We start from the raw sequence: 57,671 nt of genomic DNA, 5'->3' as shown, positions 1-57,671 counted from the left end.
TCTTTATCGTAGTTGATGCTGTTAAGACCTATGCTCAACGATTTGTGGAACTTGCTAAACAACTTGCTGAAACAGCAACTCCTGAACGTAAGAAGGAATTGCTTGAAATTGCAGAGATTTGCTCGAAAGTTCCATACGAGCCTGCAAGTACATTTGCAGAGGCTGTTCAGTCTGTTTGGTTTATCCAATGTATTCTTCAGATTGAATCAAATGGACACTCACTTTCATATGGCCGTTTTGACCAATATATGTATCCATACGTTAAAGCTGATTTGGAAAGTGGACGGGAAACTGAAGAGAGTATTGTTGAACGCTTGACCAACCTTTGGATTAAGACTATTACAATTAACAAAGTACGTAGTCAAGCACATACCTTCTCATCTGCAGGTAGTCCGCTTTATCAAAACGTTACGATTGGTGGTCAAACGCGTGATAAGAAAGATGCCGTTAACCCATTGTCTTATTTAGTGTTGAAGTCTGTTGCTCAAACTCACCTTCCTCAACCAAACTTAACTGTTCGTTACCATGCTGGTTTGGATGCCCGCTTCATGAACGAATGTATTGAAGTTATGAAGCTCGGATTCGGTATGCCTGCTTTCAATAATGATGAGATCATTATTCCATCCTTTATTTCAAAAGGTGTTCTTGAAGAAGATGCTTATGATTACAGTGCAATTGGTTGTGTAGAAACAGCTGTTCCAGGTAAATGGGGATATCGCTGTACAGGTATGAGTTATATGAACTTCCCTAAAGTTTTGCTCATCACGATGAACGATGGAATCGATCCTGCTTCTGGTAAGCGCTTTGCACCAAGCTTCGGTCATTTTAAAAACATGAAGAGCTTCGATGAATTGCAGACTGCTTGGGACAAGACTTTGCGCCACTTAACCCGCATGAGTGTGATCGTAGAAAACTCTATCGACCTATCTCTTGAAAGAGAAGTGCCAGATATCCTCTGTTCAGCTTTGACAGATGACTGTATTGGACGTGGAAAACACCTAAAAGAAGGTGGAGCTGTCTACGATTATATTTCTGGTCTACAAGTGGGTATTGCAAACTTATCCGATTCACTTGCAGCAATCAAGAAACTGGTATTCGAAGAAGGACGCTTAACGCCACAAGAGCTATGGCACGCTCTGGAAACCGATTACGAGGGCGAACGTGGAAAAGAAATCCAAGAGATGCTTATCCATGATGCACCGAAGTATGGAAACGATGATGACTATGCAGACAGCTTAGTTCGAGAAGCATACGATATTTATGTGGATGAAATTGCTAAATATCCAAATACTCGCTATGGACGTGGGCCAATCGGTGGTATCCGTTACTCAGGTACATCTTCTATTTCAGCCAATGTAGGACAAGGTCGTGGAACATTAGCTACTCCGGACGGTCGTAATGCTGGAACTCCACTAGCAGAAGGATGCTCTCCATCCCACAATATGGACCAACATGGCCCAACATCTGTTCTAAAATCTGTCTCTAAATTGCCAACAGATGAAATTGTTGGTGGTGTTTTACTGAACCAAAAAGTAAACCCACAAACTTTATCCAAAGAAGAAGATAAATTAAAACTTATTGCTTTACTCCGTACGTTCTTTAATCGTCTACATGGATACCATATTCAATACAATGTGGTTTCTAGAGAAACGTTGTTAGATGCTCAAAAACATCCGGAAAAACACCGTGACTTAATTGTACGTGTTGCTGGCTACTCAGCCTTCTTCAATGTACTATCAAGAGCAACACAAGATGATATTATTGGACGGACAGAGCATACTCTATAGTAAAGAGGTATGTATATGGAATTTATGCTTGATACTTTAAATTTAGATGAGATAAAAAAATGGGCACGAGTGTTACCCCTTGCTGGGGTAACTTCGAACCCAACAATTGCTAAAAAAGAAGGGAACATTGATTTTTTTGATCGTATCCATAAGGTGCGGGAAATCATCGGAGGATCTCCTTCCATCCATGTTCAAGTTGTCGCAAAAGATTATGAAGGAATTTTAAAAGATGCGGCCGAAATTCGAGAACAATGCGATGAAAATACCTATATTAAAGTTCCAGTAACACCTGAAGGACTTGCTGCAATTAAAGTGTTAAAAGCAGAGGGTTACAAAATTACTGCAACAGCAATCTATACTGTTTTTCAAGGACTGTTAGCTATTGAAGCAGGAGCCGACTATTTAGCACCTTATTACAATCGTATGGAAAACTTAAACATTGATTCAGCTCAGGTTATTTCTCAGTTAGCGAGTGCCATAGAGCGTAATCATTCATCAAGCAAAATTCTAGCAGCTTCCTTTAAAAATGTGGCTCAAGTTAATCGAGCATTTAAAGAAGGAACACAAGCAATTACGGCAGGGGCAGATGTCTTTGAAGCAGCTTTTGGAATGCCTTCTATTGCAAAAGCAGTAGATGACTTCGAGGCAGATTGGTCAGCTGTTCATCATAAGAATACAATTTGATAAAGGAGGAGTGTATGAGAAATTTTGCCAGCCCATCCCGTTACATTCAAGGTGAAAATGCTTTATTTGAAAATGCAAAACCTATTTTAGAACTGGGGAGTCATCCCGTTTTACTCTGTGATTCAGTAGTCTATGATATCGTAGGTGAACGTTTTGAAAAGTATCTCCTTCGGTATGGCTTTACAGTCTTGCCAGTGTTCTTCAACGGTGAAGCTTCTGATAATGAAATCAATCGTGTGGTCAATCTGGCAGAAGAAAATGGCTGTGACTTAGTCATCGGACTTGGTGGAGGAAAGACCATCGACAGTGCAAAAGCCATTGCCGATCTTCTAAAATCACCAGTCGTCATTGCTCCGACCATTGCCTCTACAGATGCTCCGGTTTCAGCCTTGTCAGTTATCTATACGGATGAAGGTGCTTTTGCTCGCTATATATTCTATTCTAAAAACCCAGAATTGGTCTTGGTGGATAGCAAAGTCATCTCTCAAGCACCAAAACGTTTGCTCGCTTCTGGTATCGCAGATGGATTAGCGACTTGGGTTGAAGCGCGTGCAGTGATGCAAGCTAACGGAAAAACCATGCTAGGCAAACACCAAACTTTAGCTGGTGTCGCGATTGCGCAACGTTGTGAAGAAATCTTATTTGCAGACGGACTTCAAGCCATGGCTGCTTGTGAAGCCAAAGTGGTAACGCCTGCTCTTGAAAACATCATTGAAGCCAATACCCTTCTCAGCGGGATTGGATTTGAAAGTGGTGGCTTGGCAGCAGCTCATGCCATCCATAATGGCTTTACAGCCCTTACTGGAGACATCCACCATTTGACACACGGTGAAAAAGTAGCCTACGGAACGCTAGTTCAATTGTTCTTGGAAAACCGTCCAAAAGAAGAATTGAACAAATACATTCGTTTCTATCAACAAATCGGTATGCCAACGACTCTGAAAGAAATGCATCTTGAAAATGCAAGCTACGAAGATCTTCTCAAGGTTGGCCAACAAGCCACCATTGAAGGAGAAACCATCCATCAAATGCCATTCAAGGTACAAGCATCTGATATTGCTCAAGCCATTGTAGCAGTGGATGCTTATGTCAACTCCTTAGGCTAATCAAAGAAATACAGAAACCATCGTCTGTTGGCGATGGTTTTTTTGATGGTTGGTCGTTTTCTGGGGTCCGACTCTTTAAGAGTTCGGGAGATAAATCAAGTTTAGCTGTTTCAAATTATATACTAGTTGAATCCGACCATCATTTTAGAAGGTGTATATGAAATAGGAATTATCTTTTTGTTTACACACATTCAGTATTCACAGCCCGCTCTTTGGGTAACTTATTTCGCGGTTTTGAATGTTTATGAAGCTTGAGTGACAAGGATGTAAGAATGAACAAACAGATTATCCAAGCGATTAATATTTGAAAAGAACAACTCGTTAAACTAAACTCTGCTTTTGTGAATAATTCAGTATAAGCTCCAAGAAAAGTATATTTAATAAAATCAGCGATATCAGGATTCATTTGAGACAAGTTTGGTCCCATTGCAATAATCAACATAACAGGTAAGCCATTGATTTGCGCTTTTGATTGTGTCGAAGAAAAAGCTCCGATGCATAGGTTAATGAGAATAACAGCCATAGCTGTCAAAATAACGACTAAAGTATATTCAAGGTAAATTTTAGAAAGATCTGCACCTGCAATAATAGGAAATAAAACCATATTCAAAACAGTAATGACAACTGGGTGTATTAAAACTGAGATGAGATATTCGTATGGTCGTACACCACTTAGTAAAAGCGTTTTAAGATTCTTCTTTTCTTTCTCTTCAGCAATAATAGTGGAAACAGTACTGCCAACAGACATGGCAATTGCTGTGGATAAGCAGAGGAACATTAAGTCAAGGCCTTTGTCCTTCCCTAAATTCATAAAATTCTTATAAATAATGAGCAAGCCATAGGGCATCAACACTTGTACCAGTAAGTTTTTATTTGCGATAATGGTTTGGTTTCTTAACCATAGCAATGCTTTCATTCGATTAAACATTTAATTTTTCCCCCGTTAATCTTATAAAGATTTCTTCCAAAGTTGGCTCACATGAGTGGATAGAAATAAGATCATTTGTAGCTAATGTCGATAATTCTGAAAAATCAAAGATTCTTTCTTGGTGATTTTTATAAATAACTTTTATCCGTTTATTTGTGTTATATTTTTGAATGATATCTGCTGGGCTACCTTGTTCAATGAGTTTTCCTTTATTTAACAAGGCCAAATGATCACATAATAAAGTAGCTTCGTTCATATCATGAGTGGTTAGAAAGATTGTGGTCCCACTTTCTTTTAAGTGAACTAACAACTCATGAATGGATTTTGAAGTTGTTGGGTCCAAACCACTTGTTGGTTCATCCAAAAATAGAATTTTAGGTTGATTGATTAAAGCGCGAGCTAGCAACATCCGTTGCTTCATTCCAGTAGATAATTGTTCTGCTAATATCTTTTTGCTAGCTAACAGCCCTACCTGATCAAGTAACTCATCTACTCTATTCAAATTAATACCATAAAGCTTTGCATATAGAAGGAGATTTTTTTCTAAGGATAGTTTTTCATAGAAGCCACTTTGGTCACTAACAATCCCAATTTTTTCTAAATCTGTCGGATGTAGATCCTGAGAATCTTTTCCTAACAATTGAGTATTTCCACTGTCTGGTAGTAGTTGCCCAGTAAGAATATTGATCATCGTCGTTTTCCCAGATCCAGATGGTCCCAGAAATCCGAAAATCTCTCCCTCTCTAATCTCAAAGTTAATAGAATTTAAGGCAGTCTTACTGCCAAATGTTTTCACGATATTTCTTGCAACAACCATTGAAGTCATTCGTTTTCCTCGCTTTCTGTTAAATCAGTCATTTCAATTATTTCAATGCCTCCCGGTTTTTCATAGACCAATGTCTCTTTTTCATTAGGAGCTAATAATAGAATTTTAAAAAGTATATGATTGACCATCACCTTACAGAGACGTCTTGTTTTTGATTGGTTTGTGATGGTAATCCTTTTTTGTTCGATAAAATGAGAAGATATCTCGTATGTTAAATCTTTATTCATAGATACATCATCTCGTCACAAAATAGATTTAATGTGTTAGTAAATACCATCAGATTCTTCCTTTCTTTGTGTGTTCCTTTTGATGCTTCTATTGTAGTTCAAAGAAAACAAAAAGAACATGACATCTAGGTCAGGTTAGCCATCGGCTGGGGATTTGCAAGAGTCAAGTCGGTTTACTAACAAGGTTAGCAAGAGCAATAAAAAAAGAAGTTCGTAAACTTCTCTTTGCTTATACAGTTGATTCCTTCCCACCTAAATCTCGTTCTTTTTCTTTGGTCAAGTTATTCACTAGAACCGGATCGTTCAGCATCTTAGCAAACTCAATAGCTTTATTATAAGATTGCTCTGCTTTTTCATAACTTTCTTCCACTTTCAAATAATATTTAGCCTCAAAAGCATAAATAGCAGGTTTGTGTTGGAAGTTATTTGTACTTTCAGTTATCTCGCGTAAAACTTTGGTATAAATTAAGTAATCCTCTGTTTTTACTTGTATTAAAATTCCTATCAATATTCTTTCAAGTATATAGATACGATCATTATCACTATAATCAATATATAATAAAACTTTTTTAGATAATTCTTCAAAATAAGTTTTATCTTCTAGACCAGTAGCACAACAAAGAAAATACAAATTGATAATTAGGAGATCATTGTAACTGTATTGTTTCTTTTTCAAAATTTGCTGGAAATATTCTTCGAGCAAACTCAACCCATAGGTAATATTTCGACTAGTAAAAACATCTAGTTGAACTTGTAAAACTTCAACCAGTAATTGTTCTTCTTCTGGTAGATGGTCATAAAAATGCTCATAAATTTCATCAAACATGTCTTCCAACAAACCAATACGTTCTTCATCACCGTAGGTATGGTATCGGATTATTTTATTTTTTAATTCCAGATACCGCTTGGGTATTTCTATTTTGTCTACATCTATGATGTCCTCTATTGGATAATTTAATCTCTGAGATAAAAACATTAATTTAGAAAGAGACACTAATACTTGGCCGTTTTCAATACGAGCAAGTTGACGAATAGTTAATTCTGATTCATCTCCACAAACATCTGCTTGAGTCATATGTTGGTTCAGACGAGCTCCCCGAATATTTTTACCGATTTTCAATTTTAATTCAGCATCTTTATCTTCAATAGTCATACCTTACTCCTAGAATTAATATTTATCAGTATTATATCATGAAATAAGCTCTCTTTTTCAAGGATTTCTGTGTCATTTTTGCTAGGATCCAAATGAATTAACTGTTTAGAATCTCATATTTATGAGTTAGAGACTTTGAGGTGCTTATTAAGGATTCTGCCATTCTGATAGTGCCTTCCCTCCCACATAGCTGAAAAATGCAACCGTATAGAAAAAAGAAAAGGAAAATGTTCCAATCTTTGATAGACTCAGGAGGTAGCGTTACAAATACAAATTGGAGGAAATGAAATGACAGAATGTAGTCAAAAAGAATTGGAACAAATTGTAGGAGGTGGGGGTTCTCGCCCAAATGTGATTCCAGGTCAGTCAGATAAGATTGAGATTGGACGTCCTGGCTTTGTGAAGCGGCCACCGCTCGCTCGTATTTAAGACATGATAGCAATCTTGACATGGTGTTTTGAAATCTAGATAGAAAGAATAGGAGAAAAAATGAAAATCTATGCAGAAACAGAATTAACGACAAATGAACTCGAACAAACAGTAGGAGGGGTGATTACTCCAATCAGAAGCCCTGAACTAACGTATGGTGGCGGTGGTTGGGGGACCTCTGGAATTTACCCGGGGTGGGGAAATCAAGGAATGTCTCCTTCGGGTGGCAGCTTTAGCTGGCTGATGCAAATTGCCCCAATATTTAGTAGAAAAAGAAAGTAAGATAGAAAGGTGAATGCAATGAGAAAGACAGACAGACCGTTTCAACTGGCGACACTTGGGATTCTCTGTATCAATTTTGCGCTTTTTAACGTGGGGCTTCCAACGGATTTAGTGAGCCATCTATCGGATGCTTCTTATTATAGTTTGCTCCTCTTGTTGATCGGATTGATTGGGGGAGTAGCCGTGATGCTCTTGGTAAAGAGTCGTCGCTGGGACTTGTATGGGAAATTTACCTTTAAAGCGTCCTATTTGGCGGTTTTTGTGCTTGTTTTTCTTGCTCACTTTTTATGGGATATGTTTTCTGCTACGGTATTTCCGCCCACTAAGAATTCCATAGCCCTTGCAGAAGTATCTAGTGGTTTGTCAGGCTGGGCCTTGGTGTTGATACGTTATGTCTATGCCTGCTTGCTGGCTCCTATTGTGGAGGAACTAGTCTTTCGTGATTTGGTCATGACGGCTTTGGCACCTTATCAGAAGTATAAGCTGGATATGCTGGTGTCTGCTTCCTTGTTCAGTCTCTCGCATGTCTGGCAGTATGGCTGGGATTTGCCAAGCTTTATCGTTTACTTAGTACCAGGCTTGCTATTTTGTGCGGTCCTGCGCTATACCAAATCGATCTACTGGACCATCCTTCAGCATGCCTCTTGGAATAGCTTCCTTACCCTCGTATCCCTCCTGGTCAGTGGGATGTAAGCAAGGGGAGCTAGTGGCAGAGAGCTTTATCCATCATCAAAGAGAGAGTGGGTCAGAAATCGGTAATTCATTAGAATTCGATTTCGTCGTCCCACCTCCGCACAGTTGAGTAGGGCTGTAAAAGCTGATGAAATCAGCGTAGTAGAGCCCACTCAACCACTGCGTCTTGCTCGACAATCCAAAAATAATTGAGTGGCTAGGACTTTTGTCCCAGCCTCTTTTTGTATGGAATCAAAACCGCTATTTTCCTAAACTTTTGAAATATTATACAGTTAAGCGTTTACATTTTTCCATAAAGTGCTATAATTTAATATGAAGAATAACATTTTATACAGAGGTGATCCATATGAAAAAAGGGAAGCTACTCTTAGCCACCGGCGCTCTGCTTTTGTCTGTAAGCGCACTGGTAGCCTGCTCACAAGGAGGGAAATCTTCAAGTTCGGACAACCAGGTCTTTAGTTATGTCTATACTCAAGATCCGGATACTTTGGATTATTCACTTTCTAATAAACGGTCGACTTCAGAATTTACAGGTAATGCTGTGGATGGTTTGTTAGAAGTTGACAAATATGGCAACTTAATCCCATCTCTTGCTAAGGATTGGACTGTTTCAAAAGATGGTCTGACCTATACCTATAAACTTCGTAAAGGGGTTAAATGGGTGACCGCTGAAGGGGAAGAATTCGGAGAAGTTAAGGCCCAAGACTTTGTAACGGGGCTTCAGCACGCAGCGGACAAGAAATCTTCGGCCCTCTATCTCGTCCAACAATCTATCAAAGGGTTGGATGATTATGTCTCAGGGAAAACCAAAGACTTCTCAACAGTTGGTATCAAAGCTGTCGATGACTATACTGTTCAATACACCTTGAACCAACCAGAAAGTTTCTGGAATTCAAAAACCACCATGGGCATTTTGATGCCAGTCAATAAAGAATTCTTAGATTCTAAGGGAGATGACTACGGTCAAGGTACGAACCCTTCTAGTATTCTTTATTGTGGTCCTTATTTGATCAAAGCTATCACCTCTAAATCTGTTGTGACGCTTGAAAAGAACCCAACCTATTGGGATGCGGATAATGTAAAAATTTCTAAGGTTAAGCTGACCTATTATGATGGACAAGATTCAGAATCTTTGATCCGTGGATTTGATAACGGAGACTATACCTTTGCCCGTGTCTTCCCAAATGGCTCTAACTATAAGAGTGTAGAGAAGAAACACAAAGATGACATTGTCTTCAGTGACCAAGGATCCTCTACTTATAACTTGTCTTTCAACATTGACCGTCAAGCTTATGAGATTACGACGAAGACGACAGATGCTCAAAAGAGCTCAACCAAGAAAGCAATCTTGAATAAAGACTTCCGTCAAGCCATTATGTTTGCCTTCAACCGCAAGGCCTATGTAGCGCAAGCCAATGGGGAAGCATCTGCAGACAAGGTCATCCGCAACACCTTCACTCCTCCAAACTTTGTTCAAATTGATGGCAAAGATTTCGGTGAGTCTGTAGAGAAAAACTTAGAAGAATATGGTGATGAATGGAAAGGTGTTTCTGTCGAAGATGGAAAAGATACCCTTTACAATCCAACCAAGGCCAAGGAAGAGTTTGCCAAGGCTAAAGAAGCCCTTCAAGGCCAAGGGGTAGAGTTCCCGATTCATTTGGACCTCCCTGTTTCATCAACCTATACAGAAGGAGTCAAGCAAGCTCAATCCTTTAAACAGTCGATTGAATCTACCCTAGGAGCAGAAAATGTCGTCATCGACTTGAACATGGTATCTGAGGACGATCTTAATCGAGTGACCTACTTTGCTGAAAATGCTTCCCAACAAGACTGGGATTTGAACAACAACTTGGGTTGGGGACCAGACTATACGGATCCATCTTCTTACCTAGATATCACAAGCTCTAAGAATGGTGAAAATGCAAATTCTTACTTCGGATTTGATGCGGGTACTAATAACGCAGCTGCTAAAGAAGCTGGTTTTGACGAATACGATCAATTGATCGAAGACGCGCACAATGAAACCAAAGATGTCAACGATCGCTATGCAAAATATGCCAAGGCTCAGGCTTGGTTGACAGATAGCGCCCTCTTGATTCCAATTCACTCAGATGGTGCATCTCCAGGTGTTCGAAAGACAGTTCCATACACAGCTGCCTTTGCTTGGACAGGACACAAGGGTCAAACCTTCAACTACAAGTATCTGGAATTGCAAGACAAAGTCTTGACAACCAAGGAGTACGATGAAGCGCGTGAACAATGGAAGAAAGAAAAAGAAGAATCCAATAAGAAAGCTCAAAAAGAACTAGAAAGTCACGTAGAAGACTAGGAACTTTAAGAGTGATTGTATACTGAACAGGGAAGAGAGTGGGACAGAAATCGGTCATTGGTTAGCATTCGATTTCGTCGTCCCGCCTCCGCACAGTTGAGTAGGGCTGTAAAAGCTGATGAAATCAGCGTAGTAGAGCCCACTCAACCACTGCGTCTTGCTCGACAATCCAAAGACGATTGAGAGGCTAGGACTTTTGTCCCAGCCTCTTTTTGGTGGATAGAACCTTTAAAAATCCCCTAAAAATGGTATAATAGGAGCATCACGAAAATTGGAGAGACAGCATGAGTTTTTACAATCATAAAGAAATCGAGCCTAAGTGGCAGAAACACTGGGCTGATCATCATACCTTTAAGACAGGAACTGACGCCTCAAAACCTAAGTTTTATGCGCTTGACATGTTTCCTTACCCATCTGGAGCGGGTCTTCACGTAGGGCACCCAGAAGGCTACACAGCGACAGATATCCTTAGCCGTTTCAAACGTGCCCAAGGATACAACGTCCTTCACCCAATGGGCTGGGATGCTTTTGGTTTGCCTGCAGAGCAATACGCCATGGATACAGGGAATGACCCAGCGGAATTTACAGCGGAAAACATTGCCAACTTCAAACGCCAAATCAATGCCCTTGGCTTCTCTTACGACTGGGACCGTGAAGTCAACACAACGGATCCGAACTACTACAAATGGACGCAATGGATTTTCACCAAGCTTTATGAAAAAGGCTTGGCCTATGAAGCGGAAGTGCCAGTAAACTGGGTTGAGGAACTAGGAACAGCTATCGCCAACGAAGAAGTCCTCCCTGACGGAACCTCTGAGCGTGGTGGCTATCCAGTTGTCCGCAAACCAATGCGCCAATGGATGCTCAAAATCACTGCCTATGCGGAACGCTTGCTCAATGACTTGGATGACCTGGATTGGCCAGAGTCTATCAAGGACATGCAACGCAACTGGATTGGGAAATCAACTGGTGCCAATGTCACTTTCAAGGTGAAAGGAACAGACAAGGAATTCACCGTCTTTACGACTCGTCCAGATACCCTTTTCGGTGCGACTTTCACTGTCTTAGCTCCTGAGCATGAGTTAGTAGATGCCATCACAAGTCCAGAACAAGCAGAGGCTGTAGCTGACTACAAACACCAAGCAAGCCTCAAGTCAGACTTGGCTCGTACAGACCTTGCCAAGGAAAAAACAGGGGTTTGGACTGGTGCTTATGCCATAAACCCTGTCAATGGCAAGGAAATTCCAATCTGGATTGCCGACTACGTTCTGTCTAGCTATGGAACTGGTGCTGTTATGGCTGTACCTGCTCATGACCAACGTGACTGGGAATTTGCTAAACAATTCGGCCTTCCAATCGTAGAAGTCTTGGAAGGTGGAAACGTAGCAGAAGCTGCTTACACAGAGGATGGCCTTCACGTCAACTCTGACTTCTTGAACGGACTCAACAAAGAAGAAGCGATTGCCAAGATTGTGGCTTGGTTGGAAGAAAAAGGCTTTGGTCAAGAGAAGGTGACTTACCGTCTCCGCGACTGGCTCTTTAGCCGTCAACGTTATTGGGGTGAACCAATCCCAATCATTCATTGGGAAGATGGAACTTCAACAGCTGTTCCAGAAAGTGAACTCCCACTTGTCTTGCCAGTAACCAAGGACATCCGCCCTTCAGGTACTGGTGAAAGCCCATTGGCTAACTTGACAGACTGGCTTGAAGTGACTCGTGAGGATGGTGTCAAAGGTCGTCGTGAGACCAATACGATGCCACAATGGGCAGGTTCAAGCTGGTACTACCTCCGCTATATCGATCCACACAACACTGAGAAATTGGCTGACGAGGATCTCCTCAAACAATGGTTGCCAGTCGATATCTACGTGGGTGGGGCAGAACACGCCGTGCTCCACTTGCTTTACGCTCGTTTCTGGCATAAATTCCTCTATGATATCGGTGTTGTTCCAACCAAAGAGCCATTCCAAAAACTCTTTAACCAAGGAATGATTTTGGGAACAAGCTACCGTGACCACCGTGGCGCTCTTGTGGCAACTGACAAGGTTGAAAAACGTGACGGTTCCTTCTTCCATGTGGAAACAGGGGAAGAGTTGGAGCAAGCACCAGCTAAGATGTCTAAATCCCTCAAGAACGTTGTCAATCCAGACGATGTGGTGGAACAATACGGTGCGGATACCCTTCGTGTCTATGAAATGTTCATGGGACCACTTGATGCTTCCATCGCTTGGTCTGAAGAAGGATTGGAAGGAAGCCGTAAATTCCTCGATCGTGTGTACCGTTTGATCACAAGTAAAGAAACCGTTGCGGAAAACAATGGCGCTCTAGACAAGGTTTACAACGAAACTGTTAAGGCTGTCACTGAGCAAATCGAGTCGATGAAATTCAACACAGCCATTGCTCAACTCATGGTCTTTGTCAATGCGGCCAACAAGGAAGACAAACTCTATGTAGACTACGCCAAAGGCTTTATCCAATTGATTGCCCCATTTGCGCCTCACTTGGCAGAAGAACTCTGGCAAACAGTCGCAGCAACCGGTGAGTCTATCTCTTACGTGGCTTGGCCAACATGGGACGAAAGTAAATTGATTGAAGACGAAATCGAAATCGTCGTTCAAATCAAAGGTAAAGTCCGTGCTAAACTCATGGTTGCAAAAGACCTTTCACGCGAAGAATTGCAAGAAGTTGCTCTCTCTGACGAAAAAGTCAAAGCAGAGATTGATGGCAAAGAAATCGTAAAATTGATTAGTGTACCGAACAAGCTTGTCAACATTGTTGTGAAATAAAAAATGAATCCTTCAGAGTTCAGCTCTGGAGGATTTTTTAGGCTCAGCTTGACAATAAATAGTATTTTTGTTAATATCATTAACAAAAGAGAGGCGCTATGAATAAGAAAGAACTGTATAAGTTTAATAATCGTTTTAACAGCTTTGCTTTAGCTTTTGAACAGTTGAAAAAAGCTCAGCATAGGAACAGTATTGATAAATCAATCACTATTAATGAAGTCCATTTGATCGATCTAATAGGTCGCAATCAGCCTGTGAATCTAGTGAAATTATCTGAGTTACTTGAAGTATCTAGGAGTGCCATTACTCAGAGTGTTAGACGTTTAACCAAGAAAGACCTCGTTACTTTTGAATTTGCACCGGATAATGAAAAAAATAAATATCTGATATTATCCAAAAAAGGTGTTGAAGTTTTTAATATCCATAAAGAGCAGCAAGAACATATTGAAAAGGCCATTTTTTCAGTTTTAAGAAACTATAGTGAGGAGGATCTTCAAATGGTTATTAAACTGATGGATGATGTTGAACAGGTATGGCAAGAATTGCCGTGGTAAAAATCACGGTAATTTTAAAACTATATTGTTAATTATATTAACAAAAAGAGGAAGATATGAATATACAAATTGAACTGATCTCAGAGTCTGATTTAGCAGACGAATCTTTTAATATTGTCATCGATGGCTTAAAACCAAGTGAAACCTATCGAGTCGAAATGTATTTATCTGATTATTATTGTATCAATGCTCCTATGCTTTTAGCTCATAATGTTTTATGGAAATCAACAGCGACTTTTGTATCAGATAAGAATGGTATTATTGATATTTCACAAACTCCATCTTGTTCTGGCTCTTATGAAGATATTGCAACAATGGGGTTATTCTTTAATGCCAAGCCCTTAACCAATAGGAAAAAGAAACTTCCAAACTCTCTTTCTAAAATTCCCTTATTAGATCACTTTTTTGTGGAAATCAAAATTATACAAGGTAATACTGTCGTCGCAGAGAGAACTTTCACAAGACATTACATGAGTTCGCAAATTAGTCATCAAGATATTTACAGGAAACATTTTCAAGGGAGACTATTTTATGATAAAAAGGCAATAAAAGCACCAGCATTGATTATTGTGAGCGGTAGTGAAGGAAGGATTGAAAAGGCACAGAATATAGCTCAGCTTCTATCTTCTAGAGGTTATATTTGCCTAGCAGTTGCCTACTTTGGTTTAGAGGGGTTGCCAAAACATTTGGAACGTATTCCTTTAGAGTGCCTTGTGGAAGCAAAGGATTATCTACGTCAGCATCATCAAGTAGATAGTGAAAGAATTGGAATCTATGGACGTTCTAAGGGAGCAGAGTTAGTTTTAGCTGAGGAGAGCATTTTTAATGACGTTCAATGTTTGGTACTAAATTCACCCTCTGATGTGGTGTATGAAGGGATAAAAGGGAAATGGAACTCCCATACTTCTTCTTGGACGTATTTGCAAAAGGAACTTACCTATCAAAAGTTTCGATGAGAGATTATCTGTTTAGCAAACTTTTTAGAAAACCTATCCCTAAAGATCGTTCTGCTAAGATAGATATCGTTCAAATGCATTCACCAATCTTATTGCTCGGAAGTACTGTTGATGAAATATGGGATGCCTCGTCAGCAATTGATGATATTGTCTCAGATTATAAAGGACACCACATTACATTTAAAAAATATCATGAAACAGGTCACATGTTGACAGTGGCTTATCAACCAAATCACCGTTATCGAAAAGATTGGCGTTTATTGATGAGAGAGAGTAAGGATTCTTGGCTAGCTACGATTCATTTTTTTGATAGGCATTTGAAGAAGAAATAAAAATAGATTATAAATATGCTATAATAGTTCCAACTAAGATAAAAACACAGTTCTGGTTGGTAGTCCAGACGTAGGCAAGCCTATCAGTAACCTTCCTCCTTGGTTGTCCATTCTTAGGGATAAATTTAAGGAGGTGCTGTCGTGGAAACAATTTCAATTGGATTGACAGTTTATTTTGAAGATGGATTTTGGCATGGTTTGTTCGAACAAGTGTATCGAGAAACTTATCAAGTTTGTCGTGTGACATTTGGTAAGGAGCCAAAAGATGATGAAATTCTAGAGATTTTACAGACTCAGTTTACTCAATTATCTTTTAGTCCAGAAACTACAGTTAAGCAACATGTAAAAATCAAGAATCCTAAACGATTACAGCGAATTGTGAGGAAACAAGTAAAACAAAAAGTTTCTTCCAAGTCGAAAGAACTATTGCAGTTGCAGTATGAGGAAAGGAAAAAGATTTCAAAACATCAATCTAGTGTCCAAAAGCAATTGCTCAAACAAGAGAAATTTGAACGCAAACAGCAAAAACGAAGAGACAAGCATAAAGGACATTAACCTTTATCTCTTTCATCAAAAAAGCTTCGGTAGGAAGAACCCTACCGAGGCTTTTTAACATGACAAAAACGATTGTTGAATATCTGGATGATGTTCCCAATCCGCTCGATCGTAGCTTCCAGTAATGGTGTGCTCTTCAGAAAAGAGCAGAACTCGTTCCACAATGGGAGCGATTTGCTCGAAATGGTGGGAGGAAATGACAATCGTTTTTCCTGCTGTTTTGAGTTTTTGGAGCAAGGAGACAATCAGCTTCTGGTATTTGGGGGAGAGGCCGTTAAGGCTCATCAAATCGCAACGATTTCAGCTAGGCCAACACCGCCCTTTGTGTTTTCTAATTCTTCAGTTGTTAAAAGTTGTAAATTGTTCATTGCTTTTCTCCTTTCTGATTCCCCGATATGCAATGATGAGGATCCAAATAACAAGAATCCCAGAAAGTAAATCACTCACTCCATAAGTTTCAAATGGGAGTGTGAGATAGTGAAGGTCGTGTAAGATTTGTAGAACTGCTAAAAAGATTCTAGAAAAAAGTAAAGTAGATATCGTGATGATATGGAATATGCGTCTTTTTTTCATCGTTCTTACCTATGGACGATTAGCTAGATATCCTAGTCCTGCTCCTGCAGCAAAAACGAGTCCGATACTACTGACAGCAGTTGCAGCAATTTTCCATGTAGCTATCCCTGCGATTACAGCTGGGATAAATCCACCTTGAATAGTGGCTAGTTCATGATCTGATAGTATGTCATCAGAATGAATAGAAATTGTGTTCATCTATCTTATCCTTTCTTTGAAGAAAATTTCTTCTTCATCTATACTATTCGTAAAAATTCTAGAAAACTTCTCCTTATTTGAAAAATCATGAAAAAAGTTGAAAGTCACCTTCGGAGTATGATAAAATAAGGAACTATATTAGCTATGAAGAGATTGGAGAATGAGCGATGAAGAAACCAGTGATTGGGATTACGGGCAACCAACGCCCTTTCCGTGAAGAGGATGGAATGTACCTCAGTTATACACCGACAGGCTTTGTTCAGGGGGTTCAAGAAGCAGGAGGTATCCCTCTGATCCTTCCGATTGGAGACCCAGCAACGGCTGAGCACTATATTTCCTTGATTGACAAGCTGATCATCACAGGTGGTCAGCATGTTTCTCCTCAGTTTTATGGAGCAGAGAAGGAGATTGTTAGCGATGATTACTTGCTCGAGCGTGACCTTTTCGAGTTGGCCTTGATCAAGGAAGCAGTAGCTGCAAAGAAGCCCATCTTTACGGTTTGCCGAGGCATGCAGCTCTACAATGTAGCCATGGGCGGGACACTTTACCAAGATATCGACCATCACTGGCAGGAAAATCCTGCCAGCGAAACTAGTCATTCAATCGAAACAGTTGAAGGGACTGTTTTGCGGGACTTATTCGGAGAAGTTGGTCAGATCAATTCCTACCACCATCAAGCGATCAAGGATCTAGCCCCTCATCTAGAAGTGATTGCTGTTAGTCCTGAAGATCAGATCATCGAAGCAGTGCAATCATCCCACGGGACAGCTTTTCTCGGGGTTCAGTGGCATCCAGAACTGCGTTATCAGATAAGTGAAGGAGACAAGGCTCTCTTTGATTATGTCGTTAATCAACTATAATGGAAACAAAACACGTTAGAAATCGGGTCTTCTGATAGCTAGCGTGTTTTTTCTATAATCTGCGTAAAAATGACTGAAAATAGTCACTAGGAAGAGAGCTGAAAGGGAGTATAATAGAGAGGAAGACAATGAGAGAGGATAAACACATGATCAACTTTCCACAAGATTTTTTATGGGGGACTTCGACATCTGGTCCTCAGACAGAAGGGCGCTTTGCCGGAGATGGTAAGGGGGACAACCTCTGGGACTACTGGTATCAGGTAGAGCCTCATCGCTTTCGCTTCCAAGAAGGACCTGGCTTAACTTCGACCTTTTATGAAAACTGGGAGGAAGACATTGAGCTTCTAGTCGAGACGGGGCATACTGCCTTTCGGACCTCCATCCAATGGTCTCGGATTTTCCCTAAAGGGCGTGGAGAAGTCAATCCAGTAGGAGTGGCTTTTTACCGCCAAGTTTTTGAATGCATCAAGTCCAAAGGTATTCACTTGATGGTCAATCTCTATCACTTTGACCTTCCTTTTGCCTTGCAAGAAGAAGGAGATGGCTGGGAAAATAAGGAGACGGTCTACGCCTATCGCGACTATGCTCGTTTCTGCTTTGAAACCTATGGAGACTTGGTCGATCAGTGGATCACCTTTAATGAACCCATTGTTCCTGTAGAGTTTGGTTACTTTTATGATGCCCATTACCCACACAAGGTGGATGCCGCTGCAGCAGTTAAAGTTGCCTACCATACCCAGTTGGCAAGTAGCCTTGCTGTTCAGGCCTGTCATGAGGTGGATCCAAACTATCGAATTGGAGTGGTCTTAAACTTGACGCCAGCCTATCCGCGGAGTCAGCATCCAGCAGATGTCAAGGCGGCACGAATCGCTGAGCTCTTCCAAGCTAAATCCTTCCTCGATCCGTCTGTTCTTGGGACTTACCCACCAGAGTTGGTAGAGATTTTGCGGGAGCGTGCTCTCTTGCCAGAGGTGGATCCAAATGACTTAGAGCTGATCAAAGAACATACAGTCGACTTCTTAGGGGTCAACTATTACCAACCAATGCGTGTCTCTGCGCCCCGTTATGCGCCAAACCCAGAGTCTCCTATGTTGGTCGAGCAGTTCTACGAACCCTATGTCATGCCAGGAAGAAAGATCAACCCACATAGAGGCTGGGAGATCTATGAGCAAGGCTTGTACGATATTGCCCAAAATATCAAAGAAAATTACAACAACATCGAGTGGCTCCTAACAGAGAATGGAATGGGAGTTGAAGGGGAAGAAAAATTCCGTCAAAACGGGGAAATTCAAGATGACTACCGGATTGACTTCGTCAAAGACCACCTGCGTGAATTGCACCGAGCTATCCAAGATGGGGCCAACTGTAAGGGCTACCTTATGTGGACCTTTATCGACTGCTGGTCTTGGCTCAATGGCTATAAAAACCGCTACGGCCTTGTCGAATTAGACCTAGCCACTCAAGAAAGACGCCTGAAAAAATCCGGTCATTGGTTCCGTGAATTGAGCCAGCAGAATGGATTTGAAGAGTAAGTTTTTGAGGATTCTGTTATCTAAGTACGATAGGCCCGTTCATTTCAGTAAATGACTGACTAGTTTTATTTTCGGAAGTGTGGAACTCCATCAGATGCAGATGTTTCTGACGGCATTCTTCATTTCCGATTTTTCATTTAGTGCTGGAAAAGGTTCAAAACCCTTCAACTTCAATATGTGCTATAATGAAATCAGAAGAAAAGGAGCTTGTATGATGGATTTTAAAACAGAACTAGGACAAAAAGTACAAACTCTACGTGAAAGTAAGGGATTAAGTAGACAAGCAATCTGTGGTATTGAGGACCTATTAACGACGCGCCAACTCCAGCGAATTGAAAAGGGTCAGTCTTTGCCAACGATTGCAACAGCGAAGTATATTGCTGAGCAACTAGGTGTTTCTTTGGATGCTTTGACAAATCAAACTAGTTTGGAATTACCTGCAGAATATCTGAACCTGAAATATCAACTACGGACGTTATACCATTATGGAGATCAAGATCGTCTTCATCGGCATGAAGAAATTATTGAGGATATTTACGAAAACTATTTTGATAACCTGCCAGAGGAAGAAAAACTGTCTGTCCAGGTCGCCCAAGCCACGGTTGATATGATTGGATCCAAAAATCCTTCTTTTGATCAAGGTTTATTAGATGAGTATCTAGAGCAAGCCATGAAGAAAAAAGAGTTAAGTCTCAACGATGTGGAGATTATCAAATTGCGCTTGCTTTCTTTGGCTTTGGGAGCCTTTGATCAAGATGAATTTATACACTTAGTAGAGAAAATCTTACTTGCGATAGATTATTTCCCCTTATCAGAATTGGAAATGCTACAAAACACTCTTATCTCAGCTGCAGGTGTGTTAGCCCATTATGGGATATACGACAGATTGCCAGACATTGTTAAAGCCTTAAATGATATTATGACAAAGAGACATGATTTTCAGGATAATATTTTTGTTTATGCTTTAAATTGGAAAGTTGCTTTATTTATAGAAGATGACTTAGAAAAAGCAAAAAATGATTATCAAAAAGTATGCTTAATGGCTGACTTATTATCTGAGGATCTAGTGAAGAGAAACATGCAAGAAGAGTGGAAAGAGGACCTTGCCAAAAAAGGTCTAAACTACACTGAGGTATAGAAAAGTGTTCATCTTTTCATCAGTTGCCCTCAAAAAATATAAAATGAACATTAAACACCTGTGAAGATTCACAGGTGTTTTTTGGTGAAAAAGATGCTTAGACTGGACATGAATGTCCTCACGTTAGAGGATAGAAATTGGCTATACTGGGAGTACAAGGAAAGAAGAAAGGATATTGGTGTCAGAAAATGGGAATTAGATTACACAATGTAAAGAAAAGCTATGGTTCCTTTGAGGCTTTGAAAGGAATTGATTTAGTTTTTGAGGAAGGTAAATTTTATGGACTTCTTGGTCCAAATGGGGCTGGAAAAACAACGCTTTTTAATTTGTTGATTCAGAATTTCAAGCAAAGTTCAGGAGAGATTTTTTGGGAAGTAGATGGAAAATCATTGTCAACGAAAGATTTTTATCGACATATCGGTATTGTATTTCAAAGCAATCGTCTAGATGATCATTTAACGGTAGAGGAAAATTTGATTTCGCGTGGAGCCTTGTACGGCTTATCAAAATCACAAGTACAAACGCGTATTAGAGATTTGCAATCCTATTTGGACGTGGCCACTCTTATAAAGAAAAACTATGGCAGTTTATCAGGAGGACAAAAACGAAAAGTAGATATTGCCCGAGCGTTATTGCCACAACCGTCTTTGCTCTTGTTAGATGAGCCAACAACTGGTTTAGATCCACAATCTCGTCATGACTTATGGGAAGCGATTAATTATCTGAACAAAAAAGAAAATATGACAGTCGTTCTAATTACACACTATTTAGAAGAGATGGCTGCTTGTGATGTCTTAAATGTCTTAATTGAAGGGAACTTGTACTATTCAGGAGATATTGCCAATTTTATTAAACAGCATTCAACCACTAACCTGAATCTTACGTTAAAACCTGGTAAACCAGTCAATTCGTTATCTGTCTCTAAGTTTGCTAATAAGTGTCAGATCCTTTCGGAGGCAGAAGTCGTATGTAAGGATGTTTCCGTTGAAGAGATGATGGAAATTATTGCAGAAAATCAAGGAAAATCAATTATTGAAACATTTAATGTAGAATATTCAAATTTAGAAGCAGCTTATTTGAACTTACTAAGATCTAAAGGAGGAGAAGGGAATGCTTGAATTAATCTCTAGAAATCGGAAAGTCTATACAAGAGATCGCTTAGCTTTCTTTATGTCCTTCTTATCGGTCATCATCTTAATCTTGGTTTATCAAGTCTTTTTAGGACAAATTCAGATTGATGCCATCAAGGAAGCTTTGAATAGTGATACCACCTCTACGGACACCATTCAGATGGTCAATTATTGGTTAATCTCAGGTTTAACGACCATTATTTCAATGACCAGTACTCTTGGTGCATTTGGAGTGATGGTTTCGGATAGAGAAAAGAAGTTGAGTGAGGACTTTAAAGTCAGTCCAGTTTCTAACTTTAAAATTGAACTATCGTATGCGATCTTTGCGATATTATTTGGGATTATTATGACTCTGTTCTCTTGTATCTTTGCAATTGGTATGTTTAATGGTTTTAGTGCTCTTCTTGACTATTCTATGATGGACTACTTATCTATTTTAGGAGTTGTCACAATGGGAACGATGTTGTCTGCAACTATTATTCTGCCAATCCTAGCTTTTATTCGAACCAGTTCAGCATTTACAACTTTGAGTACAATAGTTGGAACGTTTATCGGATTCATTTCAGGTGTTTATCTTTCTATTGGTTCTGTAGGAGGAAGCTTGCAACAGGTCATGACCTGGTTCCCTCTTACACAGGTAAATGCGCTCTTGAAACAGATTTTAATGAAAGATGCAATCAATAAAGTCTTTGATAAAGCGCCAACTTCAATAGTAACTAATTACAAAGAGTCTTATGGAGTCATCTTGAAGAATGCGAGTGGGGAACATCTATCGAATCACTTCATGCTTGCTTATCTTTTGATTATTATAGTTGTTTTGCTGGGAGTTGATTTGATGATTAAAAAGATCAAAAAAATGAAGTAAAACTTATGCAATTATTGGATAGGCATTTAGATCAGTTGGCATCAATGACAATCTTAAAATAAGCCAATCATCCCAACCTATCACTAAAAAAGTTGGTAGGTTTTTCTTAATCCTTTCTTAACTAGACCAATTTTTGATATTTTGAAGGTTGACAAACAGAAAAAAGTATTGTATACTGACTCCGCTGATAATTTTTCTATCGAATCAGACTAGACCAATTTAATAAATTGGCTAAGAAAATAAGGGAACTCAAGTACGGATACCTATTTTCTTTCATTTTTATAGAAGGAGAAAGCACAGCTTGTCTGTGTCGTATATACTATGTGTGGAATTGTTGGTGTTGTTGGAAATACAAATGCAACGGATATTTTGATTCAAGGGCTTGAAAAGCTCGAATACCGTGGTTATGATTCTGCGGGGATTTTTGTCCTAGGTGGTGCTGAAAACCATTTGGTGAAAGCGGTTGGTCGTATTGCGGAATTGTCTGCTAAAACGGCTGGTGTTGAGGGAACAACTGGTATCGGACATACTCGTTGGGCGACTCACGGGAAACCAACAGAAGACAATGCTCACCCACACCGCTCTGAGACAGGACGATTTGTCTTGGTGCACAACGGTGTGATTGAAAACTACCTTGAAATCAAGGAAGAATATCTAGCAGGTCACCACTTCAAGGGACAAACAGATACAGAAATCGCTGTTCACTTGATTGGAAAATTTGCGGAAGAAGACGGCTTGTCAGTACTTGAAGCCTTCAAAAAAGCCCTTCACATCATCCGTGGTTCTTATGCCTTTGCTTTGGTTGACTCTGAAAATCCAGATGTTATCTACGTGGCGAAAAACAAATCACCACTTTTGATTGGTCTTGGGGATGGATACAACATGGTCTGTTCAGATGCCATGGCTATGATTCGTGAAACCAACCAATATATGGAAATCCATGACCAAGAGTTGGTAATTGTGAAAGCTGATAGCGTTGAAGTGCAAGACTACGATGGCAACAGCCGTGAGCGTGCTAGCTATACTGCTGAGCTTGACTTGTCTGATATCGGAAAGGGAACCTATCCTTACTACATGCTCAAAGAAATTGATGAGCAACCAACAGTGATGCGTAAGCTCATCCAAGCCTACACAGATGAGGCTGGTAAAGTAGTGGTAGACCCAGCCATCATCAAGGCTGTTCAAGACGCTGATCGCATCTATATCCTTGCAGCTGGAACCTCTTACCATGCTGGATTTGCTTCTAAGAAGATGTTGGAAGAATTGACGGATACACCAGTTGAACTGGGCATCTCCTCTGAGTGGGGTTATGGGATGCCACTTCTCAGCCAGAAACCACTCTTTATCTTTATCAGCCAATCTGGTGAAACAGCTGATAGCCGTCAAGTTTTGGTTAAGGCTAATGAAATGGGAATTCCAAGCTTGACAGTGACAAACGTGCCAGGATCAACCCTTTCACGTGAAGCCAACCATACTATGTTGCTTCACGCAGGTCCTGAAATTGCCGTAGCATCAACTAAGGCTTATACAGCACAAATCGCAACCCTTGCCTTCCTTGCAAAAGCAGTTGGTGAAGCAAATGGCAATGAAAAAGCCAAAGCTTTCGATTTGGTTCACGAGTTGTCTATCGTGGCTCAGTCTATCGAATCAACCCTTTCAGAAAAAGAATTGATTGATGCTAAAGTTCGTGACCTTCTTGAAACAACACGCAATGCCTTTTACATCGGACGTGGTCAAGATTACTATGTAGCCATGGAAGCCAGTCTCAAGCTCAAAGAGATTTCTTACATCCAGTGTGAAGGTTTTGCGGCTGGAGAGCTCAAGCACGGAACCATTGCTTTGATCGAAGATGAAACACCTGTCTTGGCCCTCTTGTCTGACCCAATTCTTGCCAACCATACTCGTGGAAATGTCCAAGAAGTGGCAGCGCGTGGTGCTAAGGTCCTCACCATCGCAGAAGAAAATGTTGCCAAAGATACAGACGATATCGTTCTTACGACCGTACACCCTTACCTCTCGCCAATCTCAATGGTCGTACCAACGCAATTGGTCGCTTACTTTGCAACCCTTCACCGTGGACTCGACGTGGATAAACCACGGAACCTTGCTAAGTCCGTAACAGTAGAATAAAAATGAAAAGAAGATAGGATCAAGTCCTAGCTTCTTTTTCTTTTATCAGAGGCTGGGTTAAAAAACAGTGAGTTAGAAAACCCATGAAAGCAGGAGCTCCATGGGCTATTTGTTTGATGGCGGTAAGACATACTCTTGGATAGCTTGCGCTACACCGTGTTCTTGGTTGCTGGTAGTGACAACTTGAGCTTCCTTTTGGACGGCTTCAGGAGCATTTCCCATGGCAACTCCAAGTCCAGCCAGACGAATCATAGGGAGGTCATTGAAGTGATCTCCGATGGTCATGACCTGTTCCAAAGGGACCTGGTAATAAGCAGCCAGTTCAAGGACAGCATCTCTTTTTGAGACGGACTTGGCGGTGACTTCTAGGTAGTTTTCTTTTGAAAGGTAAAAGGCAGTCTGCGGAAATTCTTGCGGATCCAGCTTCTGATAAAGTTCTTGAATATTCTGAGTCTCTCCAATCAAGAGCAATTTATGTAGATGGAGAGTATCATCAGAGAGGGTCTGAGAAAGTGGTTGTATCTGGGGAGTTTCACCCGTAATAGCAGCCTCAACGTGGGTCCACTGGTCCTCTCTGGAGTTGAACCAGACTGCCCCGCTATAACAATTAATTGAAATGCTGGGATCTAGTTCGTCTACACGATGGAGGAAGGTGCGGATCTCATCTTTGTCCAGGCTGTGATCAAACAAAATCTCTTCTCCCTTGACGATGAGAGCCCCATTGTAGCAAGCGATAGGTTCCTGATGGACGCCCAAGCTTCTTGCGATAGGAGCAATCCCGATAGGAGAACGAGCCGATGCCAAGATAAAAGGAATCTTTTTTTCTTGGAGCTGGGGGATGAGTTCGATGAGGTCGGGATCGACCTGATGCTGCTGATCCAGAATAGTTCCGTCAATATCACTGACAATTAAACGAATGGAAGACATAGGCACCTCCTTTTTCTTTAGTATATCATATTTTAGGAGGGAAGGATGTGCAGTATCATTAGGAAGTTACGGAAGGGATGGTTTCTTTTCTAGATGCTAAAAAACCATAGCTGAAAGAAGCTATGGCTGTGACCTTATCGAGGTTTTATTTCAATAACGCTCAGGTATAATAGTTGTTGGTTTAGAGAATACCCGTTAATTTTCGCCTTAATATGAACGTTTTAGTCTTAGGAAAAAATTTTTTTAAAAAATGTAAAAAATTATGTAAAAAGTGTTGACAAAGAAATCAGACTGCGTTATAATAATTTATGTAAACAAAAAGAGGTTGGGAAAATCTCAAGAGTTTACAGGATCAATAGTGGAAAGGAGATGGTGAGATGCTATTTCCAAAATATAGAAAACTAATTGATAAAAGAAGAAATACAAGATCCTAGCCCTCGAGGCTATTCATTTAATAGCAAAATAAAATTATGTAAACAAATTTAAAGTAGCTAAATCAGCTACTCATTTTCAAGAACAAATTAAAATTATGTAAATTAGAGGTAACAAATATGAACAACAACTTTAACAATATGGATGATCTTTTCAATCAACTAATGGGAAACATGGGTGGTTTTCGTTCTGAAAACCGTCGCTACATGATCAATGGTCGTGAAGTAACACCTGAAGAATTCGCTATTTACCGTCAAACGGGTCAACTTCCAACCGAAGGAAGCGAGCCAGTGCAACAGCAACAAGGCAAAGGCATGAAACAAGATGGGATCCTTGCGAAGCTCGGTCGCAACTTGACTGAAGAAGCCCGTGAAGGAAAATTGGATCCGGTCATCGGACGCAACAAAGAAATTCAAGAAACAGCTGAAATCTTGTCTCGTCGTACCAAGAATAACCCTGTCCTTGTAGGGGATGCGGGTGTTGGTAAGACAGCCGTTGTAGAAGGCTTGGCCCAAGCTATTGTGAATGGTGACGTTCCAGCAGCCATCAAGAACAAAGAAATCATTTCGATTGATATTTCTGGTCTAGAAGCTGGTACACAATACCGTGGTAGCTTTGAAGAAAATATCCAAAATATGATCCAAGAAGTCAAAGCCATGGGCAATGTCATCCTCTTCTTTGACGAAATCCACCAAATTCTTGGTGCAGGTAGCACAGGAGATGGACAAGGATCTAAAGGTCTTGCGGATATCTTGAAACCCGCTCTTTCACGTGGTGAATTAACCGTGATTGGGGCAACTACTCAAGATGAATACCGCAACACGATCTTGAAAAATGCTGCTCTTGCACGTCGTTTCAACGAAGTCAAGGTCAATGCTCCATCTGCTGAAGATACTTTCAAGATTCTCCAAGGGATCCGTGATCTTTACGAAAAACACCACAATGTTGTCTTGCCAGATGAAGTTTTGAAAGCAGCAGTTGATTATTCTGTTCAATACATTCCACAACGGAGCTTGCCTGATAAGGCCATTGACTTGGTCGATGTGACAGCTGCTCACTTGGCAGCCCAACATCCAGTAACAGATGTGCACGCAGTGGAACATGAAATTGATGAAGAAAAAGCAAAACAAGAAGAAGCTGCGGCTAAAGAAGATTACGAAGCAGCTTTGAAAGCAAAAGTTCGTATCGAAGAACTTGAAAAGAAAATTGCTAACCATACGGAAGACCACAAAGTAACAGCAACAATCAACGATGTGGCTGAATCAGTAGAACGAATGACAGGTATTCCAGTTTCTCAAATGGGTGCAACTGATATCGAACGTTTGAAAGATATGGGTCACCGTTTGCAAACTAAGGTTATCGGTCAAGATAAGGCCGTTGAAGCTGTTGCAAAAGCGATTCGTCGGAACCGTGCAGGCTTTGACGAAGGCAACCGTCCAATCGGTAGCTTCCTCTTCGTCGGACCTACCGGTGTCGGTAAGACTGAGTTAGCTAAACAATTGGCCCTTGATATGTTCGGTACCAAAGATGCCATCATCCGTTTGGACATGTCAGAATACAGCGATCGCACAGCTGTTTCTAAATTAATCGGTACAACTGCAGGTTATGTAGGTTACGATGATAACAACAATACCTTGACAGAACGTGTCCGTCGCAATCCTTACTCAATCGTCCTTCTTGACGAGATTGAAAAGGCAGATCCTCAAGTGATCACCCTTCTCCTTCAAGTTTTGGATGATGGTCGTTTGACAGATGGTCAAGGTAACACTGTTAACTTCAAGAATACAGTCATTATCGCAACTTCAAACGCAGGTTTTGGTTACGAAGCTAACTTGACAGAAGATGCGGACAAACCAGAACTCATGGATCGTTTGAAACCTTACTTCCGTCCAGAATTCCTCAACCGCTTCAATGCTGTGATTGAATTTTCACACTTGAGCAAGGAAGACCTTTCTAAGATTGTTGATTTGATGTTAATTGATGTCAACAAGACCCTTTCTAAGAAAGAAATCGACCTAGCAGTGAGCGATGCGGCTAAAGAATATATGACAGAAGAAGGTTATGATGAAGTCATGGGTGTTCGTCCACTCCGTCGGGTCGTTGAACAACAAATCCGTGACAAGGTGACAGACTTCCACTTGGATAACTTGGATGCCAAACATCTTGAAGCTGATATGGAAGATGGAGTGTTGGTTATTAAAGAGAATGGAAGCTCAGAAGAATAACTGGAACATCTAGCACCATAAACGAGAGAATATCAGTGTGACATAGAAGGCTAAGAAGAAATTCTTAGCCTTTTTTATGTCAATAAAAGAAAAATATATAAGGTATAGTTTTATCGTTTTTTTTCCCAGAAAGTGAAAAATGATAAAAATTAGGTATGTTTTTTCATGAATTGATGCTAAATACAGCATGAAAATGCCTTGGGAAGCGTCTGTAAGCAAGATTTCCATATAAATAAATAAATAAATTATATAATATATAAAAGACTAAATTTAAGGGGATAGGATGATTTTATGAAAAATCCAATTGATATTTATTCAACAAAAGATTATAAGAAAGTTGAAGCTGTCGTTCAATTGATGGTGGATGGAAAGGTGACAAGTTATAGAGTAGCAACGGAGACAGATATTAGTAAGATGAGTCTAGCTACCTTGACAAAAGGAACCAGTAAAATTAAAAACATTACCTATCAAACAGCTATGTTGTTGATTGAATGGTATGATAAAAATCATGAAAAATATGGAATCACAATCGATTAGTAAAAACCTATTTTTTATGGTTTTTTCTTTTTGTAAAAAAGAAAGCACTAGAAAAGCTGTCCGGATCGAATAGTGGCTGGACACCTCCATCTAAGGACTTATTTTTTGAAAATCAAGGGTTCGTATTGAAAATACCTATAAAATTTGCTATAGTAGAGCATATATGATTTAAAAAGGAGAAACGGTATGCAAAGTGGTACAACCTTGCTATTTATGCTTGCGCTAATGGTCGGAATGATGTTCTTCATGAGCCGTAGCCAAAAGAAACAATACCAAAAACGGATGGAAAGCTTGAACAAGCTTCAAAAAGGGTATGAAGTGATTACCATCGGTGGTTTGTATGGAACAGTTGATGAAGTAGACACTGAACGTAAAACCGTTGTCTTGGATGTGGATGGCGTATACCTCACATTTGAATTGACAGCTATTAAAACAGTTTTGCCAGTTTCAGAAGGAGTGACAGCTGGTGCAGTTGAAGGCGCTGGTGACTCAGATTCTATCATCGACGGTGAATAATAAGAAAGAGCGATCAAAGGGTCGCTTTTTTCATTTTTAGCTAGATGCCCCCTAGAAAAGGGGCTAGACTGCCATTTTAAGCGGATTTATGATATAATGAAGCGATAAAAACAGTGAAATAGGTAGAAAAACATGTTTCGTTTTAAAAAGAAAGAAAAGTTAAGTGTTCCCCTAGAAGTGCCCAAGCACATTGGAATCATTATGGATGGGAACGGTCGTTGGGCCAAAAAACGGATGCAACCTCGTGTCTTTGGCCACAAGGCAGGCATGGAGGCTCTGCAAGAAGTAACCATCGCAGCCAAGGAGATGGGAGTGAAAGCTCTAACGGTCTATGCTTTCTCAACTGAAAACTGGACGCGTCCTCAACAGGAAGTGAGTTTTATCATGAATCTTCCAGTTGAATTTTACGATCGCTTTGTTCCAGAACTTCATAGAAATAATGTGAAGATCCAGATGATTGGCGAGGTTTCCCGTCTTCCAAAGGAAACCTTAGAGGCTCTGGAAAAGGCAGAGGCGTTAACCCACTCCAATACAGGCTTGATTTTGAATTTTGCCTTGAACTATGGAGGACGGGCGGAACTGACCCAAGCAGTCAAACAAATCGCCCAGGAAGTTCTCGATGCGCACTTAAATCCGGGTGATATTACAGAAGAGACCATTGCCAATTATCTGTATACCAGTAGTCTACCCAAGGACTTGCGAGATCCTGACCTGATTATTCGGACAAGTGGGGAGCTTCGCTTGAGTAACTTTTTGCCTTGGCAAGCGGCCTATAGTGAGCTTTACTTTACCGATGTGATGTGGCCAGATTTTGGAGAAAAGGCCTTGCATGATGCAATAGAAGAATACAGCCATCGTCATCGACGCTTTGGTGGTGTATAGGAGAGAAATAGATGAGAAAAGATTTACAGAAGCGAGTGATTTTTGGAGGAATCGCCTTAGCTTTCTTTATTCCAGTCGTCCTTGTTGGAGGAGTTGTTTTTCAGATTGTAGTGGGACTCATCGCTATGTTGGGTGTTCATGAATTGTTGAAGATGAAAGGCTTGCAGACCGAAACCATCGAAGGAGCCTTGGCTATGCTAGCAGCTCTTGTGTTAGCCCTGCCTTTAGAGAGTTACCTTCCTTTCTTGCCAGCAGGTGGCAATTTCATCGCCTACGGGCTCTTGGTCTTGCTATTGATGGGGACAACTGTCTTAGCACAAGGCTATACCTATGATGAGGTTGTCTATCCAATCGCCTCTAGCTTTTATGTCGGCTTTGGATTCCACGCCTTGATTCAGGCGCGCTTAGCAGGTGTGGATAAAATTCTTTTGGCCCTCTTTATTGTTTGGGCTACGGATTCAGGGGCCTACTTTATTGGGAGCCAATTCGGTAAGAAAAAACTCTTGCCAAGAGTGTCACCTAATAAGACTGTTGAAGGAAGTCTAGGCGGGATTGCTTGTGCAGTCGTTGTGACGATGATCTTTATGATCCTAGATCGTACTGTTGCGGGATCTTACGGTTGGGTAACCATGATTCTCTTTACCATTCTTTTCAGTATAGCAGCTCAGTTTGGTGACCTCGTCGAAAGTGCCATCAAGCGCCATTTTGGAGTGAAAGACTCTGGCCGTTTTATCCCTGGTCACGGTGGTGTCTTGGATCGATTTGATAGCTTGATTTTTGTTTTCCCACTGATGCTATTCTTTGGTCTATTTTAAACAATAATCGTATAATCATCAGATAAAACGAAGGAGCGTGTATGCAATTTATTGCCTTTATTATCATTTTTGGCGTCATTGTTCTGGTGCATGAGTTTGGCCATTTCTATTTTGCAAAGAAATCAGGCATCTTGGTCCGTGAGTTTGCGATTGGGATGGGGCCAAAGATTTTTGCGCATGTGGGCAAGGACGGAACAGCCTATACCATTCGAATCCTTCCGCTGGGCGGCTATGTTCGTATGGCAGGATGGGGCGAAGATACGACAGAGATTAAGACAGGAACGCCTGTCAGTCTGACTTTGAACCCTGAGGGAACTGTTGTTCGGATCAACCTTTCTGGAAAAAATATCGACCAGACAGCTCTCCCCATGAATGTCACAGATTTTGATTTTGAGAATAAACTTCAGATTACAGGAATCGTCATCGAAGAGACCAAAACCTATCCTGTCCACCATGATGCAACTATCGTTGAGGAAGATGGGACAGAAGTACGGATTGCCCCTCTGGATGTGCAGTATCAAAATGCTAGTATCTGGGGACGACTGATTACCAACTTTGCTGGTCCGATGAACAACTTTATCTTAAGTATTGTTGTGTACTCTCTTCTCGCCTTTATGCAGGGAGGAGCAGTGGACTACTACAGCAACCATGTTCGAGTTGTTCCTCAAGGAGTAGTGGCTAAGGCCGGTTTGAAAGACAATGACCAGATCGTTCAGATCAATGAATACAAGGTTTCCAATTGGGATGAGTTGACCGATTCTGTCCAGAAGGCAACCCGTAACCAAGGAAAAAATCCAGAAGTAACGATCACCTATGAACGAGACGGGAAGACTCAAAAAGTGACGGTCCAACCAGAAGAAGATGGTGGACGCTATTATATCGGTGTGATTAATGCCGTTAAGACCGGCTTTTTCGATAAGCTTCTCTCAGGTGTGACAGATACTTGGTACACAGCAAGTCGTATCTTAACGGCCTTGAAGGATATTATCTTCCACTTTAGTTTGAACAAGTTGGGTGGTCCGGTAGCGATCTACAAAGCTAGTTCACAAGCAGCGGAGCTAGGACTTCCAGCTATCCTGTCCCTGATGGCCATGTTGTCCATCAATATCGGAATCTTTAACTTGATCCCCATTCCGGCCTTGGATGGTGGAAAAATCTTGATCAATCTGATCGAGCTTGTCCGTAGAAAACCGCTGAAGCAGGAGGTAGAAACCTACTTGACCCTTGCTGGAGTGGCAGTCATGGTTATCTTGATGATTGCCGTGACTTGGAACGATATAATGAAATTATTTTTGAAATAGAAAAGGAATGAATCTGAATGAAACAAAGTAAAATGCTTATTCCAACACTTCGCGAAATGCCAAGTGATGCGCAGGTCATCAGCCACGCTTTGATGCTCCGTGCTGGTTATGTTCGTCAAGTATCAGCAGGTGTTTATTCATATTTGCCACTTGCAAATCGTGTGATTGAAAAAGCTAAGAAGATCATGCGCCAGGAATTTGATAAGATTGGTGCCGTTGAGATGTTGGCTCCTGCCCTTCTCAGTGCGGATCTTTGGCGCGAATCTGGCCGTTATGAAACTTACGGGGAAGACTTGTACAAATTGAAAAATCGTGAGAAGTCAGACTTTATCTTGGGTCCAACTCACGAAGAAACTTTTACAGCGATTGTCCGTGATTCTGTCAAGTCTTACAAGCAATTACCATTGAATCTCTACCAAATCCAGCCTAAGTATCGTGATGAAAAACGTCCACGTAATGGACTTCTTCGGACCCGTGAGTTCATCATGAAAGATGGCTACAGCTTCCACGCTAACTACGATAGCTTGGATGTGACCTATGATGAATACAAGGCAGCCTACGAGCGTATCTTCACTCGCAGTGGTTTGGATTTTAAAGCCATCATCGGTGATGGTGGTGCTATGGGTGGTAAGGACAGCCAAGAATTTATGGCCATTACTCCTTCGCGTACAGACCTTGACCGTTGGGTGGTGTTAGACAAGTCTGTTGCATCATTTGACGAGATTCCTGCAGAAGTGCAAGAAGAAATCAAGGCAGAATTGCTCAAATGGATGGTTTCTGGTGAAGATACCATTGCCTACTCAAGTGAGTCAAGCTATGCGGCCAACTTGGAAATGGCAACCAACGCCTACAAACCAAGCAACCGTGTTGTGACGGAAGAAGAAGTGACTCGCGTGGAAACACCAGGTGTCAAATCGATTGATGAAGTCGCAGCCTTCTTGAACATCTCTGAAGAGCAAACTATCAAGACCTTGGTTTATATCGCAGACGAGGAGCCAGTTGTAGCCCTACTCGTCGGCAATGACCAACTCAATGAAGTCAAATTGAAAAACCACCTTGGAGCAGACTTCTTGGAACCTGCAACTGAGACAGAAGTGAAAGAATTGTTGGGAGCGGACTTTGGTTCACTTGGCCCAGTCAATCTTCCAGAAAATGTTAAAATCATTGCTGACCGCAAGGTGCAAGATAGCCGCAATGCGGTTGTTGGTGCCAACGAAGATGGCTACCACTTGACGGGTGTCAACCCAGGTCGTGACTTCACTGCCGAGTATGTCGATATCCGTGAAGTTCGTGAGGGGGAAATCTCACCAGACGGACAAGGCGTTCTCAACTTTGCACGTGGGATCGAGATTGGTCATATTTTCAAACTAGGAACTCGCTACTCAGCAAGTATGGGAGCGGATGTCTTGGATGAAAATGGTCGTGCAGTCCCAATCATCATGGGATGCTACGGTATCGGTGTGAGTCGTCTCCTTTCAGCAGTCATGGAACAACACGCTCGCCTCTTTGTGAACAAAACTCCAAAAGGTGAATACCGTTACGCTTGGGGCATCAACTTCCCTAAAGAATTAGCACCGTTTGATGTGCACTTGATTCCAGTCAATGTCAAGGACGAAGCAAGTCTTGAATTGACTAGCAAGATCGAAGACCAATTGGTCAAGGCTGGCTACGAAGTCTTGGTCGACGATCGTAACGAACGTGCCGGTGTTAAATTTAGCGATAGTGACTTGATTGGCTTGCCAATCCGCATCACTGTTGGGAAGAAAGCAGCTGACGGTGTCGTAGAAGTGAAAATTAAAGCTTCAGGCGACACGATTGAAGTGCATGCAGACAACCTGCTTGAAACCCTTTCAATTTTAAATAAATAAGCTAAACTGCCAGTTATACCTGGCAGTTTTCTTTTGCTGAAGAAACAGCTGTAATCCTGACTTTTCGAAGCGCTAAGAGGATTATTGCTATTCGGAAGACTTTACCCTCGAGCTGAATAGGTTAAAAACAATTTTTTGCAAAAAAAACTAACCATAGCTAATAGCTTGGTTAGTTCAGTGTTCAAGAGTGGTAATCTAGAGAAGTAGCGATCTAGTTCTCTTCGCTAGGGAAAGACTCTCCAAAAGACAACTCAGAGTAAGGTATTTCAAAACTGTCTTTGTTATAAGTTACCTTGACTGAAGTCGTTCCAAAGTCGACGAGGATGGGATGTCCTGAAGTGATGATGGTATAGCGATCAGCGGTTTGTTTGATATCATAGACTGTCGTTGGTCCGTAAAGGTAATCAGAAGAATAGATATCCCCTTTTTTAATTGTTTTCGTTATGGCAACAGTTTCTTTAGTAGGAGAATAGGATAAATTATAGACTTCTTTTCTGTTGATGTCTTGTGCAATAAAAGTTTGATGGTCATCACTTTTTGCTTGATAGTGAATAAAATTTTCATCGAATCGTTTCAGGGCATTTTGCCTAGTGAGATACAAACTTCCTCCCCATAGACATAAGCCTAAAACGGCAAGAGAAGCGATAGCAATCAGAACTGTTTTTTTAGTGAGGCGCATAAAAACTCCTTTAAATTTATAGTGAATAGAACTAGAGTAAGGAACTCAGATTAAAAAATAGACGAAAATTTGCGAATAGGTATACGTTCAAAAATGAATTAGAAAGCTTTATTCTTCTTCTGTCAAACCTTGCTCTTCGATAGCTTCAAAAAAGTCTTCAGGTTTATCTTTTAGTTTTTCAAAGAGGCTCCCTTTTTGGTCTGTCACGCCCAAAGCTGCCGCCGCTTCATCTACATCCATCTTGGCCAAATCAAATGTGACAAATTGCCGAACCGTTTTTTTATCTGCAGAAATTAGAACTTTTAACTCAATTCCTTTGGCTTTGTTCATCGCTTCAAAATAGGGACTGCTTTCCATGTCTTCCTGATAAAAGTCAGCTAGCTCTTCACGGCTTTTATCTTTTTCCTCTTCAGGGATCTCTTTTTCATGAATGAAAGAAAAAGCAGTCACCTTATCTTTTAGATAGTAGACTTTGATTTTAGTGACGACATCAGCACTTAATGCCCTTGAAAAAGTTTTCGTCTTCACCTTTTCTTCTTTGGCTTTCTGTTGACTCTGAGTTTGCTTGGGTTTGTTTTCTAGCTGATTCTGACTAGGCGTGCTACAGGCAGTCAGGGTTAGCAGACAGGCACCGGCTAGTAAAATTTTCTTCACAGTGAGGGCTCCTTTTAATAAATATTCTGTTCTATTATATCATAACTGAGCCCCGTGAAAAATGACTCGCTAATTGTGTAGGAGCTCGCATCTGGCCCCATTCTTTTTCTGTCGAAAAACAGGCCGATTTATGGTAAAATAGGGTCACTACTGTACGAGGAAATATCATGTCAAACAAGTTTGAAATCTTAATGAATCAGTTGGGAATGCCTTTGGAAATGCTTGAATCAGAAGCTTTTGAAGGGGCTGAAATCCAAGAGGTCATCGTCCATAAGCTCAGTCGTGTTTGGGAATTTCGTTTTATTTTTGCCGAAATTCTTCCCATCACGATTTTTCAGGAGCTCAAAAACCGCTTGGCTGAGGAGTTTTCAAAGACAGGAAATCGAGCGGTGTTTGAGATTCAGGTAAAGAATCCAACTTTTAGTGAGGAGCTCTTGCAAGCCTATTATCAGGAGGCTTTTGAAGATGGTCCCTGTGCGAGTCAGGGCTTTAAGAGCATGTATCAACACCTGCAAGTTCGCTCTCAAGGAGAAGAGCTGATTATTAGTGGCCCCTCATCTGTGGATACGGAGCACCACCGGAAAAACCATCTGCCTAATCTTGCTAGTCAATTGACCAAGTTTGGCTTTCCCCATTTCCAGTGTCGGGTCGAGGCGGATGACCAGTTGACAGAAGAACTCCAGCAAGCCTTCGAGGCTGAGAAGGATCAAATCTTCCAAGCAGCTAACGAAGAAACTCTGCGGGCCATGGAGTCCTTGTCTCAAATGGCCCCACCACCAGCAGAAGAAAAACCAGCCTTTGATTTCAAGGCCAAAAAGGCTGTGGCTAAGCCCAAGCTGGATAAGGCAGAGGTCACTCCTATGATCGATGTCACGACAGAAGAGAACCGCATTGTCTTTGAAGGAGTGGTTTTTGATGTTGAGCAAAAGGTGACTCGGACAGGTCGGGTCTTGATCAATTTCAAGATGACCGACTATACTTCCAGTTTTTCGCTTCAAAAATGGGCTAAAAACGAAGAAGAAGCTCAGAAGTTTGACATGATCAAGAAAAACTCTTGGTTGCGGGTCCGTGGGAATATCGAGGTCAATAACTTTACGCGAGATTTGACCATGAATGTCCAGGATGTTCAAGAAGTGGTCCACTATGAGCGCAAGGATCTGATGCCAGAAGGCGAGCGTCGGGTCGAGTTCCATGCCCATACCAATATGTCGACCATGGATGCCCTACCTGAGGTAGAGGAGTTAGTCGCAAAAGCGGCCAAATGGGGCCACAAGGCTCTTGCCATTACCGATCACGGCAATGTGCAGTCCTTCCCTCATGGTTACAAGGCGGCTAAAAAGGCTGGTATCCAACTTATCTATGGGATGGAAGCCAATATTGTCGAAGACCGCGTGCCGATTACTTACAATGAAGTCGATTTAGACCTTCATGAAGCAACCTATGTGGTTTTTGACGTGGAAACGACAGGACTCTCAGCGATTTACAATGATCTGATTCAGGTTGCCGCTTCTAAAATGCACAAGGGCAATATTATTGCCGAATTCGATGAGTTCATCAATCCAGGGCATCCCATTTCCGCCTTTACAACGGACCTGACAGGCATTACCGATGATCATGTTCGTAATGCCAAACCTTTGAAACAGGTCTTGGAGGAGTTCCAGGAATTCTGTCAGGATGCGGTTTTGGTTGCCCATAATGCCACTTTTGACGTGGGTTTCATGAATGCCAACTATGAGCGTCATGGCCTTCCCAAAATCACTCAGCCAGTAATTGATACACTAGAGTTCGCTCGGAACCTCTATCCAGAGTACAAGCGTCATGGTTTGGGGCCCTTGACCAAGCGGTTTGGGGTTGCCTTGGAACACCACCACATGGCCAACTATGATGCGGAAGCGACGGGCCGCTTGCTCTTCATCTTTATCAAGGATGTAGCCGAAAAACATGGCGTGACCAATTTAGCTAAGCTGAATTTGGATCTAATTAGTCCGGATTCCTACAAAAAGGCACGGGTCAAACACGCAACCATCTATGTCAAGAACCAGATCGGCTTGAAAAATATGTTCAAATTGGTCTCTCTTTCCAATACTCAATATTTTGAGGGCGTTCCTCGGATTCCCCGGACAGTTTTAGATGCCCATCGGGAAGGGTTGATCCTGGGATCGGCTTGTTCTGAAGGAGAGGTCTTTGATGCGGTCGTCTCTCAAGGAGTTGACGCAGCAGTAGAAGTAGCCAAGTATTATGACTTTATTGAGGTGATGCCTCCAGCCATTTATGCGCCCCTCATTGCCAAAGAGCAGGTCAAAGATATGGATGAGCTCCAAACTATCATCAAGAGCTTGATTGAGGTGGGAGATCGCCTTGGCAAGCCGGTCCTCGCGACAGGAAATGTCCACTACCTTGAGCCCGAGGATGAGATCTATCGAGAAATCATTGTCCGCAGTCTCGGGCAAGGAGCTATCATCAACCGGACTATCGGTCATGGGGAAAACGCTCAACCAGCACCCCTGCCAAAAGCCCATTTCCGCACAACCAATGAAATGCTGGATGAATTTGCCTTTCTAGGGGAAGACTTGGCGCGCAAGATTGTCATTGAAAACACCAACGACCTGGCAGAAATCTTTGAACCCGTTGAAGTGGTTAAAGGAGACTTGTATACCCCATTTATTGACAAGGCTGAAGAAACAGTTGCCGAATTGACCTATCAGAAGGCCTTTGAAATCTATGGCAATCCGCTACCTGATATTGTTGATTTACGGATTGAAAAAGAATTGACCTCTATCCTGGGGAATGGCTTCGCCGTGATCTATCTGGCTTCCCAACTCTTGGTGCATCGCTCCAATGAACGGGGTTACTTGGTGGGTTCACGGGGATCTGTTGGATCCAGTTTCGTAGCGACCATGATCGGGATTACCGAGGTTAATCCGCTCTCGCCTCACTATGTCTGTGGCCAATGCCAGTACAGTGAGTTTATCACGGATGGTTCTTATGGTTCAGGCTTTGATATGCCTAATAAAGACTGTCCAAGCTGTGGACACCAGCTTAGCAAAAACGGCCAAGATATTCCGTTCGAGACCTTCCTTGGTTTTGATGGGGACAAGGTACCCGATATCGATTTGAACTTCTCAGGGGAAGACCAGCCGAGTGCCCACTTGGATGTCCGTGATATTTTTGGGGAAGAATACGCCTTCCGGGCAGGAACAGTAGGTACGGTTGCGGCCAAGACAGCCTATGGATTTGTCAAGGGCTATGAGCGGGACTATGGCAAGTACTACCGGGATGCAGAGGTAGAACGTCTGGCCCAAGGTGCCGCTGGGGTCAAACGGACGACCGGTCAGCACCCAGGGGGAATCGTCGTTATTCCTAACTACATGGATGTCTATGACTTCACCCCTGTTCAGTATCCAGCAGATGATGTGACAGCCGAATGGCAAACCACTCACTTTAACTTCCACGATATCGATGAGAACGTCCTCAAGCTCGATGTCCTGGGACACGATGATCCGACCATGATTCGGAAACTCCAGGACTTATCAGGCATTGATCCAAATGATATTCCTATGGATGATCCAGGTGTCATGGCCCTTTTCTCAGGGACCGATATCTTAGGAGTCACACCGGAGCAAATCGGTACCTCAACCGGTATGCTGGGAATCCCAGAGTTTGGGACCAACTTTGTTCGGGGGATGGTGGATGAAACCCATCCGACCACCTTTGCCGAGTTGCTTCAGCTGTCAGGTCTGTCTCACGGTACCGACGTATGGTTGGGAAATGCCCAAGACTTGATCAAGGCGGGGATTGCGGACCTATCGACCGTTATCGGCTGTCGGGATGACATCATGGTTTACCTCATGCACGCTGGCCTAGATCCAAAAATGGCCTTTACCATCATGGAGCGGGTGCGGAAAGGCATGTGGCTCAAGATTCCTGAAGAAGAGCGCAATGGCTATATCGAGGCCATGAAGGCTAACAATGTCCCAGAATGGTACATCGAGTCTTGTGGAAAAATCAAGTACATGTTCCCTAAAGCCCATGCGGCAGCCTACGTTATGATGGCCTTGCGGGTGGCTTACTTTAAGGTTCATCATCCGCTCTATTATTACTGTGCTTACTTCTCAATCCGTGCAAAGGCCTTTGATATCAAGACTATGGGTGCAGGCCTAGAAGCCGTGAAAGCGCGGATGAAGGAGATTGCTGAAAAACGCAAGAACAACGAAGCTTCCAATGTGGAAATTGACCTCTACACCACCCTTGAAATTGTCAATGAGATGTGGGAGCGCGGCTTCAAGTTTGGGAAGCTAGACCTCTATCGCAGTGATGCAACGGAATTCATCATCGATGGAGACACCCTTATCCCACCATTTGTCGCCATGGATGGATTGGGAGAAAACGTCGCCAAGCAGATTGTGCGAGCTCGCAAAGAAGGAGAATTCCTCTCTAAAACAGAGTTGCGCAAACGTGGCGGTGTCTCCTCAACCTTAGTGGAAAAGATGGACGAGATGGGAATCCTTGGCAATATGCCAGAGGATAATCAGTTGAGTTTGTTTGATGATTTGTTCTAATTTAAAGTCAACTTGTTCAAATAAGCCGACTAAGTTTCATCTAATTAAGACTTAACAGTAAAACCAGTAGAGATGATTTTTTATGATTTTCATTTCTACTGGTTTTTAGATATAATAGAGTATAAGTAAGTTTTTATCCAAAGACTATAACTTTAGGAAGTTATATATTGAAATTATCAAAAATGATTGCTATAAATTACTAATAATGATACTCTCAAACAAGAGTAAGCTTAACGGAAGTAGTGTTTGCTATACCTTAATAACTTTTCGATATGGAATGGAGATAAGTATGATTTTAGGTGAAACTTATAGGAAAATAAGAGAAGAAAAGGGGATTTCTATTTCTTCGTTAGCAGGTGCTGAAATTTCAAAATCTCAAATATCTAGATTTGAATTAGGAGAAACAGAGATTTCTGTCTTTAAGTTATTGTATCTTCTTGAAAGAATAGGAGTAACACTAGAAGAATTTCTGCTTATCTGTAATCATTATCAACCTTCGGATTTTAATACCTTAATAGCTTCTGTTAAACAGGCTGCATATAATGAAGATGCTCAAGCATTACTAGATATGGTAGAGAAAGAAATAGAACTTTTTCATGAGACAAATTCTCATTACCATAAATTAAATGCTATTTTCATCGAAAGTATTGTTTCGGGAATGGATAAGAATCATCAATTGAGTCGTCAAGACGCCTCTTATCTTACAAACTATTTATTTTCTGTTGAAAACTGGGGTTATTACGAAACGCTCATCCTTGGAAATTGCTGTCGTGTTCTATCTCCAGATTTATTATTTAGATATGCCAAAGAGGCACTCAAAAAAGGGAAATTGTATAGTTCTATACCTAGAAATAGACAATCTCTCATTCAACTACTTCTCAATTCTTTGATTATAATGATTGAGAACGACTTATATGAGGAATCTTTATTTTTAAAACAGGCTACGAAGAATATATTAGCGGATTCCACAGATTTTTTTGAACAAACTATTTTGCTATATTTAGATGGATATTTGGAACTGAAATTCTATCATAATCAAAAATCACTTTTAAAAATCGAAGAAGCTTTAAAAATTTTCGAACTCTTCAATAAAACAATCTACAAAAATTACAAAGAATACTTTGAGAAACACATCATTCATTTAATAGACTAGGCCATTTATCTATAAGGTAATAACGTGATCAAACTCTTCCAATATTTCTGGATTTTGATCATGAGTAATGACAATAACAATTGCATCTTTAATGGATAGAATGTAGTCCATTATTTCTTTTGCTTTTATTGGATCAAGGTTACTTGTAGGTTCGTCAAATATATAAACTGAATATGTTTTGACTAAAAACCTAGCTAAATCAATTCGTTGCTTTTCTCCTTCTGAAATGATTTGGTTTGATTGAGCTAGGTTTTTACGAAGGAAGTCTTCATTAAAACCTAAGGATTTTCTTAATTTTTCAGTTAAATGAAGGTTTCTAGCCAATTTGATATTCTCTAGAATATTGCCTTCAATTAGAAAGTCATTTTTTTGCACAAACGCAATATCTTTATATAACTCCTCTGAGGGAATATCAATATTCTGTTTTCCGTTGATTTTTATTTCTCCATCATAAAGATTTTTTGGATAATAATTTAGTATTAATTTTACTAAAGTTGTTTTCCCAGTTCCTGAAGCACCGATAATCGCATAGCGCTTGCCTTTTTTAAATTCATAGGAAAAATGATCAAATAATATTCTATTTTCAATTTCATAATATAATTGGCTAATAGAAATAGTCGAAATGTTATCACAATCAATTGTACTTGTTTTATGGAAAGTTCCATGATTTGTCTCATATAGATTTTCTTGGATATTATCAATAATGGACTTGCTACTGCTGATTAAATTTTTATTGTAAAGAATAGATTGTAATGGAGCAAAAACACCGTTTAATAATTGAATACTTGCTACTAGTAGTCCAATAGTCAGTAAGTTATTTCTTACAAAAAAGATACCAGCGACCATACAGGATAGTTGAGAGCCAAAACTTAGTAAAATTCCAGTAGTTGAAGCTAAGTCTTTTAAGAATTGATATGTTTTTCTGGACTCTTCAAATTCTAAACTGATTCCCTGAATTTTTTCTTGGGTCCAGCTTTGAATATTTAATAACTTAATTTGTTCAAAACCATTAATAAAGTTTGTCATTTTTGACAAATAGTGATTATTTTGTAGAGAATAATTATTAGTTGATTTAGTCATTAACTTTCCAGGAATTTGTGATAGAAAAATCGTTATACTCGACAATAAAAGAAAGACTAATGCTAATCGCCATTCTATATAGATAATAGCAACCACACTCATGATAAGGCTCCCTAAATTTGCAATTAGAGAGATCTTAGGGATTAATAAATTTTCTTGAATAAGATCACTGTTTTTGGTGATATTATTTAAGAAATCTGAATGGTTACGGTTGTCAATTTGGTTAAATTCACGCGATAAATAATGTAATAAGAGACACCTTTTTAGATCTAAAATAACTTTTTTTACATATTGGTTTTTAAGATAGGAATAGGAACAAGAAATCAAGAACCACAGTAAAATCGAACCTACAGAAATAGTGATATGAAAGAGTAATCCACTATTTGAATTAGATATACTATCAAGTATTCTTCCTAATTGCAGAGAGAAGAATGTCATTAAAAGAGCACTTGTCAGACTTAATAAAATGAGCAAGAAATATAGTAATTTATATTGTTTCGTAATCTGGTTCATATTTTTCACCTCTTAATCTATGATAGCAACATTATATTCTAAAACTAAAACTCAGGCTGAGATCTCCCATATTTGGGACATTAATTTTATTTCTTTACTATATTTTGGCTTATAGACATCTGTTGTATATCCAATGAATTTACAAAAGCCTTCTTTTTTGTTACAATAATCAATAGAAAGAAGGTGAGAATATGTCAAAGACGAGTATGAGTATTCGTTTGGATAGTGAGGTCAAGGAGCAGGCTCAACAGGTTTTTAACCATTTAGGGATGGATATGACTACAGCCATCAACATTTTCCTCCGTCAGGCTATTCAATATCAGGGTCTACCGTTTGATGTAAAGATAGATGAAAACAGGAAATTGCTTCAAGTCGTCACGGATGTAGAGCAAAATCGGAATATGAGTCGGTCTTTTGAATCTGTCTCAGACTTGATGGAGGACTTGCGTGCTTAAGATTCGCTATCATAAACAGTTTAAAAAAGATTTTAAGGTGGCAATGAGGCGTGGATTGAAAGCAGATTTGTTTGAAGAAGTCTTGCATTTTCTGATTCAAGAAAAAGAACTTCCTGTCAGATATCGTGACCATCAATTGACTGATTCCAAGCATTTCCAAGGTGTTCGGGAGTGTCATATCCAGCCGGATTGGCTTTTGGTGTATAAAGTGGACAAGGATGAATTGATTTTAAACTTGCTGAGGACAGGAAGTCACAGTGATTTATTTTGATGGATTCAACGATCCTCGCTCGGTTTGAGGTTGGTTAATGATAGAAAAGAAAAAAAGAGCAACACCCTGGAAGTCAGGGAAAGTCATTTCCATTCGCCTACGAAATGGTGTTTATGTCTTAGCACAAATGGTGCGAGAGCCCTATCTGGTATTTTTTAACCATTTCAAGGAGGAAAATAACTGGAAGGGAGTGACCTTGAAAGAGGAGAATATTCTCTTTTGTAAAGCAGTCACTCGTCAGTTTCTACGCTCTAGTCCTGTAACAATTGTCAAAGATCTTGAGCCTCTCTTAGATTATCGGTTGCCTAAAGAATGGATTTATAGCCATATGGGAGGGCATCCGATTACGGTTTCGGTGAAGGGACAGGAGCGTCAAGTAGCTGGTTTTGGTCATCGGCTTTCTTTGGTTGAGGCGGATAAGGAAAGTGGCCAACCAGAGGATAATCCTCTGATGGGACTCTTCCAAGCCTATATCCTACCAGATATCCAAGAGCAAGATTGGGAGCGGGTCAGTCAGGCTGAGCTCATGTCTCTAGAAGTCTTTCCAACACTCAATGAGCGTCTCTACCTTTGCTATCTTTATGGGAAAAATGTGAATCCAGAGCAAGATATTTCTTTAGGAAAGCCCCTGTCCGATGATTATGAAACCTATCTCGATATTCTTACCAATAGCCCAGAGGCACGAGGCCTTTATATAGGTGAGGAGGATGCTAAGAAAGGAATAGAACGATGAGAGTAAAAATTTTTGCAGAAGACAAACCTGCTCAAAAGACATTTAGCTATCAATTAGAGCTAAATACTGATACAATTTTAAAAGTAACTGGCCTGGTCTGCACCACTGTCGTGGTAGCAAACCTCTTGTCACTCTTAAAGGATTAATATAGAAAAGGATTGAACATGGTTTTACCAAATTTTAAAGAAAACTTAGAAAAATACGCAAAATTGTTGGTGGCGAACGGCATCAACGTGCAACCTGGCCATACCTTGGCTTTGAACATCGATGTGGAACAAAGAGAATTGGCCCACCTAATCGTTAAGGAAGCTTATACCTTGGGGGCCCACGAAGTCATTGTCCAATGGGCAGATGATTTTACTACCCGGGAAAAATTCCTCCATGCACCGATGGATCGCTTGGACAATGTGCCTGACTACAAGATTGCAGAGATGAACTACCTCTTGGAACACAAGGCTAGTCGTTTGGGTGTCCGTTCTTCTGATCCAGGTGCCTTGAACGGCGTCGATGCAGAGAAACTTTCTGCTTCTGCCAAGGCTTTGGGAATGGCTATGAAACCAATGCGCATCGCTACTCAATCCAACAAGGTCAGCTGGACAGTTGCTGCAGCAGCTGGTTTAGAATGGGCGAAAAAAGTCTTCCCAAATGCGGCGAGCGACGAAGAAGCAGTGGATCTCCTTTGGGATCAAATCTTCAAGACCTGCCGGGTGTACGAAGAAGATCCAGTCAAGGCTTGGGAAGAGCATGCTGCTATTTTGAAGAGCAAGGCAGATACACTTAATAAAGAACAATTCTCAGCCCTTCATTACACAGCACCAGGCACCGATTTGACCCTTGGCTTGCCAAAAAAACACGTCTGGGAATCTGCCGGGGCTATCAATGCCCAAGGCGAAGGTTTCTTGCCAAACATGCCGACAGAAGAGGTCTTCACAGCTCCTGACTTCCGTCGTGCAGAAGGATATGTCACTTCTACAAAACCGCTTAGCTACAATGGGAACATCATCGAAGGCATCAAAGTGACCTTTGAAAATGGAGAAATTGTGGATATTACAGCTGAAAAGGGCGATCAAGTTATGAAAGATTTGGTCTTCAAAAACAAGGGAGCGCGTGCCTTGGGTGAATGTGCCCTCGTACCAGACCCAAGCCCAATTTCCCAATCAGGTATTACCTTCTTTAACACCCTCTTTGATGAAAATGCCTCTAACCACTTGGCCATCGGGGCAGCCTATGCCACCAGCGTAGAAGGTGGAGCAGAGTTCACAGAAGAAGAACTCGAAGCAGCCGGCCTTAACCGCTCAGACGTCCACGTTGACTTCATGATTGGCTCAAGCCAAATGGATATAGACGGCATCCGAGAAGACGGTACCCGCGTCCCAGTCTTCCGCAACGGAGATTGGGCAATATAGGGAGCAAAACAGAAATCAGTAACTCGAAGAGTTTGATTTCGTAGTTTTGCCCCCGCACAGTTGATTAGGAAGTACGAGTACCGCAGGTAGGAGTAGTTCCAATCAACCACTGCGCCAAGAGACAGAAATCGGTAGACGCAGTCTCGATTTCGTAGTCCTGCCCCCACACAGTTGATTAGGAAGTACGAGTACCGCAGGTAGGAGTAGTTCCAATCAACCACTGCGCTAAGAGACAGAAATCGGTAGACGCAGTCTCGATTTCGTAGTCCTGCCCCCGCACAGTTGATTAGGAAGGGCCTTGCTTCGCAATCCCTATCCATCACCTCAAAACAGTGTTTTGAGCAATCAACCACTGCGCTAAGAGACAGAAATCAGGTACTTAGAGCCTTTGTTTTTAGAATACATCAATAAAGAGTTTGGTTTTAAGAGCCAAGCTCTTTTTTTGTCCGCTAGTTTTAATGAATTATAGGGATAAAATTTTATAGCTTCTTCTCTTAATTAAAGAACCTTTCAAAGAAGGCTTGACGAGGGCCTGCTTTCTAGATAGACTGGAAGTAAGCGTTTACACAAAACAAATTTTAGGAGGTCCTGATGAAATCACATCAACCACGTTATGCTATTCGCAAGTATACTGTAGGAGTTGCTTCGGTACTAGTTGGCTTTTTTGCTAGCGGTCAAGTCGTAGCAGCAGATACGCCAAGCGTTACAGAAAGCCCTGCAACGACTCTACCGACACAGCCAAGTGAAGGAGACTTGCCTCTTTCTGCTACGGAGGAAGCTCCTCAGCCGGTAGTAGAAAAACCAATTGTTCCTGCTCCAATCGTTGATCAAAGTCAGCCGACCCTACCTGATCGAGAATTGCGCGCATCTGATCTTGATCGCTTGATTCGTGAAGAAGCGATCTCTGTCACAGAAGCTGATGTAGCAGCTCAACCAGTGACAGCAGCGACTGAAACACCCGCTAAAGATCCTGAACAAGAAGAAAAATTGGCCAAGAAAAAAGTCATCTCTATTGATGCGGGTCGCAAGTACTTCTCACCGGATCAAATCAAGGAAATCATTGATGAAGCCAGTAAGACGGGCTATACCGACCTACATCTCTTAGTGGGAAATGATGGTTTGCGCTTTGTCCTTGATGACATGTCCTTGCAAGTAGGAGATGCATCCTACTCAAGTCAAGCGGTCAAAGAGGCAGTTGAAAAAGGAACCAAAGCTTACTATGACGATCCAAATGGAACAGCCTTGACGCAGGCTCAAATGGATGACATTTTGGCTTATGCTAAATCCAAGAATATAGGCGTGATTCCAACAATTAATAGCCCAGGGCACATGGATGCAATCCTAACCGCTATGGAGCAATTAGGGATCGAAAACCCTCACTTTAATTACTTTGGCACGAAAAAGTCAGAACGGACCGTTGATTTAGACAACCAAAAAGCCCTAGATTTCACCAAAGCTTTGGTGGATAAGTATGCGGCTTATTTCAGTGGCAAGACAGACATCTTTAACATCGGTTTGGACGAATATGCCAATGATGCAACGGATGCTCATGGTTGGCAGGTTCTCCAAGCTAGCAAGCATTGGCCAGATGAAGGCTATCCAGATAAAGGCTACGAAAAATTCATCCAATATGCCAATGATCTAGCGGCTATTGTGAAAAAACACAAGATGAAACCAATGGCCTTCAACGACGGTATCTACTACAATGGCGATACCTCCTACGGAACCTTTGATAAAGATATCATTGTTTCCTACTGGACAGGTGGTTGGAACGGCTATGATGTGGCTTCTTCAAAATTCTTGTCTGAACTAGGCCATCAAATTCTTAACACCAATGATGCTTGGTACTATGTCCTTGGTCGTGACAAGGCTGGATCAGGTTGGTACAATCTCGATCAAGGTCTCGAAGGGATTTCTAAATCAGCGATTGATGTTGTTCAAAAGAATGATGGGGCTAAGGTTCCATTTATCGGTGGGATGGTAGCTGCCTGGGCAGATACGCCATCTGCAACCTACAAAAAAGAGCTTCTCTTCAAGCTCATGCAGGCTTTTGCGGATAAGAACGCAGACTACTTTGTAGCGGACCCTGAAATCGTCGAAAAAGCTCTTGCGGAAGCTCCAACTGATTTGGACCATTACACTCCAGAATCGCTAGTAGCCTTTACAGCAGCAAAAGAGGCGCTAGAAGGAGTGGGAGCAGAAACGACACGAGCAGAAGCCAAAGAACTGATTGCTTCTCTCAAAGCCGCTCAAGAGGCCTTAGTCCATACAGAAAGCTATGCCAAAGAGTTGGCAGACAAGGAAGCTGCTGAAAAACTAGCTAAGAGCAAGGTAATTTCCATTGACGCAGGACGCAAATACTTCTCGCTGGATCAGTTGAAACGAATCGTGGATAAGGCTAGTGAGCTAGGCTACACTGACTTGCACCTCCTTGTCGGAAATGATGGCATGCGCTTTGTGCTCGATGATATGACGGTTGAAGCCAATGGCAAGACTTATGCCAGCGATGACGTAAAACAGGCGCTTCTCGAAGGTACCAAGGCCTACTATGACGATCCAAATGGTCAAGCTTTGACACAAGCAGAAATGGATGAGTTACTGGCTTATGCTAGCTCAAAAGGGATTGGCTTAATCCCGGCAGTCAATAGTCCAGGTCATATGGATGCCATCTTGGTAGCGATGGAAAAACTGGGTATCGAACATCCACAAGCAACCTTTGATACAGTTTCCAAGACAACCATGGATCTAACCAACGAAGAAGCCGTCAACTTTACCAAGGCTCTAATTGGCAAGTACATGGACTATTTCAAAGGCAAGTCTAAGATCTTTAACTATGGAACAGACGAATATGCCAATGATGCCACCAATGCCCAAGGCTGGTACTATCTCAAATGGTATGAGCTCTATGGTAAGTTTGCGGACTATTCCAATAGTCTCGCAGCTATGGCTCGCGAAAAAGGTCTGCAACCAATGGCCTTTAACGATGGCTTCTACTATGGAGACGAAGATGATGTTGCCTTTGACAAGGATGTCTTGATTTCTTACTGGTCTAAAGGATGGTGGGGCTATAACCTCGCATCACCACAGTACCTAGCAGACAAGGGCTACAAATTCCTCAATACCAACGGTGACTGGTACTATGTTTTGGGCCACAGGGGAGATCAAAGCTATCCACTCGATAAAGCTATCCAACATTCAGAAACTGTTCCATTTGAACAATTAGCTTCAACCAAATACCCTGATGTGAAATTACCGGTGTCCGGAAGTATGTTGGGAATATGGGCAGATGAACCGGCCAATGAATACAAGGAAGAAGAAGTCTTCCAGGTCATGGAAGCATTTGCCAACCACAATAAGGACTATTTCAAAGCTGACTATACGGCCCTTCGTGCGGTCCTTGCAATTGTTCCAACAGATCTTTCCATCTATACAGAGGAATCTCGTTCAGCTCTTGCAAAAGTCTTGGATACATTGAACTGGACTGTCAGTCGTGCCCATCAAGAAAAGGTAGATGAGCAAGTGACAAGCCTAACACAAGCTCTCAGCCAGTTGAAACCAATCACCCAAGTGGGAGGTCAAGCAGAAAATGATGTCAGAGCCTTGGTAGAAGACAAACCAAGCTTGGAAATCATTGAAACAGAACTAGATTTTGAAGTCGTCGAACGTACGAATCCAGACTTGGCCAAGGGTGAACGAAAAGTGGTTCAAGCAGGTGTTAAAGGCCAGAATCGTGAATTTGTTGCGGTCTCTGCTCTTGATAAGAGCCGCCAAGTGGTAGGAACAGAAGTTTCGAAAGAAGCTGTTTCTGAGATTGTGGAAGTGGGCACCAAGGAGGCAGAAGTGATCACTCCGACTCCAGGTTTACAGGATGGTCCAAGTCCTCAACCAGACTTACCTCAAGTTGGTCAAGGAGGTCACGATCAAGTAAGACCAGTAGCTCCTGAAGTGAAGCCACTTGTGAACGCTCAACCAGCTCCAGTCGCTTCAGAACAAAAAACAGTAGAAGAGGCTAAGCCAACACCGATGCAAAATCAAGCACCGTCTAGCCATCAGCTTCCTGAGACTGGACAAGAATCTGTCCTAGGGTTGGCCTTGCTTGGAGCAATCTTAGGAGCGACAGGGATGGGTCTCAAAGGACGGAAAGAAGACTAATCAGCCCCCCGATTGAACTAAGTTTTTCTATTTTCCAGAGATGGAAAAGGAAAGACTTGGTTCTTTTTTTGACTTCCAAACTGTACCCGGACAGTCATGGCTTTTCTGCCTTGTTCAGCTTGGATGAACTTGATAAAATAAAAACATGACACGATACAAAGCAACTATTTCTTACGATGGAACGCTATTTGCAGGTTTCCAACGCCAACCGCATGCGCGTAGTGTACAAGAAGAAATCGAGAAGACCTTAATGCGTCTGAATCAAGGAAATCCCGTGACCATCCATGGCGCGGGCCGGACGGATGCAGGCGTCCATGCCCTTGGGCAGGTCATCCATTTTGATCTCCCTCAGCCACGGGATGAGGAGAAGCTCCGCTTTGCCCTCGATACCCAGACCCCAGAGGATATTGATTTCATCCGGGTGGAGCAAGTAGCAGATGACTTTCACTCACGTTACAAGAAGCACAGCAAGACTTACGAATTCATCGTGGATTATGGTCGCCCCAAGAACCCCATGATGCGCCACTATGCCACCCACTATCCCTACCCCTTGGATGTGGCCAAGATGCAAGCAGCCATCCAAAAGTTGGAGGGGACCCATGATTTCACTGGATTTACTGCTTCGGGTACCAGTGTGGAAGACAAGGTTCGCACGATTACAGAGGCTCGCTTGGTTGAGGATAGGGCAAATCATCGCCTTCTCTTTACCTTTTCAGGTAATGGCTTTCTCTACAAGCAAATCCGCAATATGGTGGGAACCTTGCTAAAGATTGGCAATGGACGAATGCCGGTGGAGCAAATTGACTTGATTTTAGAAAAAAAGGACCGCAATCTAGCAGGTCCGACAGCAGCGCCAAATGGCTTATATTTAAAGGAGATTCGGTATGAGCAATGAATTGATTCTAGCTATTTCAGGAAATGATATTTTTAGTGGAGGAGGTCTTCACGCAGACCTTGCGACCTATACGACTAACAAACAGCATGGTTTTGTAGCGGTGACCTGTTTGACAGCCATGACCGAGCACGGTTTTGAAGTCATTCCGGTGGATCCGACGACCTTTGCTCAACAGCTCAGCTCTCTCAAGGATGTTCCTTTTTCTGCTATTAAACTCGGCCTCTTGCCAAATGTTGAAGTGGCAGATTTAGCCCTGGCCTATGTCAAAGCCCATGCAGGTATCCCTATGGTGCTGGATCCTGTCTTGGTCTGCAAGGAAACCCATGATGTGGAAGTGTCAGCCCTTCGAGACGAATTGATCAAGTTCTTCCCTTATGTGACCATCATCACACCAAATTTACCAGAGGCTGAGATCTTGACCCAAAGCAAGATTCAATCGCTCGATGATATGAAGGAGGCTGCTCGTAAGCTCCATGAATTGGGAGCAGAGACTGTTGTGGTCAAAGGGGGCAATCGCCTCAACAAGGAAAAAGCCATCGATGTCTTTTATGATGGCCAAGACTTTACGGTCTTCGAAGAAGACGTTTTAGAGAAGAATAATACAGGAGCTGGTTGTACCTTTGCCTCTAGCATTGCAAGCCAGTTAGTTCAAGGGAAGGCAACGTTAGAAGCTGTTAAGGCTTCAAAAGCGTTCGTCTACCAAGCCATTCAAAAATCAGATCAATATGGAGTAGTTCAATATGACCAATAACCGTACCCAAGTAATCGCGCATTTAGCCATTTTAACCGCCTTGACAGTTGTGCTGGGCTATTACACCAAGTTGCCAACTCCAACCGGGATGGTGACCTTGCTGGATTTAGGCGTTTATTTTACCGCCTTTTATCTGGGGCGCAAAGAAGGTGCAGTGGTCGGTGGTCTTGGAGCCTTTCTCTTAGACCTCCTCTCTGGCTATCCTCAATGGATGTTCTTTAGTCTCCTTTTCCACGGAGCTCAAGGCTACTTTGCTGGCTTTAAAGGAAAAGCCCGTTACATCGGTCTGCTTCTAGGAACGGTTATCATGGTAGGCGGCTATGCCCTAGCATCAGCGCTCTTTTTAGGAAATACCTGGGTAGCGGCCATTGAAGAGGTTCCTCATAATCTGGTTCAAAACTTCGTTGGGATGGCTCTGGGATATGCTCTGTACCATTTCTTGCCAAAGAAGGGGAATTAGAGGATGGAGTTAGAGCAATTAAAAAGAGAAACCCAGGAGATTTTGCTGGATCTTTTATCCAAGGCCAATCTGCATCAGGGACAAATCCTCGTATTAGGCCTGTCCACCAGTGAAGTCGCTGGCGCAAGTATCGGGAAGAACTCAAGCCTAGAGATTGGGCAAGCCATTGTGAAAACCATCCTAGATACCCTAACTCCCAAAGGGATTTACTTAGCTGTCCAAGGATGTGAGCATCTTAACCGCGCTCTGGTGGTCGAACGTGAACTAGCAGAAAAGAAAGACTTAGAAATCGTCAATGTACTACCGAGCCTCCATGCGGGTGGTGCCGGACAGTTGGCAGCCTTCGGTTATATGAAAGACCCTGTCGAAGTGGAATATATCACAGCTCAGGCTGGTTTGGACATCGGGGACACTTCTATTGGGATGCATGTCAAGCATGTGCAAGTACCCGTTCGCCCTGTCTTGAAAGAACTGGGTGGCGCTCATGTGACGGCTCTAGCGAGTCGTCCAAAGTTAATCGGTGGGGCGCGTGCTACTTACCAAGAAGATTCGCTTCGGAAATCCTAATAGGAAGGAAACTAGTTCAGGCATGGACTAGTTTTTTTGTTCCGTGACAAATTTTGAGATAGGAAAGAGATTTTTAATCTTTGGGTCTCCAGAAACCACTATAAAATTCTTCTAAAAAGAAGCAGTTTTCACAAAACCAGGATGCCCAAAAACTTGCATTTTCGAAGTTTTATGGTAAAATTATTAGGAATGACTATATTATTTTAAGGAGAGACAGAATGTCTGTATCATTTGAAAACAAAGAAACAAACCGCGGTGTATTGACTTTCACCATTAGTCAAGAACAAATTAAACCAGCTTTAGACCGCGTGTTTGAGTCTGTTAAGAAAAACTTGAACGTACCAGGATTCCGTAAAGGTCACCTTCCACGTCCGATCTTCAACCAACGTTTTGGTGAAGAATCACTTTATCAAGATGCTTTGAACGATCTTCTTCCAGCAGCTTATGAAGCAGCAGTAAAAGAAGCGGGTCTTGAAGTGGTTGCTCAACCAACTTTTGACGTTGTATCAATGGAAAAAGGTCAAGATTGGACATTGACAGCAAATGTTGTTACAAAACCAGAAGTTAAATTGGGTGCTTACAAAGACCTTGAAGTATCTGTAGAAGTTTCTAAAGAAGTAACAGATGAAGATGTAGATGCACGTATCGAACGCGAACGCAACAACTTGGCTGAATTGGTAATCAAAGAAGGACCAGCAGCTGAAGGTGATACTGTTGTGATCGACTTTGTAGGTTCTGTTGACGGTGTTGAGTTTGACGGAGGAAAAGGAGATAACTTCTCACTTGGACTTGGTTCAGGTCAATTTATCCCAGGTTTTGAAGACCAATTGGTTGGACACTCAGCTGGTGAGACAGTTGATGTCATCGTAACTTTCCCAGAAAACTACCAAGCAACTGACCTTGCAGGTAAAGAAGCAAAATTCGTGACAACGATCCACGAAGTAAAAGCAAAAGAAGTACCAGCTCTTGACGATGAATTGGCAAAAGACATCGACGAAGAAGTCGAAACTCTTGCTGAATTGAAAGAAAAATACCGCAAAGAGTTGGCTGAAGCGAAAGAAGAAGCTTATAAAGATGCAGTTGAGTCAGCAGCGATTGACCTTGCAGTAGAAAACGCAGAAATCGTTGACCTTCCAGAAGAAATGATTCACGAAGAAGTACACCGTGCTGTAAATGAATTCCTTGGAAACATGCAACGTCAAGGAATCTCTCCAGACATGTATTTCCAAATCACTGGTACAACTCAAGAAGATCTTCACAAACAATATGAAGCAGACGCAGCAGCACGTACTAAGACAAACCTTGTCGTAGAAGCAGTTGCCAAAGCAGAAGGTTTCGAAGCAACTGACGAAGAAGTAACTGCAGAAATCGAACAATTGGCAGCAGACTACAACATGCCAGTTGAACAAGTTCGTAGCTTGCTTTCACCAGAAATGTTGAAACACGATATCGCTGTGAAGAAAGCTGTTGAAGTGATCACAAGCACTGCGAAAGTAAAATAAAAAGATGATCTTCCATCATGATGGAAAGAAGTCATAAGAGGAAAAGCTGAGGCCATGTGTCCCGGCTTTTCTCTTCTTATTGGCGCGGAATTTTCCTTTGACGAAAGGGGAAAATTATCGTACAATAGAGTGTAACGATAAATGATGTATTCTAGGGGTATCCTCTTTTTTAATGAAAAAGAGTGTTGCCTTGAGATAAAAATGAAGGAGATCTACCTTGGAATTAGAAGTATTTGCTGGACAAGAAAAAAGTGAACTTTCAATGATTGAAGTAGCCCGTGCGATTTTGGAGTCACGTGGCCGTGATCATGAAATGTATTTCAATGACCTGGTCAATGAAATTCAAAACTACCTCGAAAAATCAAACAGTGAAATTCGTGAAGCTCTTCCATTATTCTATACGGAATTGAATGTGGATGGAAGCTTTATCCCACTAGGGGATAATAAATGGGGACTTCGCTCATGGTATGCAATCGATGAGGTAGATGAAGAAATCATCGCTCTTGAAGAAACAGATGAAGACGAAGAACCTAAGAAACGTAAGAAAAAACGTGTCAATGCCTTTATGGACGGAGACGAAGACGCGATCGATTACAATGCGGATGATCCAGAAGACGAAGATGTCTATGAAGCAGATCCAGCGCTTACTTACGATGATGAAAACCCAGAAGATGAGAAGGATGAAGTGGAAGCTTATGACGCTGAAATTAATGAAATCTCACCAGATGAGTTGGATGAGGAAGTTGAGTTAAGTGACGAAGAAGACGAAGAAGAGTCTTACGAAGAAGAAGAATAATCCAAAGAGGCTGGGACAAAATTCCTAGCCTCTTTCTATGTTTATTTGGATTGTCGAGCAAGACGCAGTGGTTGAGTGGACTCTACTACGCTGATTTCATCAGCTTTTATAGCCCTACTCAACTGTGCGGAGGTTGGACGACGAAATCGAATTCTAACGAATTACCGATTTCTGTCCAACTCTCTTTCTTTACTTGAAGGATGGTTCAAGGAGGAGTATAATGAGGGTGTAAGTCTAACCTAGCGCAGAAGGAGGAAGGGGATATGGACTGGATACTGAATCAAAGTTTGGTGGATTTGGGGGTTGAGACAGTTGTAATCGGAGTGGCCAAACAGGTGGATCCGCAAGCTCCCTTATCTGCAGATTTTTTATCTAAAAAGAAGGAGATGGAAGCTTGGGCCTTAAATTGTGATCTCAGCTCGGTGAAAGAGGAGGCAGTTGTACAAGGCTATATGGACTTGTTGAAGGAAGTGGGGCGAAGTGTCAAGAAGAATCCGCCGACTATTCTTGCTTTGATTAAGAATATCCAAAGTCGTGGCTTCCTTCCGACAATCAATAGTGTGATTGATATCTATAATGTTGAATGTCTTCGTTCCTTTCTAGCCATCGGAGGGCATGATTTGGATAAGATACAGGGACCAATCGAGTTTACGATTAGTCAAAGAGAAGATACCTTTTTGCCTATCTTATCAACAGAAAAGCATGTTAGTGAAACCGATCCGGTCTACCGAGATCAACAAGGTATTATGGCCTGGCTAGATGTGAGAGATGGTGAGCGCTATAAGATGGAGGAGACTACCCGCAATGTCCTCTTTATCATCCAGGGGAATCGAGCGACCTCTGTAGAGATGCGCTTGGAAGCACTGGAGCGGATAAGAGAAGATTTGTTCTCTTGTATGCCCGATTTAGAATTTGAAAAATATCTGGTTACCCCCAGTGAGACAATTCTAGTTCCTTAAGAAAGTCCTCCTGTGATAGGGATGTGTCCTCATTTGAACAGGAGAAACAAGTGAAGCGCTAAGGCTTTTCCTGATTTGGGAAAATCTGCAACCTTTGAAAAAAGTTTGAAAAAAATCTTGACAAGAAAGTAGAAGATTGATATACTAGTAAGGTACTCAATCGCGGGGATGGCGGAATTGGCAGACGCGCAGGACTAAGGATCCTGTGACCGCTTTAGGTCGTGAGGGTTCAAGTCCCTCTCTCCGCATCGGATGATCAAGGCAGCTTCGGCTGTCTTTTTTCTTGTTCATTTAGCAGAAAGAATGCTTGAAAGAGAAGAAAACGCTTTAAAGGTTCAGGAAAAGCTAGCATTTTCAATGAAAAAGTGATAAAATAAACAATGTAAGTGGTTTAACCACAAAAAATAAGAGGAGGCCTACAACTAATGGCAATCGTTTCAGCAGAAAAATTTGTCCAAGCAGCTCGTGACAATGGTTACGCAGTTGGTGGATTTAACACAAACAACCTTGAGTGGACTCAAGCTATCTTGCGTGCAGCAGAAGCTAAAAAAGCTCCAGTTTTGATCCAAACTTCTATGGGTGCTGCTAAATACATGGGTGGTTACAAAGTAGCTCGCAACATGATCGCTAACCTTGTTGAAGCAATGGGTATCACTGTACCAGTTGCAATCCACTTGGACCATGGTCACTATGAAGATGCTCTTGAGTGTATCGAAGTTGGTTACACTTCAATCATGTTCGACGGATCACACCTTCCAGTTGAAGAAAACCTTAAATTGGCGAAAGAAGTTGTAGAAAAAGCTCACGCTAAAGGTATCTCAGTTGAAGCTGAAGTTGGTACAATCGGTGGTGAAGAAGACGGTATCGTTGGTAAAGGTGAATTGGCACCAATCGAAGATGCTAAAGCAATGGTTGCTACAGGAATCGACTTCTTGGCAGCAGGTATTGGTAACATCCACGGTCCATACCCAGCGAACTGGGAAGGTCTTGACCTTGATCACTTGAAGAAATTAACAGAAGCTCTTCCAGGATTCCCAATCGTATTGCACGGTGGTTCAGGTATCCCTGATGAGCAAATCCAAGAAGCTATCAAACTTGGTGTTGCGAAAGTTAACGTTAACACTGAGTGCCAAATCGCATTCGCAAACGCAACTCGTCAATTCGTACGTGAATACGATGCAAACGAAGCAGAATACGACAAGAAGAAACTCTTCGACCCACGTAAATTCTTGAAACCAGGATTCGAAGCAATCACAGCTTCAGTTGAAGAACGTATTGACGTATTTGGTAGCGAAAACAAAGCTTAATTTTGCTTGAAACGTTATTAACCAGAGGTTTATCCGCAAGGATAAGCCTTTTTGATTTCTCTTTTTCTAAAAAATGTTTGTTTCAAACAAATAATGATTGCGATTCTGACAATTTAAGGTTATAATAAACAAAAACGATGCAAGTAGGTAGGAAATGAAAAAACAGGAAAGACTGAATGAGATTATCAATCTGGTCAATAAGGCTGGAACCGTTTATGTTCAAGACATCATGGAAAGTATGCAGGTGTCGGATATGACGGTCCGTCGGGATTTGATTGAATTGGAAAAGCAAGGGCTCCTTATTCGTGTTCGAAATGGAGCCAAAAGTAACCAATTCCTCCCTTCACGAGAGCTTCCCCATGAAGAGAAGTTACTCAAGAATATTCTGGCTAAGCGTGAGGTAGCGAAGAAAGCTAGCGAACTGATAAAAGAAGGAGAGAGTATCTTCCTTGGGCCGGGGACCTCTGTTGAGGTTCTTTCCGAAGCCATTAATAATAAGGAATTGCGTGTGGTGACCAACTGTCTGCCGATTTTCCAAGAGTTGTTAAAGAAGAAAAGTGATACCTTTAAGGTAATCCTCTTAGGAGGGGAGCTTCGAGAAACCAGTCAAGCTTTTGTCGGCGAGATAACGAACACTCTCATGGAAAGAATGTACTTCCACAAGATGTTTTTTAGTGGGAATGGCATTGTGGATGGACGCGTTCTGACCTCTTCTTTTGAAGAAGCCTATACGCAAAAGTTAGCCTTAGAACGTTCTTCCGAAGCCTATCTACTGATTGACTCCTCCAAGATTGGCAAGGAAGACTTTACCTCTATCTGTTCCTTGAAAAAAGTAACTGCGGTGATAACAGACGATGCATCTGAGAAAGCGCATGTAGAATTAGAGGAATATACACGTGTGATTGTATAAATAATAAACTGAAAAGAGAGAGCGATTCTCTCTTTTTTTGTTTGTTATAAACAATTTAGGGCTAAAAAATAATAAAAAATAAAGAAAAACGAAAAAAATAAACAAAAAATAGTTGACAACAAACAAAATTAGCGCTATACTGTGTTTGTGAATAACAAAACGAAGTCGAATGAAGAAAGAGGAGAACTTTCTTTGTTGACGGAAATGCAAAAAGGAGAAGCATATGGCAATTGTAGTTGGTGCGGATGCAGCAGGTATCCGCTTAAAAGAAGTAGTCAAAGAATATTTGGAAGCAGAAGGTTTCCAAGTAGTG

50 protein-coding genes, 1 tRNA gene and 2 pseudogenes (1 of these 53 running past the window's edge) are annotated in these 57,671 nt (G+C 41.6%); 43 read left to right on the top strand and 10 right to left on the bottom strand.

The genetic code is table 11. From position 1 onward, the window contains the following. The 3 genes in view from I2C87_RS06930 to I2C87_RS06920 are tightly spaced (at most 15 nt apart) and all read left to right on the top strand, a layout consistent with a single transcriptional unit that may run on beyond the window. Positions 1-1,787 carry the 3' portion of a glycyl radical protein gene (locus I2C87_RS06930; RefSeq protein WP_195324307.1) on the top strand. The gene continues 652 nt to the left of window position 1, outside the view, so the window shows 1,787 of its 2,439 coding nt (coding positions 653-2,439); the start codon falls outside the window, past its left edge; its stop codon occupies positions 1,785-1,787. 15 nt (positions 1,788-1,802) lie between these two features. After that, complete coding sequence (locus tag I2C87_RS06925) at positions 1,803-2,471, top strand: fructose-6-phosphate aldolase (RefSeq protein ID WP_135783216.1); 669 nt, start codon at positions 1,803-1,805, stop codon at positions 2,469-2,471. A gap of 14 nt (positions 2,472-2,485) precedes the next feature. Beyond that, a complete protein-coding gene (locus tag I2C87_RS06920; protein WP_195324306.1) occupies positions 2,486-3,577 on the top strand; it encodes a glycerol dehydrogenase in 1,092 nt (363 codons plus the stop codon). A gap of 181 nt (positions 3,578-3,758) precedes the next feature. Here I2C87_RS06920 and I2C87_RS06915 read toward each other — a convergent pair whose 3' ends face one another. The 4 genes from I2C87_RS06915 to I2C87_RS06900 all read right to left on the bottom strand — a co-directional run bounded on the left by I2C87_RS06915 (position 3,759) and on the right by I2C87_RS06900 (position 6,711). Further along, positions 3,759-4,505, bottom strand: coding sequence for an ABC transporter permease (locus I2C87_RS06915; protein WP_120701316.1), 747 nt, complete (start codon positions 4,503-4,505; stop codon positions 3,759-3,761). Beyond that, positions 4,498-5,331 carry an ABC transporter ATP-binding protein gene (locus tag I2C87_RS06910; protein ID WP_120701315.1) on the bottom strand — a complete coding sequence of 278 codons (834 nt, stop codon included), beginning with the start codon at positions 5,329-5,331 and terminating at the stop codon, positions 4,498-4,500. Before I2C87_RS06910 ends, I2C87_RS06915 begins: the two co-directional genes overlap by 8 nt. Continuing rightward, a complete protein-coding gene (locus I2C87_RS06905; RefSeq protein ID WP_120701314.1) occupies positions 5,328-5,558 on the bottom strand; it encodes a hypothetical protein in 231 nt (76 codons plus the stop codon). The genes I2C87_RS06910 and I2C87_RS06905 overlap by 4 nt, the downstream gene beginning before the upstream one ends. A 229-nt stretch (positions 5,559-5,787) precedes the next feature. Then, on the bottom strand, positions 5,788-6,711 hold the full coding sequence (locus I2C87_RS06900) for a helix-turn-helix domain-containing protein (RefSeq protein WP_120701313.1): 924 nt from the start codon (positions 6,709-6,711) through the stop codon (positions 5,788-5,790). Between the two features lie 288 nt (positions 6,712-6,999). On the opposite strand from I2C87_RS06900, the gene I2C87_RS06895 reads away from it, so the two are divergent. The 8 genes and pseudogenes from I2C87_RS06895 (at position 7,000) to I2C87_RS06860 (ending at position 15,627) form a co-directional block, all read left to right on the top strand. Next, on the top strand, positions 7,000-7,140 hold the full coding sequence (locus I2C87_RS06895) for a bacteriocin (protein ID WP_120701312.1): 141 nt from the start codon (positions 7,000-7,002) through the stop codon (positions 7,138-7,140). Between the two features lie 60 nt (positions 7,141-7,200). After that, on the top strand, positions 7,201-7,422 hold the full coding sequence (locus tag I2C87_RS06890) for a hypothetical protein (protein ID WP_120701311.1): 222 nt from the start codon (positions 7,201-7,203) through the stop codon (positions 7,420-7,422). A gap of 18 nt (positions 7,423-7,440) precedes the next feature. Then, complete coding sequence (locus I2C87_RS06885) at positions 7,441-8,115, top strand: CPBP family intramembrane glutamic endopeptidase (protein ID WP_120701310.1); 675 nt, start codon at positions 7,441-7,443, stop codon at positions 8,113-8,115. Between the two features lie 346 nt (positions 8,116-8,461). Then, on the top strand, positions 8,462-10,444 hold the full coding sequence (locus tag I2C87_RS06880) for a peptide ABC transporter substrate-binding protein (RefSeq protein WP_120701309.1): 1,983 nt from the start codon (positions 8,462-8,464) through the stop codon (positions 10,442-10,444). Between the two features lie 284 nt (positions 10,445-10,728). Beyond that, positions 10,729-13,230, top strand: coding sequence for a leucine--tRNA ligase (gene leuS, locus I2C87_RS06875; protein WP_195324305.1), 2,502 nt, complete (start codon positions 10,729-10,731; stop codon positions 13,228-13,230). Positions 13,231-13,328: 98 nt separating this feature from the next. Next, positions 13,329-13,784 (top strand): MarR family winged helix-turn-helix transcriptional regulator, encoded by a 456-nt coding sequence (locus I2C87_RS06870; RefSeq protein WP_120701307.1) that lies wholly within the window; start codon positions 13,329-13,331, stop codon positions 13,782-13,784. Between the two features lie 56 nt (positions 13,785-13,840). After that, positions 13,841-15,072: pseudogene (locus I2C87_RS06865) on the top strand (acyl-CoA thioesterase/BAAT N-terminal domain-containing protein). 141 nt (positions 15,073-15,213) lie between these two features. Next, complete coding sequence (locus I2C87_RS06860) at positions 15,214-15,627, top strand: YjdF family protein (RefSeq protein ID WP_120701306.1); 414 nt, start codon at positions 15,214-15,216, stop codon at positions 15,625-15,627. 54 nt (positions 15,628-15,681) lie between these two features. Here the strand turns inward: I2C87_RS06860 and I2C87_RS06855 are convergent, their stop codons facing one another. Then, entirely contained in the window at positions 15,682-15,912 is a 231-nt protein-coding gene (locus I2C87_RS06855) for a hypothetical protein (protein WP_195324304.1), read from the bottom strand. Between the two features lie 297 nt (positions 15,913-16,209). Then, the gene (locus I2C87_RS06850; RefSeq protein WP_120701305.1) at positions 16,210-16,398 is read right to left on the bottom strand and encodes a class IIb bacteriocin, lactobin A/cerein 7B family; all 189 of its coding nucleotides are present in this window, start codon (positions 16,396-16,398) and stop codon (positions 16,210-16,212) included. 167 nt (positions 16,399-16,565) lie between these two features. Between I2C87_RS06850 and I2C87_RS06845 the strand changes: the two genes are divergently transcribed. From I2C87_RS06845 to glmS, 6 genes are all read left to right on the top strand, one after another. Next, positions 16,566-17,258 carry a gamma-glutamyl-gamma-aminobutyrate hydrolase family protein gene (locus tag I2C87_RS06845; RefSeq protein WP_048788718.1) on the top strand — a complete coding sequence of 231 codons (693 nt, stop codon included), beginning with the start codon at positions 16,566-16,568 and terminating at the stop codon, positions 17,256-17,258. 146 nt (positions 17,259-17,404) lie between these two features. Then, the gene (locus tag I2C87_RS06840; protein WP_061564819.1) at positions 17,405-18,790 is read left to right on the top strand and encodes a glycoside hydrolase family 1 protein; all 1,386 of its coding nucleotides are present in this window, start codon (positions 17,405-17,407) and stop codon (positions 18,788-18,790) included. A 211-nt stretch (positions 18,791-19,001) separates the two neighbouring features. Then, positions 19,002-19,928 carry a helix-turn-helix domain-containing protein gene (locus I2C87_RS06835; RefSeq protein WP_082781658.1) on the top strand — a complete coding sequence of 309 codons (927 nt, stop codon included), beginning with the start codon at positions 19,002-19,004 and terminating at the stop codon, positions 19,926-19,928. A 188-nt stretch (positions 19,929-20,116) separates the two neighbouring features. Then, positions 20,117-21,046 carry an ABC transporter ATP-binding protein gene (locus I2C87_RS06830; protein WP_061564684.1) on the top strand — a complete coding sequence of 310 codons (930 nt, stop codon included), beginning with the start codon at positions 20,117-20,119 and terminating at the stop codon, positions 21,044-21,046. Further along, positions 21,039-21,923, top strand: coding sequence for an ABC transporter permease (locus I2C87_RS06825; RefSeq protein WP_061564685.1), 885 nt, complete (start codon positions 21,039-21,041; stop codon positions 21,921-21,923). Before I2C87_RS06830 ends, I2C87_RS06825 begins: the two co-directional genes overlap by 8 nt. A 321-nt stretch (positions 21,924-22,244) precedes the next feature. After that, positions 22,245-24,053 (top strand): glutamine--fructose-6-phosphate transaminase (isomerizing), encoded by a 1,809-nt coding sequence (gene glmS / locus I2C87_RS06820; protein ID WP_195324303.1) that lies wholly within the window; start codon positions 22,245-22,247, stop codon positions 24,051-24,053. A gap of 105 nt (positions 24,054-24,158) precedes the next feature. On the opposite strand, the gene I2C87_RS06815 is transcribed toward glmS, so the two are convergent. Beyond that, positions 24,159-24,980, bottom strand: coding sequence for a Cof-type HAD-IIB family hydrolase (locus tag I2C87_RS06815; RefSeq protein WP_195324302.1), 822 nt, complete (start codon positions 24,978-24,980; stop codon positions 24,159-24,161). A gap of 551 nt (positions 24,981-25,531) precedes the next feature. On the opposite strand from I2C87_RS06815, the gene I2C87_RS06810 reads away from it, so the two are divergent. From I2C87_RS06810 to I2C87_RS06780, 7 genes are all read left to right on the top strand, one after another. Next, positions 25,532-27,637, top strand: a complete 2,106-nt coding sequence (locus I2C87_RS06810; RefSeq protein WP_195324301.1) for an AAA family ATPase — start codon at positions 25,532-25,534, stop codon at positions 27,635-27,637. A gap of 291 nt (positions 27,638-27,928) precedes the next feature. Further along, positions 27,929-28,174 (top strand): hypothetical protein, encoded by a 246-nt coding sequence (locus I2C87_RS06805; protein WP_023022151.1) that lies wholly within the window; start codon positions 27,929-27,931, stop codon positions 28,172-28,174. Positions 28,175-28,360: 186 nt separating this feature from the next. After that, a complete protein-coding gene (gene yajC / locus I2C87_RS06800; protein ID WP_006595033.1) occupies positions 28,361-28,690 on the top strand; it encodes a preprotein translocase subunit YajC in 330 nt (109 codons plus the stop codon). Positions 28,691-28,822: 132 nt separating this feature from the next. Then, positions 28,823-29,572, top strand: coding sequence for an isoprenyl transferase (locus I2C87_RS06795; protein WP_006595032.1), 750 nt, complete (start codon positions 28,823-28,825; stop codon positions 29,570-29,572). 11 nt (positions 29,573-29,583) lie between these two features. Then, entirely contained in the window at positions 29,584-30,387 is an 804-nt protein-coding gene (locus tag I2C87_RS06790) for a phosphatidate cytidylyltransferase (protein ID WP_006595031.1), read from the top strand. A 41-nt stretch (positions 30,388-30,428) separates the two neighbouring features. Next, a complete protein-coding gene (gene rseP / locus I2C87_RS06785; protein ID WP_195324300.1) occupies positions 30,429-31,688 on the top strand; it encodes an RIP metalloprotease RseP in 1,260 nt (419 codons plus the stop codon). A gap of 17 nt (positions 31,689-31,705) precedes the next feature. After that, positions 31,706-33,556 carry a proline--tRNA ligase gene (locus tag I2C87_RS06780; RefSeq protein ID WP_195324299.1) on the top strand — a complete coding sequence of 617 codons (1,851 nt, stop codon included), beginning with the start codon at positions 31,706-31,708 and terminating at the stop codon, positions 33,554-33,556. Positions 33,557-33,767: 211 nt separating this feature from the next. On the opposite strand, the gene I2C87_RS06775 is transcribed toward I2C87_RS06780, so the two are convergent. Next, positions 33,768-34,235: a hypothetical protein gene (locus I2C87_RS06775; RefSeq protein ID WP_195324298.1), complete on the bottom strand. Its 468-nt coding sequence runs from the start codon at positions 34,233-34,235 to the stop codon at positions 33,768-33,770. A gap of 108 nt (positions 34,236-34,343) precedes the next feature. Continuing rightward, positions 34,344-34,889, bottom strand: coding sequence for a DUF1307 domain-containing protein (locus I2C87_RS06770; protein WP_195324297.1), 546 nt, complete (start codon positions 34,887-34,889; stop codon positions 34,344-34,346). 167 nt (positions 34,890-35,056) lie between these two features. Here I2C87_RS06770 and I2C87_RS06765 point away from each other — a divergent pair, with 167 nt between their 5' ends. Next, on the top strand, positions 35,057-39,448 hold the full coding sequence (locus I2C87_RS06765; RefSeq protein WP_195324296.1) for a PolC-type DNA polymerase III: 4,392 nt from the start codon (positions 35,057-35,059) through the stop codon (positions 39,446-39,448). Between the two features lie 289 nt (positions 39,449-39,737). Further along, positions 39,738-40,601 (top strand): helix-turn-helix domain-containing protein, encoded by an 864-nt coding sequence (locus I2C87_RS06760; protein WP_195324295.1) that lies wholly within the window; start codon positions 39,738-39,740, stop codon positions 40,599-40,601. 9 nt (positions 40,602-40,610) lie between these two features. Here the strand turns inward: I2C87_RS06760 and I2C87_RS06755 are convergent, their stop codons facing one another. Further along, positions 40,611-42,194 (bottom strand): ATP-binding cassette domain-containing protein, encoded by a 1,584-nt coding sequence (locus tag I2C87_RS06755; protein ID WP_195324294.1) that lies wholly within the window; start codon positions 42,192-42,194, stop codon positions 40,611-40,613. A gap of 191 nt (positions 42,195-42,385) precedes the next feature. Between I2C87_RS06755 and I2C87_RS06750 the strand changes: the two genes are divergently transcribed. The 17 genes and pseudogenes from I2C87_RS06750 to I2C87_RS06670 all read left to right on the top strand — a co-directional run. After that, complete coding sequence (locus I2C87_RS06750; protein ID WP_120701289.1) at positions 42,386-42,649, top strand: type II toxin-antitoxin system RelB/DinJ family antitoxin; 264 nt, start codon at positions 42,386-42,388, stop codon at positions 42,647-42,649. Further along, positions 42,642-42,920 (top strand): type II toxin-antitoxin system YafQ family toxin, encoded by a 279-nt coding sequence (locus I2C87_RS06745; protein WP_120701288.1) that lies wholly within the window; start codon positions 42,642-42,644, stop codon positions 42,918-42,920. The genes I2C87_RS06750 and I2C87_RS06745 overlap by 8 nt, the downstream gene beginning before the upstream one ends. 37 nt (positions 42,921-42,957) lie before the next feature. Further along, positions 42,958-43,653, top strand: a complete 696-nt coding sequence (locus I2C87_RS06740; protein WP_195324293.1) for a hypothetical protein — start codon at positions 42,958-42,960, stop codon at positions 43,651-43,653. Further along, entirely contained in the window at positions 43,650-43,799 is a 150-nt protein-coding gene (locus I2C87_RS06735; protein WP_195324292.1) for a hypothetical protein, read from the top strand. Before I2C87_RS06740 ends, I2C87_RS06735 begins: the two co-directional genes overlap by 4 nt. A gap of 18 nt (positions 43,800-43,817) precedes the next feature. Then, the gene (locus tag I2C87_RS06730; RefSeq protein ID WP_195324291.1) at positions 43,818-45,059 is read left to right on the top strand and encodes an aminopeptidase; all 1,242 of its coding nucleotides are present in this window, start codon (positions 43,818-43,820) and stop codon (positions 45,057-45,059) included. A 591-nt stretch (positions 45,060-45,650) separates the two neighbouring features. Continuing rightward, positions 45,651-49,211 carry a family 20 glycosylhydrolase gene (locus I2C87_RS06725; protein ID WP_195324290.1) on the top strand — a complete coding sequence of 1,187 codons (3,561 nt, stop codon included), beginning with the start codon at positions 45,651-45,653 and terminating at the stop codon, positions 49,209-49,211. Between the two features lie 145 nt (positions 49,212-49,356). Next, a complete protein-coding gene (truA, locus tag I2C87_RS06720) occupies positions 49,357-50,106 on the top strand; it encodes a tRNA pseudouridine(38-40) synthase TruA (protein ID WP_195324289.1) in 750 nt (249 codons plus the stop codon). Then, on the top strand, positions 50,096-50,857 hold the full coding sequence (locus I2C87_RS06715; protein WP_195324288.1) for a bifunctional hydroxymethylpyrimidine kinase/phosphomethylpyrimidine kinase: 762 nt from the start codon (positions 50,096-50,098) through the stop codon (positions 50,855-50,857). Before truA ends, I2C87_RS06715 begins: the two co-directional genes overlap by 11 nt. Further along, positions 50,847-51,317 (top strand): ECF transporter S component, encoded by a 471-nt coding sequence (locus I2C87_RS06710; protein ID WP_048691530.1) that lies wholly within the window; start codon positions 50,847-50,849, stop codon positions 51,315-51,317. Before I2C87_RS06715 ends, I2C87_RS06710 begins: the two co-directional genes overlap by 11 nt. A gap of 3 nt (positions 51,318-51,320) precedes the next feature. Continuing rightward, positions 51,321-51,884 carry a TIGR01440 family protein gene (locus tag I2C87_RS06705; protein ID WP_195324287.1) on the top strand — a complete coding sequence of 188 codons (564 nt, stop codon included), beginning with the start codon at positions 51,321-51,323 and terminating at the stop codon, positions 51,882-51,884. Between the two features lie 218 nt (positions 51,885-52,102). Further along, positions 52,103-53,386: a trigger factor gene (gene tig / locus I2C87_RS06700; RefSeq protein WP_048691525.1), complete on the top strand. Its 1,284-nt coding sequence runs from the start codon at positions 52,103-52,105 to the stop codon at positions 53,384-53,386. 217 nt (positions 53,387-53,603) lie between these two features. Further along, positions 53,604-54,182: a DNA-directed RNA polymerase subunit delta gene (gene rpoE / locus I2C87_RS06695; protein ID WP_048691524.1), complete on the top strand. Its 579-nt coding sequence runs from the start codon at positions 53,604-53,606 to the stop codon at positions 54,180-54,182. A gap of 263 nt (positions 54,183-54,445) precedes the next feature. Beyond that, positions 54,446-55,141 (top strand): B3/4 domain-containing protein, encoded by a 696-nt coding sequence (locus I2C87_RS06690; RefSeq protein ID WP_154853826.1) that lies wholly within the window; start codon positions 54,446-54,448, stop codon positions 55,139-55,141. A gap of 162 nt (positions 55,142-55,303) precedes the next feature. Then, a tRNA-Leu gene (locus tag I2C87_RS06685) sits at positions 55,304-55,389 on the top strand. 177 nt (positions 55,390-55,566) lie between these two features. Next, entirely contained in the window at positions 55,567-56,448 is an 882-nt protein-coding gene (locus I2C87_RS06680; protein WP_006595009.1) for a class II fructose-bisphosphate aldolase, read from the top strand. 154 nt (positions 56,449-56,602) lie between these two features. Continuing rightward, entirely contained in the window at positions 56,603-57,358 is a 756-nt protein-coding gene (locus I2C87_RS06675) for a DeoR/GlpR family DNA-binding transcription regulator (protein WP_195324286.1), read from the top strand. A gap of 223 nt (positions 57,359-57,581) precedes the next feature. After that, positions 57,582-57,671: pseudogene (locus I2C87_RS06670) on the top strand (galactose-6-phosphate isomerase); the annotation flags it as partial.

It is taken from the genome of Streptococcus sp. 1001283B150225_161107_H12, assembly GCF_015552665.1.
Taxonomy (GTDB): domain Bacteria; phylum Bacillota; class Bacilli; order Lactobacillales; family Streptococcaceae; genus Streptococcus.
Note: the sequence above shows the minus strand (reverse complement) of the source record. Positions and strands in the feature narration are given on the sequence as shown.

Bases quoted from the DNA above. Each gene is read 5' to 3' on its own strand.
- I2C87_RS06725 (WP_195324290.1), top strand. From the start codon at position 45,651: ATGAAATCACATCAACCACGTTATGCTATTCGCAAGTATACTGTAGGA.
- I2C87_RS06805 (WP_023022151.1), top strand. From the start codon at position 27,929: ATGAAAAATCCAATTGATATTTATTCAACAAAAGATTATAAGAAAGTT.
- I2C87_RS06730 (WP_195324291.1), top strand. From the start codon at position 43,818: ATGGTTTTACCAAATTTTAAAGAAAACTTAGAAAAATACGCAAAATTG.
- I2C87_RS06850 (WP_120701305.1), bottom strand. From the start codon at position 16,398: ATGAACACAATTTCTATTCATTCTGATGACATACTATCAGATCATGAA.
- I2C87_RS06735 (WP_195324292.1), top strand. From the start codon at position 43,650: ATGAGAGTAAAAATTTTTGCAGAAGACAAACCTGCTCAAAAGACATTT.
- truA (WP_195324289.1), top strand. From the start codon at position 49,357: ATGACACGATACAAAGCAACTATTTCTTACGATGGAACGCTATTTGCA.
- I2C87_RS06765 (WP_195324296.1), top strand. From the start codon at position 35,057: ATGTCAAACAAGTTTGAAATCTTAATGAATCAGTTGGGAATGCCTTTG.
- I2C87_RS06910 (WP_120701315.1), bottom strand. From the start codon at position 5,331: ATGACTTCAATGGTTGTTGCAAGAAATATCGTGAAAACATTTGGCAGT.
- I2C87_RS06870 (WP_120701307.1), top strand. From the start codon at position 13,329: ATGAATAAGAAAGAACTGTATAAGTTTAATAATCGTTTTAACAGCTTT.
- I2C87_RS06760 (WP_195324295.1), top strand. From the start codon at position 39,738: ATGATTTTAGGTGAAACTTATAGGAAAATAAGAGAAGAAAAGGGGATT.
- I2C87_RS06885 (WP_120701310.1), top strand. From the start codon at position 7,441: ATGAGAAAGACAGACAGACCGTTTCAACTGGCGACACTTGGGATTCTC.
- I2C87_RS06680 (WP_006595009.1), top strand. From the start codon at position 55,567: ATGGCAATCGTTTCAGCAGAAAAATTTGTCCAAGCAGCTCGTGACAAT.
- I2C87_RS06920 (WP_195324306.1), top strand. From the start codon at position 2,486: ATGAGAAATTTTGCCAGCCCATCCCGTTACATTCAAGGTGAAAATGCT.
- I2C87_RS06810 (WP_195324301.1), top strand. From the start codon at position 25,532: ATGAACAACAACTTTAACAATATGGATGATCTTTTCAATCAACTAATG.
- I2C87_RS06925 (WP_135783216.1), top strand. From the start codon at position 1,803: ATGGAATTTATGCTTGATACTTTAAATTTAGATGAGATAAAAAAATGG.
- I2C87_RS06705 (WP_195324287.1), top strand. From the start codon at position 51,321: ATGGAGTTAGAGCAATTAAAAAGAGAAACCCAGGAGATTTTGCTGGAT.
- I2C87_RS06835 (WP_082781658.1), top strand. From the start codon at position 19,002: ATGATGGATTTTAAAACAGAACTAGGACAAAAAGTACAAACTCTACGT.
- I2C87_RS06890 (WP_120701311.1), top strand. From the start codon at position 7,201: ATGAAAATCTATGCAGAAACAGAATTAACGACAAATGAACTCGAACAA.
- I2C87_RS06675 (WP_195324286.1), top strand. From the start codon at position 56,603: ATGAAAAAACAGGAAAGACTGAATGAGATTATCAATCTGGTCAATAAG.
- tig (WP_048691525.1), top strand. From the start codon at position 52,103: ATGTCTGTATCATTTGAAAACAAAGAAACAAACCGCGGTGTATTGACT.
- I2C87_RS06795 (WP_006595032.1), top strand. From the start codon at position 28,823: ATGTTTCGTTTTAAAAAGAAAGAAAAGTTAAGTGTTCCCCTAGAAGTG.
- I2C87_RS06780 (WP_195324299.1), top strand. From the start codon at position 31,706: ATGAAACAAAGTAAAATGCTTATTCCAACACTTCGCGAAATGCCAAGT.
- I2C87_RS06775 (WP_195324298.1), bottom strand. From the start codon at position 34,235: ATGCGCCTCACTAAAAAAACAGTTCTGATTGCTATCGCTTCTCTTGCC.
- I2C87_RS06895 (WP_120701312.1), top strand. From the start codon at position 7,000: ATGACAGAATGTAGTCAAAAAGAATTGGAACAAATTGTAGGAGGTGGG.
- I2C87_RS06825 (WP_061564685.1), top strand. From the start codon at position 21,039: ATGCTTGAATTAATCTCTAGAAATCGGAAAGTCTATACAAGAGATCGC.
- I2C87_RS06790 (WP_006595031.1), top strand. From the start codon at position 29,584: ATGAGAAAAGATTTACAGAAGCGAGTGATTTTTGGAGGAATCGCCTTA.
- I2C87_RS06905 (WP_120701314.1), bottom strand. From the start codon at position 5,558: ATGAATAAAGATTTAACATACGAGATATCTTCTCATTTTATCGAACAA.
- I2C87_RS06855 (WP_195324304.1), bottom strand. From the start codon at position 15,912: ATGAGCCTTAACGGCCTCTCCCCCAAATACCAGAAGCTGATTGTCTCC.
- I2C87_RS06880 (WP_120701309.1), top strand. From the start codon at position 8,462: ATGAAAAAAGGGAAGCTACTCTTAGCCACCGGCGCTCTGCTTTTGTCT.
- I2C87_RS06710 (WP_048691530.1), top strand. From the start codon at position 50,847: ATGACCAATAACCGTACCCAAGTAATCGCGCATTTAGCCATTTTAACC.
- I2C87_RS06900 (WP_120701313.1), bottom strand. From the start codon at position 6,711: ATGACTATTGAAGATAAAGATGCTGAATTAAAATTGAAAATCGGTAAA.
- I2C87_RS06750 (WP_120701289.1), top strand. From the start codon at position 42,386: ATGTCAAAGACGAGTATGAGTATTCGTTTGGATAGTGAGGTCAAGGAG.
- glmS (WP_195324303.1), top strand. From the start codon at position 22,245: ATGTGTGGAATTGTTGGTGTTGTTGGAAATACAAATGCAACGGATATT.
- I2C87_RS06740 (WP_195324293.1), top strand. From the start codon at position 42,958: ATGATAGAAAAGAAAAAAAGAGCAACACCCTGGAAGTCAGGGAAAGTC.
- I2C87_RS06815 (WP_195324302.1), bottom strand. From the start codon at position 24,980: ATGTCTTCCATTCGTTTAATTGTCAGTGATATTGACGGAACTATTCTG.
- I2C87_RS06690 (WP_154853826.1), top strand. From the start codon at position 54,446: ATGGACTGGATACTGAATCAAAGTTTGGTGGATTTGGGGGTTGAGACA.
- I2C87_RS06840 (WP_061564819.1), top strand. From the start codon at position 17,405: ATGATCAACTTTCCACAAGATTTTTTATGGGGGACTTCGACATCTGGT.
- rseP (WP_195324300.1), top strand. From the start codon at position 30,429: ATGCAATTTATTGCCTTTATTATCATTTTTGGCGTCATTGTTCTGGTG.
- I2C87_RS06755 (WP_195324294.1), bottom strand. From the start codon at position 42,194: ATGAACCAGATTACGAAACAATATAAATTACTATATTTCTTGCTCATT.
- I2C87_RS06915 (WP_120701316.1), bottom strand. From the start codon at position 4,505: ATGTTTAATCGAATGAAAGCATTGCTATGGTTAAGAAACCAAACCATT.
- leuS (WP_195324305.1), top strand. From the start codon at position 10,729: ATGAGTTTTTACAATCATAAAGAAATCGAGCCTAAGTGGCAGAAACAC.
- I2C87_RS06715 (WP_195324288.1), top strand. From the start codon at position 50,096: ATGAGCAATGAATTGATTCTAGCTATTTCAGGAAATGATATTTTTAGT.
- I2C87_RS06830 (WP_061564684.1), top strand. From the start codon at position 20,117: ATGGGAATTAGATTACACAATGTAAAGAAAAGCTATGGTTCCTTTGAG.
- I2C87_RS06845 (WP_048788718.1), top strand. From the start codon at position 16,566: ATGAAGAAACCAGTGATTGGGATTACGGGCAACCAACGCCCTTTCCGT.
- yajC (WP_006595033.1), top strand. From the start codon at position 28,361: ATGCAAAGTGGTACAACCTTGCTATTTATGCTTGCGCTAATGGTCGGA.